The sequence below is a fragment of the Streptomyces sp. DSM 41931 genome, assembly GCF_050271085.1.
Lineage (GTDB): Bacteria > Actinomycetota > Actinomycetes > Streptomycetales > Streptomycetaceae > Streptomyces > Streptomyces albogriseolus.
Genome location: NZ_CP189902.1, coordinates 2169112 through 2225343 on the forward strand (window position 1 = coordinate 2169112; position 56232 = coordinate 2225343).

Annotated in this window: 53 protein-coding genes (2 of these 53 cut by a window edge); 20 read left to right on the forward strand and 33 right to left on the reverse strand. The window is 72.2% G+C overall.

Translation table 11 applies throughout. From position 1 onward, the window contains the following. Positions 1-318, reverse strand: partial view of a sulfite exporter TauE/SafE family protein gene (locus tag ACP7TJ_RS10165; RefSeq protein WP_167743134.1) — the 5' end (the start) only. The gene continues 465 nt to the left of window position 1, outside the view; only the first 318 of its 783 coding nucleotides appear in the window; it begins with the start codon at positions 316-318; its stop codon lies off the left edge, out of view. 193 nt (positions 319-511) lie between these two features. Between ACP7TJ_RS10165 and ACP7TJ_RS10170 the strand changes: the two genes are divergently transcribed. From ACP7TJ_RS10170 to ACP7TJ_RS10190, 5 genes are all read left to right on the forward strand, one after another. Beyond that, complete coding sequence (locus ACP7TJ_RS10170) at positions 512-1729, forward strand: NAD(P)/FAD-dependent oxidoreductase (protein ID WP_427762865.1); 1218 nt, start codon at positions 512-514, stop codon at positions 1727-1729. Continuing rightward, positions 1729-4329 (forward strand): nitrite reductase large subunit NirB, encoded by a 2601-nt coding sequence (nirB, locus tag ACP7TJ_RS10175; RefSeq protein WP_427762867.1) that lies wholly within the window; start codon positions 1729-1731, stop codon positions 4327-4329. The genes ACP7TJ_RS10170 and nirB overlap by 1 nt, the downstream gene beginning before the upstream one ends. Beyond that, complete coding sequence (nirD, locus tag ACP7TJ_RS10180; protein ID WP_093764773.1) at positions 4326-4679, forward strand: nitrite reductase small subunit NirD; 354 nt, start codon at positions 4326-4328, stop codon at positions 4677-4679. The genes nirB and nirD overlap by 4 nt, the downstream gene beginning before the upstream one ends. 162 nt (positions 4680-4841) lie before the next feature. Then, positions 4842-5999 (forward strand): alkaline phosphatase PhoX, encoded by a 1158-nt coding sequence (locus ACP7TJ_RS10185; RefSeq protein ID WP_093764774.1) that lies wholly within the window; start codon positions 4842-4844, stop codon positions 5997-5999. A gap of 358 nt (positions 6000-6357) precedes the next feature. Continuing rightward, complete coding sequence (locus ACP7TJ_RS10190; protein ID WP_427762870.1) at positions 6358-6765, forward strand: excalibur calcium-binding domain-containing protein; 408 nt, start codon at positions 6358-6360, stop codon at positions 6763-6765. A 152-nt stretch (positions 6766-6917) separates the two neighbouring features. On the opposite strand, the gene ppdK is transcribed toward ACP7TJ_RS10190, so the two are convergent. Beyond that, positions 6918-9665: a pyruvate, phosphate dikinase gene (ppdK, locus tag ACP7TJ_RS10195; protein ID WP_093764776.1), complete on the reverse strand. Its 2748-nt coding sequence runs from the start codon at positions 9663-9665 to the stop codon at positions 6918-6920. A 493-nt stretch (positions 9666-10158) separates the two neighbouring features. Between ppdK and ACP7TJ_RS10200 the strand changes: the two genes are divergently transcribed. Beyond that, complete coding sequence (locus ACP7TJ_RS10200; RefSeq protein ID WP_427762872.1) at positions 10159-11901, forward strand: CDP-alcohol phosphatidyltransferase; 1743 nt, start codon at positions 10159-10161, stop codon at positions 11899-11901. On the opposite strand, the gene dusB is transcribed toward ACP7TJ_RS10200, so the two are convergent. Further along, entirely contained in the window at positions 11902-13056 is a 1155-nt protein-coding gene (gene dusB / locus ACP7TJ_RS10205; RefSeq protein WP_167743141.1) for a tRNA dihydrouridine synthase DusB, read from the reverse strand. 97 nt (positions 13057-13153) lie between these two features. Between dusB and ACP7TJ_RS10210 the strand changes: the two genes are divergently transcribed. Both ACP7TJ_RS10210 and ACP7TJ_RS10215 read left to right on the forward strand, forming a co-directional pair. Further along, entirely contained in the window at positions 13154-14602 is a 1449-nt protein-coding gene (locus ACP7TJ_RS10210; RefSeq protein WP_367461445.1) for an MFS transporter, read from the forward strand. A gap of 419 nt (positions 14603-15021) precedes the next feature. Then, complete coding sequence (locus ACP7TJ_RS10215) at positions 15022-15228, forward strand: hypothetical protein (RefSeq protein ID WP_167743145.1); 207 nt, start codon at positions 15022-15024, stop codon at positions 15226-15228. Between the two features lie 13 nt (positions 15229-15241). Here ACP7TJ_RS10215 and ACP7TJ_RS10220 read toward each other — a convergent pair whose 3' ends face one another. The 3 genes from ACP7TJ_RS10220 to ACP7TJ_RS10230 all read right to left on the reverse strand — a co-directional run bounded on the left by ACP7TJ_RS10220 (position 15242) and on the right by ACP7TJ_RS10230 (position 18402). Next, complete coding sequence (locus tag ACP7TJ_RS10220) at positions 15242-15829, reverse strand: TetR family transcriptional regulator (RefSeq protein ID WP_370163528.1); 588 nt, start codon at positions 15827-15829, stop codon at positions 15242-15244. 25 nt (positions 15830-15854) lie between these two features. Next, the gene (locus ACP7TJ_RS10225; RefSeq protein ID WP_427762876.1) at positions 15855-16865 is read right to left on the reverse strand and encodes an aldo/keto reductase; all 1011 of its coding nucleotides are present in this window, start codon (positions 16863-16865) and stop codon (positions 15855-15857) included. Between the two features lie 154 nt (positions 16866-17019). Then, a complete protein-coding gene (locus ACP7TJ_RS10230) occupies positions 17020-18402 on the reverse strand; it encodes a glycine--tRNA ligase (RefSeq protein WP_093764782.1) in 1383 nt (460 codons plus the stop codon). A gap of 173 nt (positions 18403-18575) precedes the next feature. Between ACP7TJ_RS10230 and ACP7TJ_RS10235 the strand changes: the two genes are divergently transcribed. The 4 genes from ACP7TJ_RS10235 (at position 18576) to ACP7TJ_RS10250 (ending at position 21767) form a co-directional block, all read left to right on the forward strand. Then, positions 18576-19592: a metal ABC transporter substrate-binding protein gene (locus ACP7TJ_RS10235; RefSeq protein WP_427762878.1), complete on the forward strand. Its 1017-nt coding sequence runs from the start codon at positions 18576-18578 to the stop codon at positions 19590-19592. Positions 19593-19621: 29 nt separating this feature from the next. Continuing rightward, complete coding sequence (locus ACP7TJ_RS10240; RefSeq protein WP_093764784.1) at positions 19622-20392, forward strand: metal ABC transporter ATP-binding protein; 771 nt, start codon at positions 19622-19624, stop codon at positions 20390-20392. Continuing rightward, complete coding sequence (locus tag ACP7TJ_RS10245) at positions 20392-21294, forward strand: metal ABC transporter permease (protein WP_093764785.1); 903 nt, start codon at positions 20392-20394, stop codon at positions 21292-21294. The genes ACP7TJ_RS10240 and ACP7TJ_RS10245 overlap by 1 nt, the downstream gene beginning before the upstream one ends. 62 nt (positions 21295-21356) lie before the next feature. Next, positions 21357-21767 (forward strand): Fur family transcriptional regulator, encoded by a 411-nt coding sequence (locus ACP7TJ_RS10250; protein WP_093764786.1) that lies wholly within the window; start codon positions 21357-21359, stop codon positions 21765-21767. A gap of 124 nt (positions 21768-21891) precedes the next feature. On the opposite strand, the gene ACP7TJ_RS10255 is transcribed toward ACP7TJ_RS10250, so the two are convergent. Together ACP7TJ_RS10255 and recO are read right to left on the reverse strand one after the other, a co-directional pair. Further along, a complete protein-coding gene (locus tag ACP7TJ_RS10255) occupies positions 21892-22731 on the reverse strand; it encodes an isoprenyl transferase (RefSeq protein WP_367447262.1) in 840 nt (279 codons plus the stop codon). Positions 22732-22763: 32 nt separating this feature from the next. Further along, positions 22764-23513, reverse strand: coding sequence for a DNA repair protein RecO (gene recO, locus ACP7TJ_RS10260; protein ID WP_093764854.1), 750 nt, complete (start codon positions 23511-23513; stop codon positions 22764-22766). 230 nt (positions 23514-23743) lie between these two features. On the opposite strand from recO, the gene ACP7TJ_RS10265 reads away from it, so the two are divergent. After that, positions 23744-24010: a hypothetical protein gene (locus ACP7TJ_RS10265; RefSeq protein WP_093764788.1), complete on the forward strand. Its 267-nt coding sequence runs from the start codon at positions 23744-23746 to the stop codon at positions 24008-24010. Positions 24011-24023: 13 nt separating this feature from the next. Here ACP7TJ_RS10265 and ACP7TJ_RS10270 read toward each other — a convergent pair whose 3' ends face one another. From ACP7TJ_RS10270 to ACP7TJ_RS10310, 9 genes are all read right to left on the reverse strand, one after another. Next, the gene (locus tag ACP7TJ_RS10270) at positions 24024-24689 is read right to left on the reverse strand and encodes a response regulator transcription factor (RefSeq protein ID WP_167743151.1); all 666 of its coding nucleotides are present in this window, start codon (positions 24687-24689) and stop codon (positions 24024-24026) included. Next, positions 24686-25948, reverse strand: a complete 1263-nt coding sequence (locus ACP7TJ_RS10275; RefSeq protein WP_427762883.1) for a sensor histidine kinase — start codon at positions 25946-25948, stop codon at positions 24686-24688. The genes ACP7TJ_RS10270 and ACP7TJ_RS10275 overlap by 4 nt, the downstream gene beginning before the upstream one ends. A 188-nt stretch (positions 25949-26136) precedes the next feature. After that, a complete protein-coding gene (locus ACP7TJ_RS10280; RefSeq protein ID WP_427762885.1) occupies positions 26137-28215 on the reverse strand; it encodes an MMPL family transporter in 2079 nt (692 codons plus the stop codon). A 162-nt stretch (positions 28216-28377) separates the two neighbouring features. Beyond that, positions 28378-29550: a hypothetical protein gene (locus tag ACP7TJ_RS10285; protein ID WP_266396878.1), complete on the reverse strand. Its 1173-nt coding sequence runs from the start codon at positions 29548-29550 to the stop codon at positions 28378-28380. Between the two features lie 120 nt (positions 29551-29670). Beyond that, positions 29671-30708, reverse strand: coding sequence for an SCO2521 family protein (locus tag ACP7TJ_RS10290; RefSeq protein ID WP_093764793.1), 1038 nt, complete (start codon positions 30706-30708; stop codon positions 29671-29673). 1 nt (position 30709) lies between these two features. After that, positions 30710-31672: an SCO2522 family protein gene (locus ACP7TJ_RS10295; RefSeq protein ID WP_266396881.1), complete on the reverse strand. Its 963-nt coding sequence runs from the start codon at positions 31670-31672 to the stop codon at positions 30710-30712. Further along, a complete protein-coding gene (locus tag ACP7TJ_RS10300; protein WP_093764795.1) occupies positions 31669-32586 on the reverse strand; it encodes an SCO2523 family variant P-loop protein in 918 nt (305 codons plus the stop codon). The genes ACP7TJ_RS10295 and ACP7TJ_RS10300 overlap by 4 nt, the downstream gene beginning before the upstream one ends. A 3-nt stretch (positions 32587-32589) precedes the next feature. Further along, complete coding sequence (locus ACP7TJ_RS10305; RefSeq protein ID WP_093764796.1) at positions 32590-34434, reverse strand: SCO2524 family protein; 1845 nt, start codon at positions 34432-34434, stop codon at positions 32590-32592. A 45-nt stretch (positions 34435-34479) separates the two neighbouring features. Next, complete coding sequence (locus ACP7TJ_RS10310) at positions 34480-35232, reverse strand: SCO2525 family SAM-dependent methyltransferase (RefSeq protein WP_167743163.1); 753 nt, start codon at positions 35230-35232, stop codon at positions 34480-34482. Between the two features lie 337 nt (positions 35233-35569). On the opposite strand from ACP7TJ_RS10310, the gene ACP7TJ_RS10315 reads away from it, so the two are divergent. After that, a complete protein-coding gene (locus ACP7TJ_RS10315) occupies positions 35570-36109 on the forward strand; it encodes a GNAT family N-acetyltransferase (protein ID WP_093764798.1) in 540 nt (179 codons plus the stop codon). A gap of 13 nt (positions 36110-36122) precedes the next feature. Here the strand turns inward: ACP7TJ_RS10315 and ACP7TJ_RS10320 are convergent, their stop codons facing one another. Continuing rightward, positions 36123-36827, reverse strand: coding sequence for a TerB family tellurite resistance protein (locus ACP7TJ_RS10320; protein WP_093764799.1), 705 nt, complete (start codon positions 36825-36827; stop codon positions 36123-36125). Positions 36828-37017: 190 nt separating this feature from the next. Beyond that, positions 37018-38739: a 2-isopropylmalate synthase gene (leuA, locus tag ACP7TJ_RS10325; protein WP_167743165.1), complete on the reverse strand. Its 1722-nt coding sequence runs from the start codon at positions 38737-38739 to the stop codon at positions 37018-37020. A gap of 328 nt (positions 38740-39067) precedes the next feature. Between leuA and ACP7TJ_RS10330 the strand changes: the two genes are divergently transcribed. Genes ACP7TJ_RS10330 through ACP7TJ_RS10340 form a run of 3 tightly spaced genes read left to right on the forward strand, consistent with a single transcriptional unit; the run spans position 39068 to position 41812 of the window. Next, positions 39068-40141 (forward strand): M4 family metallopeptidase, encoded by a 1074-nt coding sequence (locus ACP7TJ_RS10330; protein ID WP_167743167.1) that lies wholly within the window; start codon positions 39068-39070, stop codon positions 40139-40141. Between the two features lie 20 nt (positions 40142-40161). After that, entirely contained in the window at positions 40162-40428 is a 267-nt protein-coding gene (locus ACP7TJ_RS10335) for a protealysin inhibitor emfourin (protein ID WP_093764802.1), read from the forward strand. 58 nt (positions 40429-40486) lie between these two features. Beyond that, complete coding sequence (locus tag ACP7TJ_RS10340) at positions 40487-41812, forward strand: GH1 family beta-glucosidase (protein ID WP_367495046.1); 1326 nt, start codon at positions 40487-40489, stop codon at positions 41810-41812. Here the strand turns inward: ACP7TJ_RS10340 and era are convergent. Next, positions 41809-42762, reverse strand: coding sequence for a GTPase Era (era, locus tag ACP7TJ_RS10345; RefSeq protein WP_093764855.1), 954 nt, complete (start codon positions 42760-42762; stop codon positions 41809-41811). The two genes, ACP7TJ_RS10340 and era, sit on opposite strands and share 4 nt — an antisense overlap. A gap of 123 nt (positions 42763-42885) precedes the next feature. On the opposite strand from era, the gene ACP7TJ_RS10350 reads away from it, so the two are divergent. Next, a complete protein-coding gene (locus ACP7TJ_RS10350; RefSeq protein WP_189911163.1) occupies positions 42886-43200 on the forward strand; it encodes a hypothetical protein in 315 nt (104 codons plus the stop codon). Positions 43201-43271: 71 nt separating this feature from the next. Here ACP7TJ_RS10350 and ACP7TJ_RS10355 read toward each other — a convergent pair whose 3' ends face one another. The 4 genes from ACP7TJ_RS10355 to ACP7TJ_RS10370 form a co-directional block, all read right to left on the reverse strand. After that, positions 43272-43751: a hypothetical protein gene (locus ACP7TJ_RS10355; protein WP_189911162.1), complete on the reverse strand. Its 480-nt coding sequence runs from the start codon at positions 43749-43751 to the stop codon at positions 43272-43274. Between the two features lie 147 nt (positions 43752-43898). Further along, positions 43899-44252, reverse strand: a complete 354-nt coding sequence (locus tag ACP7TJ_RS10360; protein WP_093764805.1) for a hypothetical protein — start codon at positions 44250-44252, stop codon at positions 43899-43901. A gap of 55 nt (positions 44253-44307) precedes the next feature. After that, positions 44308-44634: a DUF397 domain-containing protein gene (locus tag ACP7TJ_RS10365; RefSeq protein WP_313896679.1), complete on the reverse strand. Its 327-nt coding sequence runs from the start codon at positions 44632-44634 to the stop codon at positions 44308-44310. 46 nt (positions 44635-44680) lie between these two features. Further along, positions 44681-45577 (reverse strand): helix-turn-helix domain-containing protein, encoded by an 897-nt coding sequence (locus ACP7TJ_RS10370; RefSeq protein ID WP_093764807.1) that lies wholly within the window; start codon positions 45575-45577, stop codon positions 44681-44683. Between the two features lie 432 nt (positions 45578-46009). Between ACP7TJ_RS10370 and ACP7TJ_RS10375 the strand changes: the two genes are divergently transcribed. Beyond that, complete coding sequence (locus tag ACP7TJ_RS10375) at positions 46010-46159, forward strand: hypothetical protein (protein WP_158686762.1); 150 nt, start codon at positions 46010-46012, stop codon at positions 46157-46159. Positions 46160-46365: 206 nt separating this feature from the next. Here the strand turns inward: ACP7TJ_RS10375 and ACP7TJ_RS10380 are convergent, their stop codons facing one another. The 6 genes from ACP7TJ_RS10380 to ACP7TJ_RS10405 form a co-directional block, all read right to left on the reverse strand. Beyond that, positions 46366-46737 (reverse strand): MmcQ/YjbR family DNA-binding protein, encoded by a 372-nt coding sequence (locus tag ACP7TJ_RS10380; RefSeq protein WP_367487238.1) that lies wholly within the window; start codon positions 46735-46737, stop codon positions 46366-46368. After that, positions 46734-48044 carry a hemolysin family protein gene (locus ACP7TJ_RS10385; protein WP_093764809.1) on the reverse strand — a complete coding sequence of 437 codons (1311 nt, stop codon included), beginning with the start codon at positions 48042-48044 and terminating at the stop codon, positions 46734-46736. The genes ACP7TJ_RS10380 and ACP7TJ_RS10385 overlap by 4 nt, the downstream gene beginning before the upstream one ends. Continuing rightward, the gene (gene ybeY, locus ACP7TJ_RS10390) at positions 48041-48538 is read right to left on the reverse strand and encodes an rRNA maturation RNase YbeY (protein WP_024888363.1); all 498 of its coding nucleotides are present in this window, start codon (positions 48536-48538) and stop codon (positions 48041-48043) included. Before ybeY ends, ACP7TJ_RS10385 begins: the two co-directional genes overlap by 4 nt. Before the next feature lie 12 nt (positions 48539-48550). Beyond that, positions 48551-49621, reverse strand: a complete 1071-nt coding sequence (locus ACP7TJ_RS10395) for a PhoH family protein (RefSeq protein ID WP_093764810.1) — start codon at positions 49619-49621, stop codon at positions 48551-48553. 181 nt (positions 49622-49802) lie between these two features. Beyond that, positions 49803-50948, reverse strand: coding sequence for a carbohydrate kinase family protein (locus tag ACP7TJ_RS10400; protein ID WP_427762895.1), 1146 nt, complete (start codon positions 50946-50948; stop codon positions 49803-49805). A gap of 119 nt (positions 50949-51067) precedes the next feature. Then, complete coding sequence (locus tag ACP7TJ_RS10405) at positions 51068-52429, reverse strand: glucarate dehydratase family protein (RefSeq protein WP_427762897.1); 1362 nt, start codon at positions 52427-52429, stop codon at positions 51068-51070. 272 nt (positions 52430-52701) lie between these two features. Between ACP7TJ_RS10405 and ACP7TJ_RS10410 the strand changes: the two genes are divergently transcribed. Next, the gene (locus ACP7TJ_RS10410; protein ID WP_093764813.1) at positions 52702-54048 is read left to right on the forward strand and encodes an MFS transporter; all 1347 of its coding nucleotides are present in this window, start codon (positions 52702-52704) and stop codon (positions 54046-54048) included. Positions 54049-54453: 405 nt separating this feature from the next. Here the strand turns inward: ACP7TJ_RS10410 and ACP7TJ_RS10415 are convergent, their stop codons facing one another. The 3 genes from ACP7TJ_RS10415 to ACP7TJ_RS10425 all read right to left on the reverse strand — a co-directional run. Next, positions 54454-55362 (reverse strand): ribonuclease Z, encoded by a 909-nt coding sequence (locus ACP7TJ_RS10415; protein WP_391109746.1) that lies wholly within the window; start codon positions 55360-55362, stop codon positions 54454-54456. A gap of 6 nt (positions 55363-55368) precedes the next feature. Further along, entirely contained in the window at positions 55369-55722 is a 354-nt protein-coding gene (locus ACP7TJ_RS10420; protein WP_093764815.1) for a histidine triad nucleotide-binding protein, read from the reverse strand. A 93-nt stretch (positions 55723-55815) separates the two neighbouring features. Next, positions 55816-56232 carry the final stretch of a S41 family peptidase gene (locus tag ACP7TJ_RS10425; RefSeq protein WP_401626079.1) on the reverse strand. The gene runs 2727 nt beyond the window's last position, so the window shows 417 of its 3144 coding nt (coding positions 2728-3144); its start codon lies beyond the right edge, outside the window; the stop codon is at positions 55816-55818.

Consider the following 56232-nt stretch of genomic DNA (forward strand, 5'->3'; position numbering starts at 1 on the left):
GAGCACCTCCGTGCTCATCCCGGCCGCGAGGAACGCCCCGCCGGACGACCCGGCGAGGGCGGCCAGCCCGATCCGCACCGCCGTCCGCACGTCCACCGGCGCCTTGCGCGCGTACGTCACCGCCGCGCCCGTGGTGCCTACGATCGCGACCGCCTTGTTGGTGCCCAGCGCGTGCGCGGCCGGGGTGCCGGCGGGCAGGCCGAGCAGCAGGGCGGGGAGGAGCAGCAGACCGCCGCCGCCCACCACGGCGTCGATCCAGCCGGCGGCGAGCGCGGCCAGGCAGAGCAGGACGACCGTGGTCAGCGATATGTCGGGCATGGCCGCGAGCCTATGAAGGCGGTAGATGGTGCGTCCATCAAGATGAGCGTTTGTTGAGGTTGGCCTTCTCACACCCACCCTGCGAGCGCCTCGGGAAGCCTCACACCCCGTGCCCCCGGCCGCTGAGGGCAGCGTTCCGCGCGGGAAACAGAAGGGATGCCACCGGGAAACACCCGCCCCGCAGGCTCGGGACATGACCTCGAACGAGCGTGTGGTGGTGATCGGCTCCGGCCTCGCGGGCGTACGTCTCGCCCGGCGGCTCGGCGAGCTGGGCACGCCCGTGACGCTGATCGGCGAGGAGGAGCACCCGCCGTACAACCGGGTGCTGCTCGCCGAGGTGCTCGCCGGGCGCTACCGGCCCGAGGTGATCGCCCTGCCCGCCCCCGCGGAGCTGGTCCGCGCCCGGGTCACCGGTATCGACCGGGACCGGCGGACGGCCGTCTGCGCGGACGGCTCGGAGATCTCCTACGGGCGGCTGGTGCTGGCCACCGGCTCCAACCCCGTCCTGCCGCCGCTGCGCGGCCTGTTCACCGAGGACCGCGAGCTGCCCCGGGGCGTGCACGCGTTCCGCACCCTGGACGACTGCCTGGGCCTGTCCGCCGAGGTGCGGCCGGGCGTGCGGGCGGTGGTGATCGGCGGCGGGCTGCTCGGCGTGTCCGCGGCCCGCGCGCTGGCCGTGCGCGGCGCGCAGGTGGTCCTCGCCCAGCAGTCCGAGCGGCTGATGGAGCGCCAGCTCGACCCGGCCGCCTCCGCGCTGGTCCTGCGCCATCTGACCGGGCTCGGCGTGGAGGTGCACACCGAGTGCCGGGTGCGGGACGTGCGCTGCGTCGGCGGCGCGGTCCGCTCGGTGGAGATGGCCGACGGCTACGCCCTGGACGCCGACCTGGTGGTGCTGGCCTGCGGGGTGCACCCGAGGGTGTCCCTCGCCCAGGCCGCAGGGCTCGACATGGCCAAGGGCGTCGTCGTCGACGACGAACTGCGCACCTCCGACCCGTACATCCACGCGGTCGGCGACTGCGTCCAGCACGCCGGCACCGTCTACGGGCTGGCCACGCCCGCCCTGGAACAGGCCGACGCGCTCGCCGCCCTGCTCGCCGGGGACACCGCCGCCCGCTACACCGGCACCCGCTCGCTCACCCGGCTCACCCTGACCGGCCCGGACAGCCCCTTCGACCTGGCCGCTTTCGGCGAGACCGAGGTGCTGCCGGGCGACGACGTGGTGCAGCTCGCCGACGCCACCCGCGGCACCTACCGCAAGGTCGTGGTCCGCGACGACCGTCTGGTCGGCGGCGTGCTGGTCGGCGAACTCGGCACCGTCGGCGCCCTGGCGCGCGCCTGGGAGGGAGCAGAGCCGCTCCCGTCCGACGGCGGGCCCCTGCTCCACCTGCTCACCAACGACGGAGGCTCCTGATGCCCACGGACACCTCGACCATCGTGCTCGTCGGCCACGGCATGGTCGGCCAGCGCTTCCTGGAGGCGCTCGCCGAGCGCGGCCTGACCGCCACGCACCGCGTGGTCGTGCTGTGCGAGGAGCCGCGCCCCGCCTACGACCGCGTGCAGCTCACCTCGTACTTCTCCGGGCGGACGCCCGAGGACCTGTCGCTGACCGACCTGACGTTCCTCGAGGACCACGGCATCGAGCTGCACGTCGGCGACCCGGCCGAGCACGTGGACCGCGAGGCGCGCACGGTGACCGCCCGCTCGGGTCTGGTCGTCGGCTACGACGTGCTGGTGCTGGCGACCGGCTCCTACCCGTTCGTGCCGCCGGTGCCGAACAAGGACGCCGAGGGCTGTTTCGTCTACCGCACCATCGAGGACCTGCTCGCCATCGAGGAGTACGCGCGGAGCAGGGCGAAGACCGGTGCGGTGGTCGGCGGCGGCCTGCTCGGCCTGGAGGCGGCCGGCGCGCTCAAGGGTCTCGGACTCACCTCGCACATCGTGGAGTTCGCGCCGCGGCTGATGCCGGTGCAGGTCGACGAGGGCGGCGGCGCGGCGCTGCTGCGCACCATCGAGGACATGGGGCTGAGCGTCCACACGGGCGTCGGCACCCAGGAGATCACCGTCGACGAGACCGGCGCCGTCACCGGCATGAAGCTGTCCGACGGCTCCGAACTCGCCACCGACATGGTGGTGTTCTCCGCCGGTGTCCGCCCCCGCGACCAGCTCGCCCGCGACTGCGGCCTGGCGGTGGGCGAGCGCGGCGGCATCTCCGTCGACGAGCAGTGCCGCACGGTCACCGACCCGCACGTGTTCGCGATCGGCGAGTGCGCGCTGGCCGCCGACGGCCGGGTGTACGGCCTGGTCGCGCCCGGCTACGAGCAGGCGGAGACGGCCGCGGCGACCATCGCCGAGGACGAGGCCGCCTTCACCGGCGCCGACCTGTCCACCAAGCTGAAGCTGCTCGGCGTGGACGTGGCGTCCTTCGGCGACGCGCACGGCACCGCCGACGACTGCCTGGACGTCGTCTACTCCGACTCCCGTGCGGGCCTGTACAAGAAGCTGGTGATCGGCCGGGACGGCACGCTGCTCGGCGGCATCCTGGTCGGCGACGCGGAGGCGTACGGCACGCTGCGGGCGTTCACCGGCTCGGTGCCGCCGGTCGCGCCGGAGTCGCTGGTGCTGCCCGCCGGCGCGGGGGCCCCGGCCGCGCTCGGCCCGTCCGCGCTGCCCGACGACGCGGTGATCTGCTCCTGCCACAACGTCACCAAGGGCACGATCCGCGGCGCGGTCACCGACCACAGCTGCACCACCGTGCCCGAGGTGAAGAAGTGCACCAAGGCCGGTACCGGCTGCGGCAGTTGCGTCAAGGTGCTGGGCCAGCTCCTGGACGCCGAGCTGGAGGCGAACGGCGTCGAGGTCGACAAGGGCCTGTGCGGCTGTTTCTCCCAGACCCGCGAGGAGCTGTACGAGATCGTCCGCGCCCTGCGCATCGCCTCCCACCGGGAGCTGCTGGACCGCCACGGCCGCGAGGAGGCGCGCGGCGGCGACGGCTGCGAGGTGTGCAAGCCGACGGTCGGCTCGATCATCGCGTCCCTGGCGCCCGCCATCGGCGCGAGCACCTATGTGCTGGACGGCGAGCAGGCGGCGCTCCAGGACACCAACGACCACTTCCTCGCCAACCTGCAGAAGAACGGCTCGTACTCGGTGGTGCCGCGCATCCCCGGCGGGGAGATCGCACCGGAGAAGCTGATCGTGATCGGCGAGATCGCCCGCGACTTCGGTCTCTACACGAAGATCACCGGCGGCCAGCGGATCGACATGTTCGGCGCGCGGGTCGAGCAGCTGCCGGTGATCTGGGCCCGGCTGGTCGACGCCGGCTTCGAGTCCGGGCACGCCTACGGCAAGTCGCTGCGCACGGTGAAGTCGTGCGTGGGGCAGACCTGGTGCCGCTACGGCGTGCAGGACTCGGTGCGGATGGCGATCGACCTGGAGCTGCGCTACCGGGGCCTGCGCTCCCCGCACAAGCTGAAGTCGGCGGTCTCCGGCTGCCAGCGCGAGTGCGCGGAGGCCCGGTCGAAGGACTTCGGCGTCATCGCCACCGCGGGCGGCTGGAACCTGTACGTCGGCGGCAACGGCGGCGCCACCCCGCGCCATGCCGACCTGCTGGCGCAGGACCTCTCCGACGCCGAACTGATCCGCCTGATCGACCGGTTCCTGATGTTCTACATCCGCACCGCCGACCGGCTGGAGCGCACCTCCGCCTGGCTGGAGCGCATCCCCGGCGGCCTGGACCACGTACGGGACGTGGTGGTGCACGACTCGCTGGGCATCTGCGACGAGCTGGAGTCGCTGATGGCCGCGCACGTCGCGCACTACCGCGACGAGTGGGCCGAGACGATCAACGACCCGGAGAAGCTGGCCCGGTTTGTGTCCTTCGTCAACGCCCCGGACACCCCCGACCCGGTGGTCGCCTTCGTCCCCGAACGCGACCAGATGAAGCCCGACCTGCCCCTGCTGAACATCGGCCTGCGTCCCGCCGACGACGTCCTGGAAGGAAGCGCACAGCGATGACCCTGGCACTCGAGACCACCACCGGCCTGACCGTCCGACTCCGCCTCGCGGACGACTGGTTCGAGGTCTGCGGCCTCGACCGGCTGGTCCCGGGACGGGGCGTGGCCGCCCTGCTGCCCGACGGCCGGCAGGCCGCGGTGTTCACCGACCGCGCGGGCCGCCTGTTCGCCGTCGACAACCGTGACCCGTTCACGGGCGCGGCGGTCCTCTCCCGCGGCCTGACCGGCACCCACCGGGGCCGCCCGTTCGTCGCCTCCCCGCTCCTGAAGCAGCGCTTCGACCTGGAGACGGGCCGGTGCCTGGACGACGACACGGTCCGCGTGAGGACGTACGAGGTCGAGGCGGCCTGAGCGGCCGGGGGCGGCCGGGGCCTTCGGGTCCGCGCCTCGGACGACGTCCACCCGCCCGTACGCCGCCGGCCATGAAGCGTCCATGTCATTCCCGTAGGTTCACTGCCCGCACGCCCCCGTCGTCGGCCGGCGGCGGGGCGGTAACGGCCACCTGGAGTGACAGTGGAACGTCGTACCTTCCTTCGTGCGACCGCCCTCGGCGGCGGCTCCGCCGTACTCGGCGGGACCCTGTGGCGCGGTGCCGCGTACGCCGCCCCCGCCCAGCCCGGCACCGGCCCGTACGGGGCGCTCGGGGCGCCGGACGCCAACGGGATCGCACTCCCGGCGGGATTCACCAGCCGGGTGATCGCCCGCTCCGGGCAGCGGGTCGGGAGCACGTCGTACACCTGGCACAACGCCCCGGACGGCGGGGCCTGTTACGCCGACGGAAGCGGCTGGATCTACGTCTCCAACTCGGAGATCAACCCGTCGGGCGGCGCGAGCGCGGTGACGTTCTCGGCCACCGGCGCCATCACGGGCGCGTACCGCGTCCTGTCCGGCACCCGGCAGAACTGCGCGGGCGGGAAGACCCCGTGGAACACCTGGCTGTCCTGCGAGGAGGTGGACCGGGGGTACGTCTACGAGACCGACCCGTGGGGTGTGAAGGCGGCCGTCCGCCGTGACGCCATGGGGCGCTTCAAGCACGAGGCGGCGGCGGCCGACCCGGTGCGCGGGGTGATCTACCTGACCGAGGACGTCTCGGACGGCTGCTTCTACCGTTTCAGGCCCACGACCTGGGGCGACCTGTCCTCCGGCACGCTGGAGGTGCTGGTCGGCCCCAGCGGCACCAGCGGCCCGGTGAGCTGGGCGCGGGTCCCGGACCCGTCCGGCGCCACGGCCACCCGCAACCAGGTCTCCGGAGCCAAGCGCTTCAACGGCGGCGAGGGCTGCCACTACGCGAACGACACCTGCTGGTTCACCACCAAGGGCGACAACCGGGTCTGGCGGTACGACGCGGCCGCCCAGACCATCGACCTCGCCTACGACGACTCGCTGGTGACCGGCGGAACGGCCCCGCTGACCGGGGTCGACAACGTCACCGGCTCCTCCTCCGGCGACCTCTTCGTCGCCGAGGACGGCGGGACCATGGAGATCTGCGTCATCACGCCCGACGACGTGGTGGCCCCGTTCCTGCGCGTCAGCGGTCAGTCGGGCTCCGAGATCACCGGCCCGGCCTTCTCCCCGGACGGCGCCCGCCTGTACTTCTCCAGCCAGCGCGGTACGAGCGGGAGTTCGTCGGGCGGCATCACGTACGAGGTGAAGGGTCCCTTCCGGGCATGACGCACGGGAGGTGGCGGACAGCCACCTCCCGGTCACGCCGTACCGGCCACCGCCATGGCGCACGACGGCAAAACCGCCACCGGCGAAGACACCCCCAGGGGCGCGGGGAACTGCGCGACCAGCCACGAACCACCCGCACCCGGCCCCGCAGCCCCCGCGCACCCCCTCTGACCTGGCCCACCCCTGCCCAACGGAAGGAACCCACCGCTCCGCTCGTGGCAAGCCGCCACCATTCCGTCACATCACGTTCACATCACAGGTCACCCGTGACCCTCCGCGGCACCCCCGAACCGCCAGTAACTTCGTCACGCCACAGCCCGGTCAACGGCACCCGCACTCGGACTTGGGGGCATTTGCCATGCACCTGACACGAAACACGCTCACGGCCCTCGCCGCCCTCACCCTGGCCGCCCTTCCCGCCACCGCGTCGGCCCACGACGGGGACCACCCGTTCAAGAGCTGCCCGGAGGCGTACGACAAGGGCTACGCGAAGATCTCCAGCGGGGACGACCACTACGGTCCCGCACTGGACCCCGACGGCGACGGCGTCGCGTGCGACGAACCGCCCGCCGGCTTCATCCCGCGCGACGACACCGCGATCGACGACGGGAACACGACTCCCGTGGCCGGCACCACCCCGGCCGCCACGAGCGACGACACCGGGTCGGACGACGACGTCACCACCTACGTGACCATAGGCGTCTCCGCCGTGGTCCTCGCCGGAGGCACCGTGCTCATCGCCTCCCGCCTGCGCCGCGACACCTGACCGCCCCACAGGGCGGGTCGCGCGCGTACGACGGAAGGGGCGGCACCCCCGCACGGGTGCCGCCCCTCCTTCGTGATCCGGAGCCGTCGCCGATCGGTGAGGGTGGTCGGGTGACAGACGACGGCCCCGGGGTCCCACGCGCCCCGGAGGGCTCAGCGGTGGTCGCTGCCCGCCGAGGTGACGGCCGCGCGGCCGGCCTCCAGACGGGCCACCGGGATACGGAACGGGGAGCAGGAGACGTAGTCCAGTCCGACCTCGTGGAAGAAGTGGACCGACTCCGGGTCGCCGCCGTGCTCGCCGCAGACGCCGAGCTTCAGGTCCGGACGGGTCTCCCGGCCGGCCTTGGCCGCGGACTTCACCAGGGAGCCCACGCCGTCCTTGTCGATCGTCTCGAACGGCGACACCCCGAAGATGCCCTTCTCCAGGTAGGCCGTGAAGAAGCTGGCCTCCACGTCGTCCCGGGAGAAGCCCCACACCGTCTGGGTGAGGTCGTTGGTGCCGAAGGAGAAGAACTCGGCGGCCTCCGCGATCTGACCGGCGGTCAGCGCGGCGCGCGGCAGCTCGATCATCGTGCCGATGGCGAGCTTGAGCCGGGTGCCGGTGGCCTCCTCGACCTCCGCGACGACCTGGTCGGCCTCGTCGCGGACGATCTCCAGCTCCTGGACCGTGCCGACCAGCGGGATCATGATCTCCGCGCGCGGGTCGCCCTTGGCGGCCTTGCGCTCGGCCGCCGCCTCCGCGATGGCCCGCACCTGCATGGTGAACAGGCCGGGGATGACCAGGCCGAGGCGGACACCGCGCAGACCCAGCATCGGGTTCTGCTCGTGCAGCCGGTGCACGGCCTGGAGCAGCCGCAGCTCGTTCTCGTGCGGCTCCTGCCGGGACTCGGCGAGGGCGACGCGGACCGACAGCTCGGTGATGTCGGGCAGGAACTCGTGCAGCGGCGGGTCGAGCAGGCGGATGGTGACGGGCAGGCCGTCCATCGCCTCGAACAGCTCGACGAAGTCCTTCTTCTGGAGCGGGAGCAGCGCCTTCAGCGACTCCTCGCGCTCCTCCTCCGTGTCGGCCAGGATCAGCCGCTCCACCAGCTCGCGCCGGTCGCCGAGGAACATGTGCTCGGTGCGGCACAGACCGATGCCCTGGGCACCGAACCGGCGGGCGCGCAGCGCGTCCTCGGCGTTGTCGGCGTTGGCGCGCACCCGCAGCCGGCGCTTGCGGTCGGCGAAGGCCATCATCCGGTGCACGGCCTCGACCAGCTCGTCGGCGTCGTCGGCGCCCGGGTGCATCCGGCCCTCGAAGTACTCCACGACCGGCGACGGCACGACCGGGACCTCGCCCAGGTAGACCTTGCCGCTGGAGCCGTCGATGGAGATGAGGTCGCCCTCCTCGACGACGTGCCCGCCGGGCACGGTCATCCGGCGGCGCTTGGTGTCGACCTCCAGCTCCTCGGCGCCGCAGACACAGGTCTTGCCCATGCCGCGGGCGACGACGGCCGCGTGGGAGGTCTTGCCGCCGCGCGAGGTGAGGATGCCCTCGGCGGCGATCATGCCGTCCAGGTCGTCGGGGTTGGTCTCGCGGCGGATCAGGATGACCTTCTCACCGGAGCGGGACCACTTCACGGCGGTGTAGGAGTCGAAGACCGCCTTGCCGACCGCGGCGCCCGGGGAGGCGGCGATGCCGCGTCCGACCTGCTCGACCTTCGCGCTCTCGTCGAACCGCGGGAACATCAGCTGGGCGAGCTGGGCGCCGTTGACGCGGGTGAGCGCCTCGGCCTCGTCGATCAGGCCCTGGTCGACGAGCTGCGTGGCGATGCGGAAGGCCGCGCCCGCGGTGCGCTTGCCGACGCGGGTCTGGAGCATCCACAGCCGGCCGCGCTCGATGGTGAACTCGATGTCGCAGAGATCCTTGTAGTGGTTCTCCAGGGTCTCCATGATCTGCATGAGCTGGTCGTACGACTTCTTGTCGATCTGCTCCAGCTCCGCGAGCGGGACCGTGTTGCGGATGCCCGCGACGACGTCCTCGCCCTGCGCGTTCTGCAGGTAGTCGCCGTAGACGCCCTGGTGTCCCGAGGCGGGGTCGCGGGTGAAGGCGACGCCGGTGCCCGAGTCGGGGCCGAGGTTGCCGAAGACCATGGAGCAGACGTTGACGGCGGTGCCCAGGTCGTGCGGGATGCGCTCCTGGCGGCGGTAGAGCTTGGCCCGGTCGCCGTTCCAGGAGTCGAAGACCGCCTTGATGGCGAGGTCCATCTGCTCGCGCGGGTCCTGCGGGAAGTCCCGGCCGCACTCGGTCTTGACGATCTTCTTGAACTTGGTGACGAGCTTCTTGAGGTCGGCGGCCTCCAGCTCGGTGTCGACCGTGACCTTCTTGGCCGCCTTGGCCGCCTCGAGCGCGTCCTCGAACAGCTCGCCGTCCACGCCGAGGACGGTCTTGCCGAACATCTGGATGAGGCGGCGGTAGGAGTCCCACGCGAACCGGTCGTCGCCGGCCTGCTTGGCCAGGCCCTGCACGGACTTGTCGGACAGACCGATGTTGAGGACGGTGTCCATCATGCCCGGCATGGAGAACTTGGCGCCGGAGCGGACCGACACGAGGAGGGGGTCGTCGGCCTGGCCGAGCTTCTTGCCCATCCGCTGCTCGAGCGCCTCGAGGTGCGCACTCACCTCGTCACGCAGTGCCGCGGGCTCCTCGCCGCTGTCCAGGTAGACCTTGCAGGCCTCCGTGGTGATGGTGAAGCCGGGTGGCACGGGGAGACCGAGGTTGGTCATCTCGGCGAGGTTGGCCCCCTTGCCGCCGAGCAGGTCCTTGAGGTCCTTGTTGCCCTCGGTGAAGTCGTAGACGAACTTCACGCTCTCAACGCTCGTGCCCGACTGAGCTACGTGGGGATCTTTGTTTTCCGACACGGGTCTCGACTCCTCGAGGACGCGGTGGCTGCCCTGACGGCGAGGAATGTACCCAGATCAAAGGCGTCTGAGTACGTCCACTTGCGCGTCATGCGCCTGTCACCGGCCGAGCACCGACGGATCGAAAGTCAAAGCTTGGCAAGCCGTTGAGGCTCGGTGTTTTCACTTCTTGAACGCGGAGCGCCCGCAAGAGCCGGTCGAACTGCTCATGTGAGCGTCTTGCACCACGTTTGATTTCGCCCGATGAACGATCATCGAGTGGCACTGAGTGCCAACCTTTGAGAAGTGCAGCCTCCCATGATCCGCTCATCTGAGCGCAACCCCTATCAGGGGTGGCGAGAATCACGCTGCCATACGGCGCCCGGTTCCACCATGCGGACCGGTGCGATGAACGCTCGGGCGCGGCCGCCCGTACGGACTGGAGGCGGATCCGGACCCCCACGCCGGATCCGCCTCCCGCCTCACCGGCCTCGGTACGGAAGGAACCTCCGGGTTGCCTGTCTTCACTCGCGTCCTCACGCGCCTGCGCGCCCTCCGTGTTCCCCTGCGCCCGCGGGACACACGCGTCCTGACGCGCCTGCGCCACGCACGGGACGCCCATCCCTCCGCCGACCGCGCCCTGCGTCTGACGGGCCACGTCCTCGCCGCCGTGCTGGTGCTCGGCGCCCTGCTGATGCCGAACACCGCACCGGGCCTGCGGCCCGACCGCTTCACCCGGATCCCCGCCGAGGCGATCGTGGGGGCGGTCCTGCTGCTCGCCCTGCCGCGCCGGCCCCGGGTGGTCGTCGCCGCGCTCTACGGGACGGGCCTCGGCGTGCTCACCGTGCTCAACCTGCTGGACATCGGTTTCACCGAGTACCTGGGCCGCGGCTTCAACCTCGTCCTCGACTGGGGCCTGCTGGACGACGCCCTGTCCTACGTGCGGGACTCCATGGGCGGCTTCGCCGCCAACGCCGCCGCCGTCGGCGCGGTGCTGCTCGCCCTGCTCGTGGTGGTCGTCATGGCGCTCGCCACGGTCAGGCTCGGCGACATCCTGGCCCGGCACCGCGCCCGCGCCGGCCAGGGCGCGATGGTCGCGGGCACCGTGTGGATCACCTGCGCCTCGCTGGGCCTGCAGATCTCCGGGCTGCCGGTCGCCTCCGACCGCGCGGCGGACACCCTGCGCGGGCAGACCCGGCGGGTGGTGGACACCCTGCGCGACGAGGCGGCCTTCGCCGAGGAGGCACGGACCGACACCTTCGGCGCCACCCCTCCGGGACTGCTCCTGCCGGACCTGCGGGGCAAGGACGTCGTCATCGCGTTCATCGAGAGCTACGGCCGGGTGGCCGTGGAGGACCCGCTGATCGCGCCCGGCGTCACCCGCACCCTCGACACCCGGGGCGCCGCGCTCGCCGCGGCCGGCTACCAGGCGCGCAGCGGATGGCTGACCTCGTCGACGTACGGCGGGAGCAGCTGGCTCGGGCACTCCACGACCCTGTCCGGGCTGTGGATCGACAACCAGCAGCGGTACCGCACCGCCACCCACAGCGACCGGCTGACCCTCACCGCCGCCTTCCGGAAGTCCGGCGCGTGGGACACCGTCGGCATCATGCCGGGCGTGCAGAAGACCTGGCCGGAGGCGGAGTGGTACGGCCTGGACACGGTGTACGACGCCTTCGAGATGGGCTACGAGGGCCCGAAGTTCAGCTGGTCCACGATGCCGGACCAGTACGCCCTGGAGGCGTTCGAGCGTCTGGAGCACGGGAAGAAGCGGGACCGGCCGCTGATGTCGGAGGTCATCCTCACCTCCAGCCACCAGCCGTGGGCGCCGGTCCCGGAGATGATCGACTGGGAGGAGCTGGGCGACGGCTCGGTCTTCGACGCGATCGAGGAGGACGGCCGGGACGCGTCCGAGGTGATGGCCGACTCCACCGAGTCCCGCAAGGAGTACGGGCGTTCGGTGTCGTACTCGGTGACCGCCCTCACCGAGTGGCTGGAGCGCTACGGCACCGACGACACCGTGCTGGTCTTCCTCGGCGACCACCAGCCGATCGCCCGGGTCACCGGGCACACGAAGAACCGGGACGTGCCGGTGACGGTCGTCGCCAAGGACCCGGAGGTGCTGCGGAAGATCGACGGCTGGCGGTGGACGCCGGGCCTGCGGCCCGCCGACGACGCGCCCGTGTGGAAGATGGACGCCTTCCGCGACCGCTTCCTGACCGCCTACGGGTCCGTGCCCCGGCCCACCAAGGACTGATCAGCCGCCGGAGGTGTCCAGCTCGGCGTCCTCGCCGACGCCCGCGCAGTCGTAGGGGTCCTTCAGCCAGCCGTCCGGCAGCACCACGCGGTTGTTGCCGGACGTACGGCCGCGGGGGCCGTCGGCGCCGGACGGCCAGGGCTGGTCCAGGTCCAGCTCGTCGAGCCCGGCCCGCACCTCCTCCAGGGTGGAGGTGACGGCGAGCCGCCGGCGCATCTCGGAGCCGACCGCGAAGCCCTTGAGGTACCAGGCGACGTGCTTGCGGAAGTCGATCACACCGCGCGACTCGTCACCGATCCACTCGCCCAGCAGGGTGGCGTGCCGCACCATCGCGTCGGCCACCTCGCGCAGGGTGGGCCGGACATAGGCGTCGGGGCGCCCCTCGAAGGCGGCGACCAGGTCGGCGAAGAGCCACGGCCGGCCGAGGCAGCCGCGCCCGACGACCACGCCGTCGCAGCCGGTCTCGCGGACCATGCGCAGGGCGTCGTCGGCGGACCAGATGTCGCCGTTGCCGAGCACCGGGATCTCGGGGACGTGCTCCTTGAGCCGGGCGATCGCCTCCCAGTCGGCGGTGCCGCCGTAGTGCTGCGCGGCGGTGCGGCCGTGCAGCGCGATGGCGGTGACGCCCTCCTCCACGGCGATGCGGCCGGCGTCCAGGTAGGTGATGTGGTCGTCGTCGATGCCCTTGCGCATCTTCATCGTGACCGGCAGGTCGCCGGCGCCGGCGACGGCCTCGCGCAGGATGGCGCGCAGCAGGTTCCGCTTGAAGGGCAGGGCGGAGCCGCCGCCCTTGCGGGTCACCTTGGGGACCGGGCAGCCGAAGTTGAGGTCGATGTGGTCGGCGAGGTCCTCCTCCGCGATCATGCGGACGGCCTTGCCGACGGTCGCCGGGTCGACGCCGTAGAGCTGGATGGAGCGCGGCTGCTCGGAGGCGTCGAACCGGATGAGCTGCATGGTCTTCTCGTTGCGCTCGACCAGCGCCCGGGTGGTGATCATCTCGCTGACGAACAGGCCCTTGCCGCCGCTGTACTCCCGGCACAGGGTGCGGAAGGGCGCGTTGGTGATCCCGGCCATGGGGGCGAGCACGACGGGCGGGCGCACGGCGTGCGGGCCGATGGACAGGGTCGTGTTCACGGTCGGCGAGGCAGTCGGCATTCCCCCATTGTCCAGCATCCCGCGGGGCGCTCCGCACAATGATCGTGTATCGGTCATTAGTTAGTCGCACTATCGACATGGGCGTACGATGGCGCGCATGCCCGAGCTCAGCCACGGCCGCCGCATGCTGGTGCTCGCGATCTGCTGCATGAGCCTGCTGATCGTGAGCCTGGACAACACGGTCCTGAACGTCGCCCTGCCGTCCCTCCAGCGGGAGCTGGACGCGAGCACCTCGGGACTGCAGTGGACCATCGACGCGTACACGCTCGTGCTGGCCTCGCTGCTGATGCCGGCCGGCTCGACCGCCGACCGGATCGGCCGCCGGCGGGTCTTCCTGTCCGGCCTGGTGGTCTTCACCCTGGGCTCGCTGCTGTGCTCGCTCGCCCCGGACCTGAACTGGCTCGTGGTCTTCCGCATGGTGCAGGCGGTGGGCGGCTCGATGCTCAACCCGGTCGCCATGTCGATCATCACCAACACCTTCACCGACCCGCGCGAGCGGGCCCGCGCGATCGGGGTGTGGGGCGCGGTGGTCGGGCTGTCGATGGCCGCGGGGCCGCTGGTGGGCGGGCTGCTGGTGGACTCGGTCGGCTGGCGCTCCATCTTCTGGGTCAACCTGCCGGTGGGCCTCGCCGCGCTGCTGCTGACCTGGCGCTTCGTCCCCGAGTCGCGCGCCCCGCGGGCCCGCCGCCCCGACCCGGTCGGCCAGGTCCTGGTCATCGCCCTGTTCGGCTCCCTCACCTACGCGATCATCGAGGCCCCGCACGGTTCCTGGCTGTCCACGGTCCCCTTCGCCGCGCTCGCGGTGATCGCCCTCCTGGCGCTCCTCCGCTACGAGCCGCGCCGCCCGGAACCCCTGATCGACCTGCGCTTCTTCCGCTCGGCGCCGTTCAGCGGGGCCACGGTGATCGCGGTGAGCGCCTTCGCGGCGCTGGGCGGGTTCCTGTTCCTGTCCACGCTGTACCTGCAGAACGTGCGGGGGCTGAGCGCGCTGGAGGCGGGGTTGTGGATGCTGCCGATGGCCGTCCCCACGTTCCTGTGCGCCCCGCTGTCCGGCCGCCTCGTCGGCAGCCGGGGACCGCGGCTGCCGCTGCTGGTCGCGGGCGGCGCGATGACGGTGAGCGGGCTGCTGTTCGCCCTCTTCGAGGCGGAGACGTCGAACGCGACGCTGCTCGCGGGCTACGTCCTCTTCGGCGTCGGCTTCGGCTTCGTCAACGCCCCGATCACCAACACGGCGGTCTCGGGCATGCCCCTCTCGCAGGCCGGAGTCGCCTCGGCGGTCGCCTCCACCAGCCGCCAGCTCGGCCAGACCCTGGGCGTGGCGGTCCTCGGCGCGGTCCTCGCGGCGGGCGTCGGCTCCTCCTCGTACGCCGACACCTTCGTCACGGCGTCCCGCCCCGGCTGGTGGATCCTGACCGCGTGCGGCGCGGGGGTTCTGACGCTGGGCGTCCTGACCACGGGCCCGTGGGCCCGGGCCACGGCGGAACGCACGGCGCGGCGCCTGGAGTCGGAGGAACGGCCGCCCCGGCGCACGGGGGTGGGTGCCTGAGGGCGCCCGCGCCGGGTGCGGGTAGTGCGTGGCTGGTCGCGCAGTTCCCCGCGCCCCTGAAAGGCGCCTCCGCCGGACGGCAGTCGCGGCGGCAGGGTCAGCCCCCGCCGCCGCAGGCAGTAGCGCCGCGCGGACAACGCCCGGCCGCTGCGGGCAGTCGTGCCGCTGGGGCGATGGGGGTACCTCCCGCTCGAGCGAAGCCGAGAGTGGGGGAGGGTGGGCGCAGCGGCACCCCCTGCAGCGCCGCTGCGGGTGGTCCGTGGCTGGTCGCGCAGTTCCCCGCGCCCCTGAAGGGCGCCTCCGCCGCGCGACTTCCGCAGACCCCCACCTGTTGATGTCGGTTTTGCTGCACACTCCTTGTCGTCCCCGGACGGGGGCAGGAGTACGGCGACACCGATCCGCCGACCGCCGGAGGCACCATGCCCCAGATCGACTCCAGCAAGGTCAGCCGCTGGGACCTGCACGGACGTGAGCACACCGTGCGCGTCCACCGCACCGGGGTGCAGCGGACGATCAGATGTGACACGTGCGGCTGGCGCCGGGGCGCCCAGTTCCTGCCGTGGCTGAAGGCGCAGGAGCACCTGGAGCAGGCGCACCAGGCGACGGTGGACCCGACCGCGGCCTGACCGGCCCGCGCGGTCAGGCCCGCAGCCCCCGCAGCAGCAGATCCACGGTCGCCTCGAAGTCGGCGTCCGCCTCCGGGCTGTCCCACTCCCCCGCGTGGGCGGGGTCGTGGAAGCGGCCGGTGGCCTGGAAGACGGCACGGGCGCTGACCGCGGGGTCGTCGCTGTGGAAGACCCCGGCGGCCACCCCGTCGGCGACGATCCGCGTCACCTGCTCCGTCAGCTCGTCGATGTGCTCGGCGACCGCGCCGACCTGCTCGCCGGCCAGCACGCTGTAGGTAGCGAACAGCTCCGGGTCGTCGCCCGCCTTGCGCCGCTTGGCGGTGAAGAGGGCGGCCAGCCAGTCCCGCAGCCGCGCCTGGGGGGCGCGGGACGCGTCGCCGGCGATCCCGTCCAGCGCCTCGGACGTCCGGTCCAGCCACCGCTTGGTCACGGCCTCGCGCAGCGCCGCCTTGGTGCGGAAGTGCCGGTAGACGCTGCCGTGGCTGACGCCGAGGGCGCGGGCCACGTCCACCACGGTGGCCTTCGCCGGGCCGTGCCGGCGCAGCACCTCCTCGGTCGCCTCCAGGATGCGCTCGGCGGTCAGGGTCTCGGTCGCTGCCATGCCTAGACCGTACCCGGCGCCGGGATCACTCCTCGGTGCCGAGGTGGGCCATCATCGGCTCCGGGTAGCGGGCCCCCGCGGCGGCCCCGGGCGGCACCGCCCGCTCGATCGCCGCGAGGTCGTCCGCGTCCAGCGTGACGTCCAGCGCGCCCAGCGACTCCGTCAGCCGCTCCCGGGTGCGGGCGCCGACCAGCGGCACGATGTCCTCGCCGCGCGACAGCACCCAGGCGACGGCGATCTGCGCGACCGTGACGCCCTTGCGCGCCGCGATCTCGCGCAGCGCGTCGACGAGGCGCAGGTTGTGCCGGAGGTTGTCGCCCTGGAAGCGGGGCGAGTGGGCGCGGAAGTCGTCCGCGGCCAGCCGCCGGTCGGCGGTGAAGTGGCCGGAGATCAGGCCGCGCGCCAGCACCCCGTACGCCGTGACGGAGATGCCCAGCTCGCGGGTGGTGGGCAGGATCTGGTCCTCGACGGCGCGGGAGATCAGCGAGTACTCGATCTGGAGGTCGGCGATCGGCGCGGTGGCGGCGGCCCGCCGGACGGCGTCGGCGCCGACCTCGCTGAGCCCGATGTGCCGTACGTGGCCCTTCTCCACGAGCTCCGCGACGGCGCCGACGGTCTCCTCGACCGGCACGTCCGGGTCGGCGCGGGAGAGGCGGTAGACGTCGATGTGGTCGACGCCCAGCCGCTGGAGGGAGTACGCGGCGAAGTTCCGTACCGCGGCCGGGCGGCCGTCGATCGGGCCCCAGCCGCCGTCCGGGTCACGCAGGGCACCGAACTTGACGCTGGTGAGGGCCTGTTCGCGCAGCCCGGCGGGGGTGGTGCGCAGCGCCTCGCCGATCAGCAGCTCGTTGTGGCCCATGCCGTAGAAGTCGCCGGTGTCGAGCAGGGTGACGCCGGCGTCCAGGGCGGCGTGGATCGTGGCGATCGCCTCGGTCCGGTCCGCCGCGCCGTACAGCGCGGACATGCCCATGCAGCCGAGCCCCAGGGCGGACACCCGGGGACCGGTCTTTCCGAGAGGTCGTGTGTGCATCGTCATGCGTCCACGATGACATGACGGATGACAGATTTCAATATCTGTCATCTCTACATCTGTCACTCGATCGCGGAACGCGCGCACGACCCCGGAAACGCGTGAACGCCGGGCCCCGGAGATCCGGGACCCGGCGTTCACGCCGGTCGAGAGAGAGGGGTCAGCAGCCGACCAGACGGGCGGCCAGGTAGCCCTCGATCTGGTCGAGGGAGACCCGCTCCTGCTTCATGGTGTCGCGCTCGCGCACGGTCACCGCGTTGTCGTCCAGGGTGTCGAAGTCGACGGTCACGCAGAACGGGGTGCCGATCTCGTCCTGGCGGCGGTAGCGGCGGCCGATGGCGCCGGCGTCGTCGAACTCGATGTTCCAGTTCTGCCGCAGCGTCTGGGCGAGACCCTTGGCCTTCGGGGACAGCTCCGGGTTGCGGGACAGCGGCAGCACCGCGACCTTCACCGGCGCGAGGCGGTGGTCGAGCCGCAGCACGGTCCGCTTCTCCATCTTGCCCTTGGCGTTGGGCGCCTCGTCCTCGACGTAGGCGTCGAGCAGGAAGGCGAGCATCGCCCGGCCGACACCGGCCGCCGGCTCGATGACGTACGGCGTCCAGCGCTCGCCGGCCTCCTGGTCGAAGTAGGAGAGGTCCTGGCCGGAGGCCTTGGAGTGCGCGGAGAGGTCGTAGTCGGTGCGGTTGGCGACACCCTCCAGCTCGCCCCACTCGCTGCCGCCGAACTGGAAGCGGTACTCGATGTCAGCGGTGCGCTTGGAGTAGTGGGAGAGCTTCTCCTTCGGGTGCTCGTACCACCGCATGTTCTCCTCGCGCAGGCCGAGACCGGTGTACCAGTTCCAGCGCTGCTCCATCCAGTACTCCTGCCACTGCTCGTCCTCGCCCGGCTTGACGAAGAACTCCATCTCCATCTGCTCGAACTCGCGGGTCCGGAAGATGAAGTTGCCGGGCGTGATCTCGTTGCGGAAGGACTTGCCCATCTGGGCGATGCCGAACGGCGGCTTCCGGCGCGAAGTGGTCTGCACCTGGCCGAAGTTGGTGAAGATGCCCTGGGCGGTCTCGGGGCGCAGGTAGGCGATGGAGCCGGAGTCCTGCGTCGGGCCGAGGTGGGTGGAGAGCAGACCCGAGAACTGCTTGGGCTCGGTGAAGGTGCCCTTGTTGCCGCAGTTGGGGCAGTTGAGGTCGGCGAGGCCGCCCGCGGGGGCGTGCCCCTTCTTCTCCTCGTACGCCTCCTCCAGGTGGTCCGCGCGGAACCGCTTGTGACAGGAGGTGCATTCGGTGAGCGGGTCGGTGAAGGTCGCGACGTGACCGGAGGCGACCCACACCTCGGGGGCCAGGATGACGGACGAGTCGATGCCGACCACGTCCTCGCGCGAGGTCACCATGTAGCGCCACCACTGGCGCTTCAGGTTCTCCTTGAGCTCGACACCCAGCGGCCCGTAGTCCCAGGCGGCACGCTGGCCGCCGTAGATCTCACTGCAGGGGAATACGAAGCCACGGCGCTTGCTCAGGCTGACGATGGTGTCGATCTTGTCGGCGGCCACGGTGCTCTCTTCATTACGACGACGGGCGACGAAGCGGAGATGCTTCCAGCGAATGCCTCAGGTTACCGGCGGGGACGGCCCCTCGACCAAATCGGTCCCCCCGGGCGACCCTCCACGGGACCGGCGGAGGACCTTGTTGACAACGGTTTCCATATCAGCTGAAAATGACTGTCATGAACGTACGACGACGCCACATATCCGCGGTCGCGCTCACCGCGGTCGCCGCCCTTGGGTTCGGCACCCTCACCGCCTGCTCGTCCGACAGCGCCGCCGCGGGCGACACGGGCTCGTTCGACGTCGTCGCGTCGTTCTACCCGATGGCCTTCCTCGCCGAGCGGATCGGCGGCGAACACGTCCACGTCACCAGTCTCACCCAGCCCGGCCAGGAGCCGCACGACCTGGAGATCAGCGCCCGGCAGACCGCGCAGCTCGAGGAGGCCGACGCGGCCCTCTACCTCAAGGGCCTCCAGCCCTCCGTCGACGAGGCCATCGGCCAGTCGCCCATCGCCACGAAGATCGACGCGGCCGAGCTGACCACGCTGGAGGAGCACGGCACCGAGGCCGGCCACGACGAGGAGCACGGGGACGAGCACGGCACCGAGGCCGGCCACGCCGACGAGCACGGGGACGAGCACGCCCACGAGGACGAGCACGGCCACGACCACGAGGGCGGCGACCCCCACATCTGGCTCGACCCGGTGAGGTACGCCGAGGTCGCCGAGGGCGTCGGCAAGGCCTTCCAGAAGGCCGACCCGGACCACGCCGCCGACTACCGCAAGAACACCGCGGCCCTGGTCAAGGACCTCAAGACACTCGACGAGAAGTTCCGCACCGGCCTCGCGAACCGCACGACCGACGTCTTCGTCACCACCCACGCCGCCTTCGGCTACCTCGCCGAGCGCTACGGGCTGACCGAGGAGGCCATCAGCGGCCTGGACCCCGACACCGAGCCCAGCGGGGCGCGCGTGAAGGAGTTGCAGAAGATCGCGAAGGAGGACGGCGTCACCACCGTCTTCTACGAGACGCTGGTCAGCGACAAGACCGCGAAGACCCTCGCCGGCGACACCGGGCTCAGGACCGACGTCCTCGACCCGGTCGAGGGCATCACCGACCGCTCCCGCGGCGAGGACTACTTCCAGGTCATGGAGGCCAACCTCACGGCCCTGCGCACCGCGCTGGGCGCCCGGTGACCCCCGACGACGCGACATCGGAGGACGGCATGACCACCGAGCCCGTCATCACCCTGCGGGGGGTGCGCGCCGAGCTGGGCTCGCGCCCCGTGCTGCGCGGCATCGACCTCACCGTGCACCGCGGCGAGGTCGTCGCCCTGCTCGGCGCCAACGGCTCCGGCAAGTCCACCGCCGTGCGCACCGTGATCGGCCAGGTGCCGGTCACCGCCGGGGAGATCGAGCTGTTCGGCGCCGAGCGGCGCCGGTTCCGCGACTGGGCGCGGGTGGGCTACGTCCCGCAGCGCACCACGGCCGCCGGCGGGGTGCCCGCCACGGTCACCGAGGTCGTCTCCTCGGGACGGCTCGCCCGCACCCGTTTCGGCCTGTTCCGCAAGGCCGACCGGGAGGCCGTCCGCCGGGCCCTGGAGCTGGTCGGCATGGCGGACCGCGCCAAGGACTCCGTCGACGCCCTGTCCGGCGGCCAGCACCAGCGGGTCCTCATCGCCCGCGCGCTCGCCTGCGAACCGGACCTGATGATCATGGACGAGCCGATGGCGGGCGTGGACCTGGCGAGCCAGGAGATCCTCGCCGAGACCCTGCGCACGCAGGTCGGCCGCGGCGCCACGGTCCTCCTCGTCCTGCACGAACTGGGCCCGCTGGAGCCCCTGATCGACCGGGCGGTCGTGCTCCGTGACGGCTGCGTGCTGCACGACGGCCCGCCGCCCAAGGCGGTCGGCCAGCACGCCCTGCCCGGCCACGACCACGTACACCCGCACGCACCGGCGGACGCCGGACCGATCCGCACGGGACTGCTGAGCTGATGGAGATCCTCGACTACGCCTTCATGCAACGGGCGCTGCTCGCCGCCGTCCTGGTCGGCGTCACCGCCCCCGCCGTCGGCGTCTACCTCGTCCAGCGCCGCCAGGCGCTCATGGGCGACGGAATCGGCCATGTAGCGATGACCGGCGTGGGCCTCGGCTTCCTGCTGTCCTGGTCCCCGGTGTGGATGGCCGCCGTGGTCTCCGTCCTCGGCGCCGTCTTCATGGAACTGGTCCGCTGGTACGCCCGGACCCGCGGCGACATCGCCCTCGCGATGCTGTTCTACGGCGGCATGGCCGGCGGCGTCATGTTCATCAACCTCGCGCCCGGCGGCTCCACCTCGAACCTCTCCTCGTTCCTGTTCGGCTCGCTGTCCACGGTCTCCCCGTCCGACGTGACCGCGATCTGCGTGCTGGCCGCGTTCGTGGTGCTGGTCACCGTGGGCCTGCGGCGGCAGCTCTTCGCGGTCAGCCAGGACGAGGAGTTCGCGCGGGTGACGGGCCTGCCGGTGCGGTTCCTGAACCTGCTCACCGCGGTCACGGCCGCGGTCACGGTGTCCGTGGCGATGCGGGTGGTGGGCCTGCTGCTGGTGAGCGCGCTGATGGTGGTGCCGGTCGCGGCGGCCCAGCAGCTCACCCGGAGTTTCGCCGCCACGTTCGCCGTCGCCGTCGCGATCGGCGTCAGCGTGGCCGTCGGCGGCACCGTCACCTCGTACTACCAGGACGTGCCGCCCGGCGCGACGATCGTGCTGCTGACCATCGGCGCCTTCATCCTGCTGACCGCGCTGGCCGCCCCGCTGTCCCGGCGCCGCGCCCGGGCGCAGGCCGCCGCACGGCCCGGCGCCGACCCCGCGGAGTGCTCGATTCCGGCCAGCCGTCCGGCGGACGGCAAGGTCGGCGCCTGACTCGCCGTGCTCCGGCCTGGCACAATGGCCCGGGCAGCAGCCAGACGTGAGGAGGCATTCCGGTGACGACCGCAGGACCGCCCGTGAAGGGCCGCGCCACCCGGCAGCGTGCCGCCGTGGCGGCTTGCCTCCAGGAGGTCGACGAGTTCCGCAGCGCGCAGGAACTGCACGACATGCTCAAGCACAAGGGCGACTCGGTCGGGCTCACCACGGTCTACCGCACGCTGCAGTCCCTCGCCGACGCCGGTGAGGTCGACGTCCTGCGCACCGCCGACGGCGAGTCCGTCTACCGACGCTGCTCCAGCGGGGACCATCACCACCACCTGGTGTGCCGCAGCTGCGGCAAGGCCGTCGAGGTCGAGGGCCCGGCCGTGGAGAAGTGGGCGGAGGCCATCGCCGCCGAGCACGGCTACGTCAACGTGGCCCACACGGTGGAGATCTTCGGCACCTGCGCGGAGTGCGCCGCGGGTTGAGCCGAGCACGGCTCCGCCGCGGGGACTGTGGCGCGTCGGCGGCATCAGGTGCGTCGGGGCCGGTCGCGCAGCTCCCCGCGCCCCTGGGGGTCTCCACCGGCCGCGCGCCCGTCCCCGCCCGGCGTCAGTCGCCCGGCTGCTCGCCCTCCATCGCCATCAGCTCCTCATTCGGGATCGCCCCGCCGAACCGGCGGTCGCGGGAGGCGAACTCCAGGCACGCCCGCCACAGGTCGCGCCGGTCGAAGTCCGGCCACAGCACGTCCTGGAAGACCAGCTCGGCGTAGGCGCTCTGCCACAGCAGGTAGTTGGACGTGCGCTGCTCGCCGCTCGGCCGCAGGAACAGGTCCACGTCCGGCATGTCCGGGTAGTACAGGTACCGCTGCAGCGTCTTCTCGTTGACCTTCGACGGGTCCAGCCGGCCCGCCCTCACGTCCTCGGCGAGCGCCTGCGCGGCGTCGGCGATCTCCGCGCGGCCGCCGTAGTTCATGCAGAAGTACAGCGTCAGCCGGTCGTTGTCCTTGGTCTGCTCCTGGGCGATCTGGAGCTCCTTGGCGACGGACTTCCACAGCTTGGGCATACGGCCCACCCAGCGGACCCGGATGCCCAGGTCGTCGAGCTGGTCCCGGGTCTTGCGGATGAAGTCCCGGTTGAAGTTCATCAGGAAGCGCACCTCGTCCGGGGACCGCTTCCAGTTCTCGGTGGAGAAGGCGTACAGCGAGATGGCGCCCACCCCCATCTCGATCCCGCCCTGGAGCACGTCGAGCACCCGCTCCGCGCCGACCTTGTGGCCCTCGGTGCGCGGCAGCCCCCGCTCCTTCGCCCAGCGCCCGTTGCCGTCCATGACGATCGCCACATGGTTGGGGACCAGTTCCCCGGGGAGCTTCGGGGGCCGCGCGCCGGAGGGGTGCGGTTCCGGGGTCCTGTACTCCCGGCGCTGCCGCCCCAGGAATCCGCGTACGGCCATGTGTCTCTCGTCTCCTCGTGCTGACGGGGTTCTTACTGCTTCTCGACGTACCGGAGCGAGCGCAGCCCGCGCTCCAGATGCCAGTGGAGGTAGGCGGACACGAGCCCGCTCCCCTCCCGGACGTACCGTGCCTCGCACGCGTCCGCGGTGTCCCAGTCTCCCGTAAGCAGCGCGCCCAGGAGTTCCAGGGCCTGCGGGGAGGGTACGACGCTCCCGGGGACGCGGCAGTCGGCGCACACGGTTCCGCCCGACGCGACCGAGAAGAACCGGTTCGGTCCCGGCATGCCGCACCTCGCGCAGTCCGTGAAGCTGGGCGCGTAGCCGTTGACCGCGAGGGAGCGCAGCAGGAAGGCGTCGAGCACCAGGTGCGGGGCGTGCTCGCCCCGGGCGAGGGTGCGCAGTCCGCCGACCAGCAGCAGGTACTGCTGCACCGCAGGCTCGCCCTCGTGGTCGGTGAACCGCTCGGCGGTCTCCAGCATGGCCGTGCCGGCGGTGTAGCGCGCGTAGTCGGTGACGATGCCGCCGCCGTACGGCGCGATCGTCTCGCTCTGCGTGCACAGCGGCAGGCCGCGTCCGACCAGCTCGCTGCCCTTGGCGAAGAACTGCACGTCCACGTGGGAGAACGGCTCCAGGCGCGCCCCGAACTTCGACTTGGTCCGGCGCACGCCCCTCGCCACGGCGCGCACCCGCCCGTGCCCGCGGGTGAGCAGGGTGATGATCCGGTCCGCCTCACCCAGTTTCTGGGTGCGCAGCACGATGCCGTCGTCGCGGAACAGACTCATGGCAGCCATTGTCGCGCACGTTCACGGCACCTCGCGGCGGCTCCTGGCGTCGGCGTGCGCGGTGACCGCGCGCGGGTGCGGGGCGGGGCGGTGGACGCATCGGGTTCCTTGCATGCGGATGATATGCCGATGACGCCGAAGGCGTGACGTTTCCGCAGGGGTGCAACCGGGAGACGCGGCCCCGGTCTCCTCCCCTGCGCAACCGACACTCCTTCGGTGAGGAGAGCGACATGACCGCGACCGCTTTCGAGTACGGCCCGAACCCTTCCGCCGCCGGGCAGTCGGGCGGCGACTACCTGCTGGCCCGGCCCGACGCGGCCACCCGCGTCGGCTCCCCCATCGACCCGCGCGACCGGCGCCGCCTGGATCTGCACGCCGCCCTGACCGCCGCCGGGATCCCGCCGCGCCCGGAGGACCGCGAGGCCATCGAGCACCTGAGCGCCCTGTCCGCCGGGATCAACAGCACCATCCAGCGCTGGCTCCAGCACACCCTGTGAGCCCACGGGACGGTCAGCCGGCGCCCGGTGCGACCAGACCCGACTCGTAGGCCACGACGACCAGTTGGGCCCGGTCCCGGGCGCCGAGCTTGCCCATCGTGCGGCTCACGTGGGTCTTCGCGGTGAGCGGGCTGAGCCCCAGCGTCTCGGCGATCTCCGTGTTGTTGAGGCCGCGTGCGACCAGCGTCAGCACCTCCCGCTCCCGCTCGGAGAGGCAGTCGGGGCCGGCGGTGACCGGCGCCGCCGCGGGACTGCGCAGGAAGCGCTCGATCAGCCGGGCCGTGGGTCCCGGCGACAGGAGCGCGTCACCGGCGGCCACCGTGCGGATGGCGTCGAGGAGTTCGGCGGGCCGGGTGTCCTTCACCAGGAACCCGGACGCCCCGGCGCGCAGCGCGTCCACGATGTTCTCGTCCGTGTCGTAGGTGGTGAGGACCAGCACCTTCACCCCCGCCAGGTCGTCGTCGGCGGCGATCAGCCGGGTGGCCTCGATGCCGTCGAGGTCCGGCATGCGGATGTCCATGACGACGAGGTCGGCCCGCTCGCTACGGGCGAGTCCGACCGCCTGCCGGCCGGTGGCGGCCTGTCCGACGACCTCCATGTCGGGCGCCGACTCGACGAGCATCGCGAACGCCTCCCGCACCAGAGTCTGGTCGTCGGCGAGCAGCACACGTACGGTCATCCGGTCCGTCCCTCCCGGGTCGCGTCGGTCAGCGGCAGGGCGGCGGTCACCCGGAAGCCCCCGCCCTCGCGGGGACCGGCCTCCAGCGTGCCGCCCACGCTGCGCGCCCGCTCCCGCATGCCGACCAGCCCGAACCCGGGGGTGCCGTCGGGGTCGGGTCCGGTGCCGTCGTCGGTGACGCCGATGCGCAGCGTCCCGTCCCGGTCGCTCACGTCGACGCGTACGGCGGGCTCCGGGCCGGCGTGCCGGACCACGTTGGTCAGCGCCTCCTGCACCACGCGGTACGCGGCGGCCCCGACCGCGGGCGGCACCGGCTCCGTGACCCGCACGCGGTGCTCCACGCGGGCGCCGGCCAGGCGCGCGGCCTCCACCAGGTCGGGCAGCCCGTCCAGCCCGGCGAGCGGGCCACGGGCGTCCTCGGGGCCGCCGTCGTCCCGCAACACCTCGAGCGTGGCGCGCAGTTCGCCGCGCGCGGTGCGGCAGGTGCCGGCGATGTCGTCGAGGGCCTTCGCCACGGCCGCCCGGTCGAGACGGTCGGGGTCGGCGGCCAGGACGTGCGCGGCGACGGACGTCTGCACCCCGATGAGGGTGATGCTGTGGGCGAGGAGGTCGTGCAGGTCCCGCGCCATGCGCAGCCGCTCCTCGGCGACCCGGCGGCGCGCCTCCTCCTCGCGGGTGCGTTCCGCCCGTTCCGCGCGTTCGACGATCGCGGCGACGTACTGCCGGTAGTAGCGGACGTCGAGGCCGAGGAAGAGGACGGCGACGACCCAGCCGGTGATGCGGACGAGTTCCGTGAACCCGTCGGGGTTGGTGAGGGCGTTCACGGTGAGGGTGGTGCCGATGACGACGGTGCCGATCAGCAGCGTCCGGCGCGGGGTGCCCGTCGCGGCGACCGTGTAGAGCACCACCACGGTCGCGGCCACGGGCGCCCCGTGGGGGTGGTCCAGGGCGTGGTACGGCACGACCGGGGCCAGCACCGCCAGCAGCACCGGCAGCGGCCGCTTCCGCCGCCAGGGCAGCGGCACATGGGCCGCGAACAGCAGGGCCCAGCCGAGCGCGTCGGGCCGGTGGCCGTCGCCGGCCAGCAGCGCCAGCGTGACGCCCAGGACGGCGGCGCACGCGGCGAGCACGGCGTCGTTGCGGACGGCGTGCGGGCGGGTCAGGGGGTCACGGCTGAGCGCGGTGATGATCCCGTCCCTGGTACGGGAGTCACTGGTACGGGAGCCACCGGTCCGGAAGCGCCCGGTGCGGGGGTCCACGGTCCGGGAGCCCGTGTTTCCGGAGCCCGCAGGCCCGGAGTCCGCGGTTCCGGAGCCCCGGTCACGGGAGCCCCCGGTCCGGGAGGGTTCGGCTGCCTGTGCTGTCGTCGGGTGCACGGGGTCCATCCTCGGGGAGGAGGGCGCCCCTCCGGGAGGGAGGGGCGCCCTGTCACGGTCGTACGGGCGGATCACACCGGCTCCGGCTGCCGCTCACCGCGCTCCGGCTCGGGCGTGCGGGACAGCGCGCCCGGCCACCACATCCGGCGGCCCAGCAGCACGCTCGCCGTGGTGACCAGGTAGGTGCGGACCAGGAAGGTGTCGAGGAGGACGCCGACGGCGATGACGAGGCCGAGTTCGACCATCGCGACCAGGGGCAGCGTGGTGAGCACCGCGAACGTCGCGGCGAGCACGAGGCCCGCGGAGGCGATGACCCCGCCCGTGGTGCGCAGCGCGGTGAGGGCGGCCGCCTCGGGTTCGGCGCCGTTCAGGGACTCCTCCCGCATGCGGTGCATGAGGAAGATGCCGTAGTCGACGCCGAGGGCCACCAGGAACACGAAGGACAGCAGCCCGATCGCGGGGTCGGTGCCGGCGAAGCCGAGCAGCGGCCCGAAGACCAGCCCGCCGATGCCGAGCGCCGCGCCCCAGACGGCGACCACCGCGCCGAGCAGCAGCAGCGGGGCGATAAGGCTGCGCAGCAGGACGACCAGGATCAGGAACACCGCGGCCAGCACCAGCGGCACGATCACCGCGCGGTCCCGCGCCTCGCTGCGGGCGAGGTCGAGCCGCTCCGCGCTGGGCCCGCCGACATGGGCGCCGGTGCCGTCGAGCGTGTCGCGCAGGGCCTCGATGGTGCGGGTCTCCCCCGCCGACTCCGGCGGCGCGGTGGCGAACACGGTGATCTCGGCCCAGGCGTCGCCGGCCCGTCCCGCGGTGGCCTCGGCGACGCCCTCCGTCCCCCGGACCCGCTCCACGACCTCGTCGGCGTCCTCGACGGGCGCGATCACGGTGATCGGCTGGGCGCCGCGCTCCGGGTACTCCTCCGCCAGTGTGCGCATCGCGCCGACGGACTCGGGCCGGTCGGTGAAGGCGTCCTCCTGCCGGAGGTCGCCGCCCAGGTTGAGCGTGCCCAGGGCGAGCGCGCCGAGGAGCACCGCGCCGCCGGTCAGGACGGCCGCGGGCCTGCGGGTGGCGGACGTGCCCATGGCGGCGAACAGCGACCGCCGTGCCTTCGGCGTACTGCCGTAGGCCGGGATCAGCGGCCAGAACACGCGCCGCCCGAGCAGCACCAGGACGGCGGGCAGCAGCGTCGTCATCGCGACCAGCGCGGCGAGCACCCCGACCACGCCGACGGGCCCCATGCCGCTGCTGCTGTTCAGGTCGGCGGCGAGCAGGCACAGCAGTCCGGCGGCGACCGTGCCGGAGGAGGCGAGCACGGCGGGACCGCAGCCGCGCAGGGCGGCCCGCATGGCGTCGTACGGCCGCTCGTGGCGGCGGAGTTCCTCCCGGTAGCGGGAGACCAGCAGCAGCGCGTAGTCGGTCCCGGCGCCGAGCACGAGGACGGTCATGATGCCGCCGCTCTGTCCGGTGATCGTGATGCCGAACAGCTCGTGCGTCCCGTACGCGGCGGCCATCGCCAGGACGGTCGCGGCGCCGGCCACGGCGAGCGGCACCAGCCACAGGAACGGACTGCGGTAGATCAGCACCAGCAGCACGGTGACCACGCCGAGCGTGGCCGTCAGCAGCGTGCCGTCGATGGTCTCGAACACCTCGTCCATGTCGGCGCCGACCGCCCCGGGCCCACCGACCTCGACGCTCAGTCGGCCCGACCCCCCGACGGTCTCCCGCACCCCGTCGACGAAGGCGAGCTGCGCCTCCTCGTCCTGCCCGGGCCGCGTGCTGGAGACCGGGTACATCAGCGTGCTGCCGTCCGCGGAGGGAACGCCCCGCGGCACGTCCGACAGCTCGAACTCCCGCTCCACGTCGGCGATCTGCGCGGCGGCCGCCTCCCGGTCGGCGGCCGTCAGCCCGCCGTCGCGGTGGTAGACCACCACCAGGTCGGTGGACTCGCCGCCGGGCAGCTCGTCCTGGACGCGCGCCACCTGCGTCGAGTCGGCGCCGTCGGGCAGGTAGTCGACCGCCCGGTTCTGCTGCACGTCGGCGAACTTGCCGGCGAGCGGCAGGAGCAGCACCAGCGCCGCCACCCACAGCCCCGCCACCGCCCAGGGCACGGCCCGCCGCCCCCGTGTGCCTGTCCTGACTGGCCTCATGGCCTCGGCTCCCCTCCGGTCCGGTCGTCTGGATCGCTGTCCAGCCTTCCGGCGGCGGGGAGCCGAAACGTCAGGCGCGAGACCGAAACGGCGGGTACTGCGGCGGGCGGCCGGAGGGCGGCCGTTACTCCCCCGGGAGTAACGGCGGGGACCGGCGGGAGGTCAGCCCCGGTCGACCATCCAGGTGCCGTCCTCCTCGTCGTCGACCCGGACCTCCAGCTCGCGCAGGCTCATGCCGGCCTCCCACAGTTCACGGAAGCGCTTCATCCGGTCGTGCACATGGTCCTGACGGGCAATCAGCCGGGTCCGGATGTTGACGTCGCGCAGGTCCTGGTCGATCTCGAAGGACACCGCCTCGTCGTACACGATGAAGTCGTTGGTGGTGCCGCGCAGCAGGTGCGGCGGCAGCTCCGGCAGGACCGCCACGCGCACCTCGATGTGCAGCACCTGCTGCTCCTCGCACAGCCGCAGCAGCCGGTCGTCCAGCTCCCGGGCGCTCTCCAGCAGGAACAGCCGGCGCACCGGGACGCCCTGTTCGATCGCCTCCGCCTGGGCGTGCAGATAGCGGCTGGCGGGCTCGCTGTTCCAGAACGTCCGGTCCACGGAGGTGCTGGTGGCGCAGATGGACTTCTCCGCGGCCCGGGTGAGGGTGAGCATCCAGTCGTGGTTCTCGCCCGGGCACTCCGCGGTGAGGGTGGTGAGGTCGCTCAGGTGCCCGATCACCCGCTGCATCTCCAGCCGGACGAAGGTGGAGAGGATCGGCAGGCCGGGCGAGAGGACCTCGGCGAAGTTGGCGGCCAGGTCGGACACGGATTCGATGCGCACCAGGGGCGGCGCCGGCGGTTCGGGCTCGGCCGGCCGGGGCGGGGGCACCAGGCGCGTCTCGACGAGCTGCTTCATGTCCTCGGTGTGCCGGGTCAGCCCGTGCTGGAGTTCGTCGTAGCGCCGTAAGCCGCCGCGCACGGTGGCCGCGGTCTCCGCCAGCAGGCTCTCCGCGCGCCGGGCCCGCTCCTCGGCCGCCCGGTCCGGGACCAGGACGAGGTGCTGGACGGCGACGGCGGCGACGGCGACCAGGGCGGCGGCGCCGAGCTGCCGAGCCGCGCCGTCCTCCGGGCTGAGCAGCGCGGCGAGGCCCCAGGCGAGCAGTCCGGCGACCAGGCCCACCAGCAGCCTGCGCCGCCACGGGACGGGGTCGGCGCGCTCGGCCGGACGGGCCGCGGGCGTGTCGGGGGCGCCGGACGTCTCCGGCGTCCGGTCCTCGAGGTGTTCGGGTGTGCCCGCCGCGCCCGGCGGGCCGGCCGTGGCGTCGGGCTGAGGTGTCTGTGCCGTGCTCATCTCGCTTCTCCCCCCGTTGGGAAACACGTCGGTTCGGGATGCGGAATGTGCGTGGGGGTCCGGACGAGGCCGCTCACGGCTGGTGGGCGTCTCGCGGGCAGGGGTCGGGTCGGGGCGCGTTCAGGGCGCGGGCTCCACCTCCCGGTGCACGGGCGGGATCGCGTGCAGGGTGAGCTGGTCGCGGACGCGCTGCACCAGGGCGAGCCACTGCCGGGTGAACCCGGGCCGCTCCTCCAGCGCCTCCCACAGCGGGGCCAGCTCCCCGGACACCCGGGCCCGCGGCATCCACAGGTGCAGCAGATGGTCGACGGCCGGCCGCAACGCCCTGACCACCGGCGGCAGTGCGCCGTCCGCAGCGGCACGGGGCCAGGGTCCGGGCGCGGCCGGGCCGAGACGGATGCCGTCGAGGACGCGGACCAGCGTGGTCAGCAGCCAGTCGTGCAGGGCCAGGTCGTCGCAGAGGCCGGCCAGATCGGCGGCGGGGATGTCCTCCGGGACCCGCAGCCGCACGGTGCGCAGCTCGTCCTCGGCGAGGGTGAACCGCTCCAGGGCCGGGGCCTCGCCCGGCGGCGCCGTCAGCGCCACCCAGCGCAGCCGGGTCTGCCGGGACCTCAGCGGCGGCCGCTGGTCGAGCAGCGGGTGCCGCAGCAGCCGGGTGAGCAGTCCCCCGGCGATCAGGCCCACGTCGAGGTCGCCGTGGCGTCCGCCGTCGAGCAGTCCGGCGGCGACCGCGTCGCACGGCAGCTTCCCCAGCGGCTCGACCAGTCCGGGCCGCACCAGGTAGTCGCCCCAGGGCCGGCGGTGGTCGGGCCCGGAGGCGGGGAGGGTGAAGTACGCGGAGGTCTGCAGCACGCGTCCCTCGGTGAGCGCGGCCCGCGCGGCGACCGTGCCGACGGCGCGGACCCGGGCGCCGTTGGCGCTGGGCAGCGGGCAGTCGACGCCGGTGAGGATGTCCGGGGAGCGCCCGTAGAGGTTGGGGCGCTCGGACACCAGGACCCGCTCGTCGGCGCGCAGCCGCAGCAGCTGGGCGGCGGCGCGGCTGTCGAGGGCCTGCCCGGCGGGCAGCAGGCAGGTGCGGACCTCGCCGCAGGCCAGCACGGTGCGCGGCGCGGCGGTGCCGGGCCGCGCACCGGGGGCTGTCCTGGTCGCGGCCGGCATCTCAGGTCTCCTCGCAGAAGACGTAGGAGACGCGGTCGGCGACCGGGCCGGGGACGGGCACGCCCTCGCCCGCGGACCGCTCGGCGACCTGGCGCAGGGCGTCCCGGTCCACGTCCGTCTGGTCGAGGACGACCCGCACGGCGTGCTCGACGGGCAGGAAGCGGCTGGGCAGCACCGAGCAGGTGCGGTAGGCGGCGAACGGGTCCGCCCGCGGGTTGAGCCGCACCAGCGGCGGCAGGTCGTCCCAGTCGTCGGGGAACGCGCCGGTGTGCGGCCTCGGGTCGAAGACGGCCTCGCCCTGGTGGCGCAGCAGCCCGAGGCGGGCGAGCTGCCACACCGCGGCCAGGAAGGGGCAGGACCAGAGGCGCTCCCCTTCGGGCGTCTCGCTCCACAGCTCGACGTCGAGGAACACGGAGTGGCGGCGGGCGGCGGTCTCGCGGGGCGGCTCCCAGGCGGCGGCCTTCCGCATCGCCTGCGGGGCGCGGACGGTGGGGCTGCGCACGCCGTTGGCCAGCCAGCCGGTCTGCGCGGCGGGCGGCCGGTGGCCGTAGCTGCCGGGCGGCGGTTCCTCGACGAGCCGCCCGGCCACCGCCTCCGCGACGGGCACCTTCCCGCTGACGGCGCAGCAGGACTCGCGGGCCAGGTAGTCGACGGCCAGCCCCGCGCGCTCGGCCTCCGCCAGCAGCATGGGGACGACCTCGGCGGGGCTCGCGAACCGGGTGAAGTAGTCGTCGATCAGGAAGCAGGTGCTGATCCGGGCGCGCCGCCCGCCGGCCCGGTCGGCGGCGAAGGCACGGGCGGCCTCCGCCCAGGGACGGACCCGCGCGAAGTGCCGCCGCAGATGCTCGGGCCCCGCCTCGAAGTCCTCCATGTACAGGTGCCCCAGCTCCAGGGAGAGGTGGGACAGCGGCACCGCCTGGGTGCGGGGTTCGGCGGTGGTCTCACGGAACACCGCTTCGGTCATGGCAGCCCCCAGTACGCGTCGTCGGTGAGCCGCCGGGCGATCTCCTCGAGCGCCTCCAGCGTCTCCTTGTTGGCGATCTGGGTGGCGAGGACGTCCTCCTCGGTGATCAGCTGCTCCCGCCACTGCAGGATCGGCTCCAGCGGCACGGTGCCGAGCACCACGCTGTCGCCGATGTACTGGTCGGAGGCGAGCCGGCGCAGCGCCCTGTTGCAGGACTGCATCCAGGCGGCCTGGGCGGGCGAGCCCTGCGCCCACATGGCCGACTCCGGGTCGGGCACGGCGGCCCGCACGAAGCGGATGTTGCCCTGGAGGGTCGCCTCGTCGTGCCCGCGGTCGACGCCGCTGCGGAGGATGCCGTTCTCCTTGTGCACCAGTCCCGCGGCGGCGATGACGTGCTGCCGGGTCCAGCGGTGGAACACCAGCCAGCGGTAGGCGACATGGCGCATCCGGGGGTGCGCGGTGGCCGCGAGGACCAGGTCGACGGCGTAGCTGCGGCCGGCGCTGAGGTCCACCATGACCAGGTCGAACTCGCTGTTGAGCCGCAGCAGCAGGTCGATGCAGCGCTCCAGCGCCTCCTCGCCGGTGGCGAACTCGCCGCCGCCCGCGTCGCCGGGGTAGAGGACGAGCCGCCCGGACTGGTTCTGCCGGGCGCGCAGCACCGGGTGCTCGGTCTGCCGCCAGATGTCGATGCTGGCCGGTTCGGTGACCTCGCCCTCCAGGTAGGAGTGCAGGCCCCGCTCCTCGGTGCCGCGCAGGGCGCTGGGCACGTCGAACACGGCGGCGGCGGTGGGCGAGCCGAAGTCGAAGTCGACGTAGGCGACGTGGTCGCCGACGAGGGCGCGCTGGTAGGCCAGGTTGGCGCTGGTGACCGAGCGGCCCGTGCCTCCCTTGTCGGAGGCGGCGAAGACGAGCACGGCTCAGCCCTCCTGTGCGGCGGCGTCCCGGGCCTGGGCCAGGGTGTCGAGTTCCCGCAGGACGGGCAGGGCGAGCGCGAAGGCGGTGGCGGGCCGCTCGTCGACCAGGCCGCGGGCGTGGTCCAGCCGGTTCTCTATGCTCCGCATCGCCCGGGCGCGGCTGCCGTCGTCGCCGGTGGACGCCTCCAGCTGCTCCCTGCCGAACAGGTGCGTGGCCTCGCTGAGCAGGTCCCGGGCGAGGTCGGCCAGGTCGGGACTGCGGATGGGCTCCTGCTCGTAGAGGTTGCGGGCGGCGACCAGGCACTCGGTGACGCGTTCGGTGACGCTCCAGGACAGGCGGCGGTTGACGCCCTTGGCGTCCGGGAAGACGGCGCGTACGTCGTCCCAGAGGCCGGCGCCGTGGCCGTCCTCGATCCTGCGGCTCCACAGGTGCTCGAAGGTCTGCTCGGCGAGGCGCAGCAGCCGGTCCTGCGCCTCGATGTTCCGGGACAGCTCGGCGAGCTGCACGGTCCGCTTGAGCAGCTGGGCGGAGAAGTCGGTCATCCGCCACTGGAGCAGCGACCCGGAGCGCTCGGACCCGGCGAGCGGCATCAGCACGCCCGGGTCGTGCAGCCGGACCACCGGGTCGTTCCTGGTCATGCGGCTGGTGACGCGGCCGCGGTCGGCGAGCCGCTCCATGATGGAGACGGTGCGGGTGAGGTCGTCGTCGGTGGCCCTGCGGCGCACCAGGTCGTGGACGAGGATGGCCGCGACGGTGAGCGAGAAGTACTCGGACTCCAGGCGCAGTCCGGTGGTCTGCCAGGGCAGGTCCTCCAGGGGCCAGCGCTCGGTGCCGAAGCGGGCGACGGCCGACCAGTACTGCTGGCTCAGCTCCCAGCGCAGCCGCAGCGCCTCGGCGAGTTTCTGCTGGTCGGCGTCGAGCAGTCCGAGGGTGAGGGTGCGCTCGGAGAAGAGGTCCTGGATGCCGTCGAGGGCGACGACGGTGAAGTACACGTACGGCAGCCGGTCGGCGATGCCGTCGGGCTGGCCGGGCACCTGGGTGTCCAGGTCGGTGATTCTGGGGGCGTCCTTGACGACGCCCCAGGCCCAGCCGCACTCGAAGAGCTGGCTCTCGTCGCGGATGGACTCGTCGACCTGGATGCCGCGGCTGAGGCTCTCGATGATGGTGGCGCGCAGCGGCCGGAAGCGGCGGGCGAACTGCTGGAGGACGGCCCGGTCGGAGTGCCGGTTCTGGCCGATGACCTGGATCAGCCGCCGGCCCTGTTCGGACTCGGCGTCGAAGACGTTGACGGTGAAGGAGCGCAGCAGGCTGATCATGGCGGCGGTGAGCCGCAGATTGGTGGCCTCGCGGAGTTCGCCGAGCGCCCGGCGCACTTCGGGGCGGGTGGTGCTGTTCTCGTAGACCTTGAGGAAGCCGAGGGTCGCCAGGCAGAGCGTGACGGACATCGAGTAGGAGTCGACGACGCCTAACTTGCCCTGCTCGTACGTCAGTTCCGTTTGCGGGTCGACGGGTTTGAAGTACGGTCCGCCGGCGAAGGTGGGGGAGTCGTCGGGACCGGTGTGGGTGCGCATGAACTGGGTCAGCGCGGTGATCAGGTTCGGCGGGATCTCCAGCCGGCTGCCGACGCGCTCCAGCGCCTGGAGCACGTCCCGTTCGCTGGTGTCGGGCTGGTCCAGGCGGAACGCGGGGATCTCGGTGGCGGGGTACAGCAGGCAGAGCAGCCGCTCGGCGTCCGCGACACTACTCAGCCCGTCGGTGTCCCCCCACACGAGCTTGCCGTCGTCGAACGAGTGGCGGGCCGCGGCCCGCCAGATGTCCAGCAGATGCTGGCGTGGCTTGATCTGCATCCCCCTACCCCTCGTACAGACCGTGTGCAGACATGGTCCCCGTTCCTACGTGTCCGCAATCGCCGAATTCCGCCGCCCCAAGGCGAGGATGATGCCCTCGTGCCCCTCGCGCACCATGTGGTGCAGATCGTGGATCTCCAGGTCGTCGGCCCAGTCGTTCAGGCTCTCGCGGACCCGCTCCTCGTTGACCCGGTAGGCCGGATAGCGATGGTCGCCCACCCGGTAGCCGACGGACTCCTTCATGAAGGCGGCGGCGAACGGCGCGCCCTCGTTCAGCGCGTCCATGAAGCAGGTGACGCCGCGGCGGAACTCGTCGGGGCACTCGGACATGGAGTCGGCGACGAAGAACATGGTGCCGATGTCCCAGCGGCGCTGGCCGTCGAGGTCGAGGAGGTTCGCCCGCTCGACGCGGACGATCTCGCCGAACCGGCCGCGGGGCTCGACGGCCGCGTAGGCGGGGTGCTCGCGCAGCTGGTCCCAGAAGGGGTCCCAGACGGTGTCGAACCCGGCGGGGGACGCCTGCTTCTCCAGGTACTCCACGTTCGGCTGCGCGTACTCCAGGAGCAGGATCTTCTCGCACCAGGGCAGCATGGACAGCGCCGGGTAGAGGTTGGCCCCCGCGCCGACGTCGACGCCGCGGCCCGTGCGCGGGGCGTCGTCCTCGAAGCACTTGCCGAAGTAGTCGCGCATCAGCCGCACGATCAGCAGATCGACCTCGAGAGGGCTGCGGTAGTTGGCGTCGACGTAGGCCTCAGGATCGAACTTCGACCACGGGGCGTCGGCGTTACGGTCCATCATCACCCTGCCGCGTTCCATTCAGTGTCGGACAAGACCGTGTGCCCTGTCTGCGCCGTTCCGCTGAACGTCGGCAGGTGGAGCAGCATCTCCGGTTCTCGCACGGTAGGCCGAAGTGGCACGCCGAGACAGCCAGGAACACGCCGTTCCCCGTCGACGGGCGCACGGCAGGCGCACGCCGGTGATCCGTGCACCCCTGAACTCGCCCTTGCACGCGGTGAGTTGACGGCTCACTCTAGCCAGAAGACGCCACCGGCCGCCACCGGAAGCAGCAATCCCTTCCGGGTGAACGCCGGTGTCTTCGCGTTGACGCATCCGCATGTCCCGACTGGGGGGTGGCATGACCGCCGAACCGCTGGAGCGCACCTTGGACCGGCACGGGCGACTCGCGGAACCCGACGGGTTCCGGGCGCCCGGGCATCTGGTCCTGCGGGGGGCCCTGGAGTCCGATCTGCCCGAGCTGCGCCGGCTCGACGAGGAGGTGTTCCAGGAGGTCGCCTATCCCGCCTTCCTGCTCCGCCAGCTGTACGACGTCTACGCCGAGCACTTCCTGGTGCTGGACGACGGCGCGGGCGGGCTGCGCGGCTACGTCCTGGCCGCCACCACCGCGTTCAGCCGGGACAGCTGGATCCTCGGCCTGTGCGTGACCGAGGGGGACCGCCGGCACGGGCTCGGCCGGGAGCTGATGACGGAGATCCTGAAGCGGCTGCGCCGTGACGGGACCGAGACGGTGCGGCTGACGGTGGAGCCCGCCAACCGGGCCGCGATCCTGCTCTACCGCTCCCTCGGCTTCAGCCCGGAGGAGCCGGACGACGGCCTCCGCAGGGACTACTTCGGTCCGGGCGAGCACCGGCGGATCATGCGATTGGAGCTGTGCTAGACGGGCCGTCGCTTCAGGACGGCGTCCGTGCCGCGGCCAGCAGGCGGCCGACGTCGTCGGAGCAGATGGTGAGGGCCGCGCCCACCGTGGCGAGGGCGTCGCGTTCCGCGGGGGTGTACGGGCCGTCGGCCAGGGCGATCCGGGCGCCCTGCAGCAGGATCGACTCACGGCCGGGCGCGGCGAGGTGCGGGGCCAGCGGGTCCAGGGCCTCGTGCAGTTCGATGGACAGCCCCGCCACGCAGGGCTCGCCGGTGAACCGGCCGGTGTCCGCCTCCAGCGCCTCGACCAGCGCGGCCAGCTGCTCCTCCGTGCAGTCCTCGAAGCCGGCGGCGCGCACCCCGGCCGCGGCGGTCTCCAGGGCGGCGCGGGAGCAGGTGCCGCCCGCGGCGAGCACGGCGAGGGCGACGGTGTGGACGGCGTCCCGCAGCATCGCGGAGAAGCGGGTGGTGGTGGGGTGGTCCAGCACGTCGGTGCCGAAGTGGCCGCGGCAGGCGGCGCACTCCACGGTCGGCGCGCACACCCCGCGCGGCAGCACGGGCACGCCCAGCACGGTGAACCGGCGGCGGCCGGTGAGCCGCTGGTAGTTGCGGTCGCCGCCGCAGCTGGGGCAGAAGAACTCCCCGTCGCCGACGGCGGTCCACGCGGTGCGGGTGCCGACCAGGCGGCGCGCACGCCGGGCGGCAGCGGTACGGCCGTCGGGTCCCCGTTCTGGCAGCACGTCGCACCTCCATCAACGCCACACAGCTCCGTCGCCGCGCTTGCGTGATGTTAGCCACATCCGGGAGGCGGAGTCAGTACCCGGGACGAGACCTTTCCGTGACCATCACAGTGATTGGCCGGTAACCGACGCCGGGGCCCCGCCCGCCGGTGACGGCGGACGGGGCCCCGGGTTCACCCCGACCGGCTGATCAGCGCGCCGCGCGGTTGACGGCGGAGACGACCGCCTTCAGCGAGGCGCGGGTGGTGTTCGCGTCGATCCCGATGCCCCACAGCACCTTGTCGCCGATGGCGCACTCGATATACGAGGCGGCCTGCGCGGAGGCGCCCTCGCTCATGGTGTGCTCCTGGTAGTCCAGCAGGCGTACGTCGATGCCGATGCCCTGGAGGGCGTCGAAGAAGGCCGAGATCGGACCGTTGCCGGTGCCGACCAGGGTGGTCTCCTGGCCGTCGACCGTGGCCTGGACGGTGAGGGTGTCCACACCGTCGTGGTCGGTGGTGCTCTGGCCGCCGGCGACCTGGATGCGGCCCCACGGGTTGTGCGGGTTGGGCAGGTACTCGTCCTGGAAGACCGCCCAGATGTCGGCCGGGGTGATCTCGCCGCCCTCGGCGTCCGTCTTGGCCTGGATGATCTTCGAGAACTCGATCTGCATCCGGCGCGGCAGCTCCAGCTTGTGGTCGTTCTTCAGGACGTACGCCACACCGCCCTTGCCGGACTGCGAGTTGACCCGGATGACCGCCTCGTAGGAGCGGCCGACGTCCTTGGGGTCGATCGGCAGGTACGGCACGGCCCACTCGAGGTCGTCGACGGTGACGCCCTTGGCCTTGGCCTCGGCCTCCATGGCGTCGAAGCCCTTCTTGATGGCGTCCTGGTGGGAGCCGGAGAAGGACGTGTAGACCAGGTCGCCCACGTACGGGTGGCGCGGGTGGACCTCCATCTGGTTGCAGTACTCCCACGTACGACGGATCTCGTCGATGTCGGAGAAGTCGATCTGCGGGTCGACGCCCTGCGAGAACAGGTTCATGCCCAGGGTGACCAGGTCGACGTTGCCGGTGCGCTCGCCCTGCCCGAACAGGCAGCCCTCGACGCGGTCGGCGCCGGCCATCAGCGCCAGCTCGGCGGCGGCGACGGCGGTGCCGCGGTCGTTGTGCGGGTGGACGGACAGGCAGACGTACTCGCGCCGGGAGAGGTTGCGGTGCATCCACTCGAAGCGGTCGGCGTGCGTGGACGGCGTCGAACGCTCCACGGTGGCGGGCAGGTTGAGGATGATCTCGCGGCCGGGACCGGGCTGGTAGACGTCCATCACCGCCTCGCAGACCTCCAGCGCGAAGTCCAGTTCGGTGTCGGTGAAGATCTCCGGGCTGTACTGGTAGCCGAATTCGGTCTCGGGGCCCAGCAGCTTCTCCGCGTACTCCATCACCAGGCGGGTGCCGTCGACGGCGATCTGCTTGATGTCGTCCTTGGAGCCGCGGAAGACCACGCGGCGGAAGACGGGCGCGGTGGCGTTGTACAGGTGGACGGTGGCCCGCTTGGCGCCCTTCAGGGACTCCACCGTGCGCTCGATCAGGTCCTCGCGGGCCTGGGTCAGCACGGAGATGGTGACGTCGTCGGGGATGGCGTCCGGGTCCTCGACGATGGAGCGGACGAAGTCGTAGTCGGTCTGGCCGGAGGCGGGGAAGCCGACCTCGATCTCCTTGTAGCCCATCCGTACCAGCAGGTCGAACATGGCGCGCTTGCGCGCGGGCGACATGGGGTCGATCAGGGCCTGGTTGCCGTCACGCAGGTCGGTGGAGAGCCAGCGGGGCGCGGTGGTGATCCGCTTCTCGGGCCAGGTGCGGTCGGGGATGCCGACCTGCTCGTACCGGCCGTACTTGTGGATCGGCATGGGGCTGGGCTGCTGGCGGTTCGCCATGATGCGGGGGCTCCTCGATGGTCCGCGGAATGTCCTGGGGACGGCCGACGGCGCAGCGCCAAACTCCGCGGGGAGGGGGTCGGCCTCTAACGCAGACCCTCACCGCGGCAGCTAAGGAGAAGCAGCCCGAAGTGCATGATGCTCCGCAGCTTATCCGAGTCGCCCACCGTGCGGGGTTGCGTATCAGTATGCGGGACCGGCGGGACGAAGGGGACAAAGAGTGCTGTATACCACTTCCCCAGCGGGCGGCGGGCCGTTGTCGCGTGGAAATTCATCCGTCATGGTCGCGGGTAGTGACAGCACTGTCACTCAGTGCGATGGTTCCGGCATGACGACGAACGGGGGCCACGGGCCCGTCTTCTGCACCATCGTCCCGCCGCACGTCCTCGACCGGCTCTCCCAGGCCGAGGACCCCTTGGTCCACGGCCCCGCGCGCCGCACCCTGCGCCGCGACGCCTACGAGCGCACCCAGCGCCGGCTGACCACGGTGGTCGGCGCGCCCGCCGTCACCACGCGCGCGGCGGCGGCCGAGCCCGGCAAGCCGCAGCGCACCGTGTACGACGCGGGTCACGGCACCGACCTGCCCGGCGAGAAGGCGCGCGGCGAGGGCGAGGAGCCCGGCCAGGACGCCACCGTCAACCGCGCCTACGCCGGTCTCGGCGCCACCTTCGACCTGTTCCTGAAGGAGTTCGGCCGGAACTCCATCGACGGCGGCGGGCTGCCGCTGGACGCCACCGTGCACTACGACCGCGACTACAACAACGCGTTCTGGAACGGCGAGCAGATGGTGTTCGGCGACGGGGACGGGGAGATCTTCCTCGACTTCACCCTCGCCGTCGACGTCATCGGTCACGAACTCGCCCACGGCGTCACGCAGTACACCGCGAACCTCGACTACTTCGGTCAGTCGGGCGCGCTCAACGAGTCGGTGTCGGACGTCTTCGGCGCGCTCATCAAGCAGTACACGCTGGGCCAGACCGCCGAGGAGGCCGACTGGCTGATCGGCGCGGGACTGCTCGCCCCGCGCGTCACCGGCAAGGCGCTGCGCTCGATGAAGGAGCCGGGCACGGCGTACGACGACGACGTGCTCGGCAAGGACCCGCAGCCGGCGACGATGGACGACTACGTCCGCACCGGCCGGGACAACGGCGGCGTGCACATCAACTCCGGCATCCCCAACCACGCGTTCTACCTGGCGGCCACCACCCTCGGCGGGCACGCCTGGGAGCGCGCCGGACTGATCTGGTACGACGTGCTGACCGGCGGGGAGCTGGACCAGAACGCGCAGTTCACCGACTTCGCGACGCTCACCGTGCAGGCGGCGCGCGCCCGGTACGGGGAGGGCGCGGAGCTGGTGGCCGTGACCAAGGCGTGGGAGCGGGTGGGGGTGCGCACGCTGTAGTTCCGTACTAGACACGGACCATGCGTATTCAGGTGCGGCGCACGGGCGGCTTCGCGGGGATCGAGCGGCAGGCCGAGGTGGACACCTCGGGGCGGTCCGACGCGGCGGAATGGCACGCCCTGGCCGAGCGGGCCCTGGCGGCCGGGCGGGCCGCTCCGCCGGCCGGGGTCCCGGACGGTTTCAGCTACACGATCACGGTGGACGGCAGGACGGTGTACTGCGCGGACCCGGGGCTCACGGCGGAACAGCGGACGCTGATCCGCCGGGTGCTGAAGGAGGGCGCGTAACAAGCCTGTCGTGCCAGGGCGTTGACGTGGCTCGGGCCCGCTGCGGATGATCCGGGCCATGGCGACGACGAACCCGATCCCCCGTTTCCCGGCCGGCTTCCTGTGGGGTGTGTCGACCTCGGCGCACCAGATCGAGGGGGCCGTAGACGCGCGCGAGCCGTCGGTGTGGGACGTCTTCACGGCCGAGCCGGGAAGGGTGCGGGACGGCTCGACGGCGGCGGTGGCCTGCGACCACGTCCACCGCCATCGCGAGGACGTGGCGCTGCTCGCGGACCTGGGCGTGGACGCGTACCGCTTCTCGGTGTCCTGGCCCCGGGTGCGGGCGGAGGGCGGTCTGGACTTCTACGACCGGCTGGTCGACGACCTGCTGGCGGCGGGGGTACGGCCGGTGCCGACGCTGTTCCACTGGGACCTGCCGGCGGACCTGGACTGGCTGGAGCGGGACACGGCGGAGCGGTTCGCGGAGCATGTGGCGGGGGTCGTCGCGCGGCTGGGCGACCGGGTGACGAAGTGGATCACTCTCAACGAGCCCGCCGAGCACACCCTGCTGGGCCATGCGCTGGGCGTGCACGCGCCGGGCCGGACGCTGCTGTTCGACGCGCTGCCGGTGGCGCACCACCAGCTGCTGGCGCACGGCCTGGCGGTACGGGCGCTGCGCGCGGCCGGGGCCTTCGACATCGGCATCGCGAACTCCCACGGCCCGACCTGGCCGGCCTCGGACGACGAGGCGGACGTGGCGGCCGCGGACTTCTACGACACGCTGCTGAACCGGCTGTTCGCCGACCCGCTGCTGCTCGGCCGCTACCCGGAGGGCATCGGTGAGCTGATGCCGGGCGACGTCGAGGCGGATCTGAAGACCATCGCGGAGCCGATCGACTGGTACGGGATCAACTACTACGCGCCGACGCGGGTGGGTGCGCCGCAGGGCGCGGAGATCGAGTTCGGCGGCGTCCGCATGCCGGCCGAACTGCCCTTCTCCGTACGGGAGATCGAGGGCTACCCGGTGACGGACTTCGGCTGGCCGGTGGTGCCGGAGGCGCTCACGGAACTCCTCGCCCTCTTCCATGGGCGCTACGGCGACCGGCTCCCCCCGGTGGTCATCACGGAGAACGGCTGCGCGTACGAGGGCTTGGACGACGCCGACCGCATCACCTACCTGGACGGCCATGTCCGCGCCCTGCACCGGGCGGTGGAGGCGGGGGTGGACGTCCGCGGCTACTTCGTGTGGTCGCTGCTGGACAACTTCGAGTGGGCGGAGGGGTACGGCCGCCGCTTCGGCCTGGTCCACGTGGACTTCGGCACACAGCGGCGGACGCCGAAGGCGTCGTACGGCTGGTACCGCGCGCTACTGCAGGAGCAGCACGGGTGCCGGCGGGGCGCTTAGAAGCCGAGCCGCCGCAACTGCTTCGGATCCCGCTGCCAGTCCTTGGCGACCTTGACGTGGAGGTCCAGGAAGACGGGCGTTCCGAGGAGCGCCTCGATCTGCTTGCGGGACTTGATGCCGACGTCCTTCAGGCGCTTGCCCTTGGGGCCGATGACGATGCCCTTCTGGCTGGAGCGCTCGATGTAGAGGTTGGCGTGGATGTCGAGCAGCGGCTTGTCGGCGGGGCGGTCCTCGCGCGGCAGCATCTCCTCGACGACCACGGCGATGGAGTGCGGCAGCTCGTCGCGCACGCCCTCCAGGGCGGCCTCGCGGATCAGCTCGGCGACCATGACCTGCTCGGGCTCGTCGGTGAGGTCGCCCTCGGGGTAGAGGGCGGGGCCCTCCGGCATGAGCGGGATCAGCAGGTCGGCGAGCAGGTCGACCTGCTGGCCGGCGGTGGCCGACACCGGGACGATCTCCTGCCAGGCGATGCCCAGCTCCTTGCCGAGCTGGTCGACGGCGATCAGCTGCTCGGCGAGCGCCTTGCTGTCCACCAGGTCGGTCTTGGTGACGACGGCGATCTTGGGGGTCTTCTTGATCCCGGCCAGTTCCTTGGCGATGAAGCGGTCGCCGGGGCCGATCTTCTGGTCGGCGGGCAGGCAGAACCCGATCACGTCGACCTCGGCCCAGGTGGTCCGCACGACGTCGTTGAGCCGCTCCCCCAGCAGGGTGCGGGGCTTGTGCAGCCCCGGGGTGTCCACCAGCACGAGCTGCGCGTCCGGCCGGTGCACGATGCCGCGCACGGTGTGCCGGGTGGTCTGCGGCCGGTTCGAGGTGATCGCCACCTTCTGCCCGACCAGAGCGTTCGTGAGGGTGGACTTGCCCGCGTTGGGCCGGCCCACGAAGCAGGCGAAACCGGCCCGGTGAACGGCGTCGGCCGGCTGCTCGGATGACTGGGTACGAACACTCATGCCGCCCATTCTCCCTGATCGCCGAGGCGGCTCCGACCAAGGCGTGCCCCGGTCCCGGCACGGGCCGGTCACTATCCTTCGCACGGGTACCGGCGGGGTGCCCGCCGGGCGAGGAGAAGGACCGTGACCACGAACGATCCCGTCAGCAGGCTGGTCCAGGCGTGGGCGGCGTTCGACGAGTCCCTGAGAAGCGGCAGCGGCTTCGACGAGCCGGCGTACGACGCCCTGACAGCCGCCTTGCGCGGATGCGCGACCGCGTGGGCGCGACTGGACGCGGTACCGCGCCTGGGAGCGAACGTTCTCGTGGACGTCTTCCCCGCGACCGAGGCGAACGCGGCTCTCTACGGAGGTGAGGCCGCGGATCGGATCGTGCGGGCCGCCTACGAGCTGCACGCCCTGGCCGGGCGATGCGTGGAGTTGCCCGAAGGGCAAGGTTGAGTGTCGGGGGCTGTCAACGGCCCGGGCCGGTCACCCGTGCGGTGACCGGCCCCGGCCGTTCGGCGGGTGGATCAGTCGAACACGAACGGCCCCGGTGCCTGCGGAGCCGTCGCTGTGCAGGTGATCGTGATGAAGCCGAAGGCGGTCACCTTGAGGGTGCCGCCGAAGGCTTCCAGGGTGTCGCCGGAGGCGACCGTGCCGGAGAGGGGGCCCACCTCGAGGGCGTCGCCCGTGGACATCGCCGGGTTCTTCGTGCCCTTGAAGACGACGGTGCCGCCGCCCTCCTTCACCATCGTCAACTGCGAGACCAGGGAGTCCTGGCCGATGGAGACCGGGGCGGTGACCGAGGAGGTCCTGAGCGTGATCGTCGCGGACGTGCCGCTCTGCGTGGCCGTGAGGGTGGCGTCACCGCCGCCGTAGCTGCCGCAGTCGGCGTTGACGGTCGCCGTGCCGGGGGCCACGGCCGCGGCGGTGGGGGCGAACGCCAGGCCGCAGACGGCCAGTGCGCCCGCGGCCAGGGACAGACCTGTTCCGAATCGCTTGCCTCTCATTGGATTCCGGCTCCCTTTCGGTGTGGGGGGCAGATGGGGGTCCGGACCCGCTGCGTGTCCATTGATGCGCGGGAGGCACCGCGCGACAAGGTGGAAATCTGGCCTAATTACCGGCGGTAACACCGCGCGGCACGTGGGCTTGTGCGGTCAGCCCGCCGTGACCGTCTCCCGGACCGTGCCGTCGGGGCCGGCCACCAGCACCGGCGTCTCCGCCCCGCCCAGGTCCCGTACGGCCGCGCGGTCCTCGTCGGAGGCCGACTCCGCTTCGGTCACCACCGCCGCCGCCTCCAGCGAGGTCGCACCGGACGCCACCGCCATCGCCACCGCCGTGCGCAGCGCGCTGAGCTTCAGCGAGTCCAGGGCGACGGTGCCGGCGACGTACGTACGGCCGGTCTCGTCGCGTACGGCCGCGCCCTCGGGCACGCCGTTGCGGGCCCGGACGGAGCGGGCCAGGGTGACGATCTTGCGGTCCTCGGGGTCGAGGGCGGTGGTGTCGGTCATGATCCGAGCATAAGGAACGACCCGGGGATCATTCCGCGACGGGGGCGGCCACCGCTCACGAATCCGCGCAGGGCGCGGACGACGGACCGTCGAGGGCGCGGAGGAAGGAGGCCCAGGCGGCCGGAGTGAGAGCGACGATGTCTCCTCCTCGACGTTTGGAGTCGCGGACGCGGACCTCGACGCCGGTGCAAGCGACCTCGACGCAGTCGTCGACAGCCTTGGACGCACGGCTCTTACGCCATGCCCATGACTCAATCACCCTCAACCTCCACCCCGGTTGTGGACTGCCGAGCCGGGGTGAGCCCCCGTGCAGCCGCCGTGGGTCACACGGCGGGCCCCCATGGTAGGTGCAGCCCCCATGCACACGGGCATGACAATTCACGCCAACTTGCCTGTAGGCACGGCAGGTCGGCGACGGCTCCGACCGGTCAGTCGGAGTCCTGCTGCAGCAGCGCCTCCAGTTCGTCTCCCCCTTCCGCGATGCGCTCCGCGAGTCGTCGCAACACCACCTCGACCCCGTCCTTCAGCGCAACATCCTCCAGCTCCCAGAACCGCTCCAGGTAGCGACGTGTCTCCTCTGCGGAGGTCGACGCGGTGGTCACGCCTCGCGAGTCCTCGACGAAGAGGGCGTCCTCCATCCCCTCCGCCTCGAACTCGAACAGCGTGAACGGTCCCTCGATGCCCGGGTGGGAGCCGATGCTGAACGGCAGAATCTGCAGCGAGACGTGCGGACGCTCGGACAGCTCGGCCAGGTGCTCCAGCTGCGCTCGCATGACACCCCGTCCCCCCGTCACGCGACGCAGCACGGACTCGTCCAGGACGAAGGAGAACTGGTGCCCCTCCTGTTCCAGCACCTCCTGACGGGCCAGGCGTGATTCGACGATGCGGTCGGCGCGGTCCTCGGTCATGTTCTTGCCGAACGCACTCATCACGGCCCGCATGTACTCCTCGGTCTGCAGCAGACCCGGAAGGACCAGCGACCCGAACTGGCGATGGACCGATGCCGCCGACTCCAGCGCGAGGCGCTGCATGAAGTCCTTGCTGTACAGGTCGCGGTACTCGGTGAACGGCATGCGCCGACTGCCGCGGGCCATGTCCAGCAGCTCGTCCAGCTTGCGCCGGTCCGTGATCCCGTAGGCGGCGGCGAGGGGGCGCAGGTCGTTGACCGAGATGCCGACCTCCCCCGCTTCGATCCGGATGAGCTTGGAGGGGCTCCACTCCATCCGGTCGGCGACCTCGCGTTGCGTCAGGCCGGCGGCCACCCTGGCCTTGCGGAGCTCGGTACGCAGCCGCAGGCGCAGCAATGCCGCACTCTTCACGGGCATGATTGCAGCACCCCCCATCGAATCCGGCATGGTGCAACATAGCAGATACGCATATGGCTCATCGAGACCTTTCGAGAGGGACGCAGCGGGCCAAGATCTGTGAGTAGCCCCAGGTAGAGACCTATCACAGCGCGCGCACCTGCGCATATGTGCTGCTTGCTCACAGCCAGCCATCAACTTGCCACATAGCAGATTGGATGCGCCGCATCGCTGACTGCCAACAAGCTCTATCCCGAACCGCATCAGTCAGGTTACGCTCTCCAGCGTAACTCTCCATACACGGTCCACTACAGCAGAGGGGGCGAGCAGCCATCAGAAGCGTCGCCGAGCACAGTGAGCGCAGGTCAAGGCCGTCGATCCCACTCCCCACACCGCCCGTTCGTGGCTCGCCGGGACTCGGCGGCGGACGGCGGGGAGAGGAGCGGATCATCGATGTCGGACCGACAGGAACAGGAAGGAGAGCGCCGCCCCGAGCCGACCAAGCGCACATGGGGAGAGCGGGTGGACCTGGCCCTCCCGCTGATCAACCTCCTCATCGCGATCCACAAGATCGTCGACGAGTGGGTCATGCCCCTCGTGTGACAGCAGTCAGCCCCGACCTGAGAGGCCGGGGCCGAAAACGGCGGACGCCCTGAGAAAAGGACGCTTCCCGCTCCGATTGTCCCTGGCAGGCGTTCCGGAGCGGCGGCGTCCCAGCGCACCGTGAGTACATTCTGCCCCCTCGCCATGACATTGGCGAGGGGACAGTCACGACCGGTCGGCGTGCGCCGGGAGCGCGCGAGCACGCCTCACGGACGGTCGAGCCGCAGCCGGTCCGCTCGCGGAAGGCCGGCGACGACCAGGTCGTAGGAGTCCTCCACCAGTTCCCTCACCAGGCGGTCCGGGAGGGAGCCGGCGGGTCCGCCGGACACCGTCACCGTGTTCCAGTGGCGTTTGTTCATGTGCCAGCCGGGGACGATCAGGTCCGGGTGCTCGGCGCGGAGGCGGAGCGCGTCCTGCGGGTCGCACTTGAGGTTGACCTTGAGTGGGCGCGCGTCCAGGTCCGTCAGGGCGAACATCTTCCCCAGCACCTTGAAGACCGAGGTCTCCGGGTTGAAGGGGAACTCCTCCACCGCCGCGTTGAAGGACAGGCAGAGGGCGCGAAGCCGCTCAGGGGTCACTCCTCCGCCGCCTCCTCGCCGGACGGCGGCTCCGCCGGGCCCACCGGCTCCACCAGCACCGTCACGATCTTGTTCCGGCGGCCTGCCGCGGCCTCCGCCGTCAGCCGGAGCTCGCGTCCGTCCGGCAGTTCCACCAGGGCAGAGGCGCCCGCGATCGGTACCCGGCCCAGCTGCTTGGCGAGCAGCCCGCCGACGGTCTCCACGTCCTCGTCGTCGAACTCCTCCAGCCCGTACAGCTCTCCCAGGTCCGTGATGTCCAGGCGCGCGGTGACCCGGTGGCGGCCCTCGCCGAGGTCCTCCACCGGGGGGAGCTCGCGGTCGTACTCGTCGGTGATCTCGCCGACGATCTCCTCGAGGATGTCCTCGATGGTGACGATGCCCGCGGTGCCGCCGTACTCGTCGACCGCGACGGCGACGTGGTTGCGCTCCTTCTGCATCTCGCGCAGCAGGTCGCCGGCGTTCTTGGTGTCGGGCACGAAGAACACGGGCCGCATCGCCGTGGACACCAGGTCGCTCTCCGCGTCCCGGCTGATGTGCGTCTTGCGGGCCAGGTCCTTCAGATAGACGATCCCGACGATGTCGTCCTCGCTCTCGCCGGTCACCGGGATACGGGAGAACCCGGAGCGCAGGGCGAGGGTGAGGGCCTGCCGGATGGTCTTGTACCGCTCGATGACCACCAGGTCGGTGCGCGGCACCATGACCTCGCGCACCAGCGTGTCGCCCAGCTCGAAGACCGAGTGCACCATGCGGCGCTCCTCGTCCTCGATCAGCGACTCGGCCTCCGCGAGGTCCACCAGCGCGCGCAGCTCCGCCTCGGAGGCGAACGGGCCGTGCCGGAAGCCCTTGCCGGGCGTGAGGGCGTTGCCGATGAGGATCAGCAGCGAGGGGATCGGGCCCATGATCCGCGCCAGCGGCACCAGGACGTACGCGGCGATCGTGGCCGTGTTCAGCGGGTGCTGCCGGCCGATGGTGCGCGGGGAGACGCCGACGGCGACGTACGACACCAGGACCATGATGGCGATGGCGATCAGCAGCGCCTCGGCCGTGCCGTCGAACTCGCGCAGGCTGCCGTAGGTGATCAGCGAGGCGGCGGACATCTCGCAGATGATGCGGACCAGCAGCGCCACGTTGAGGTAGCGGGTGGGGTCGGCGGCGATCCGGGCGAGCTTGGCGCTGCCCCGGCGGCCCGACCGTACGGCCTCCTCGGCGCGGAAGCTGGAGACGCGCGCGATGCCGGCCTCGGCGCAGGCGGCGAGCCAGGCGACGACGACGAGCGCGAGCGCCCCCAGGACGAGGGCGGCGCTCATGACACGGTGGGGGCCGGGGACGGGCCGGTGAGGCCCTTCTCCGCGCGCCAGCCGTCCACGATGGCCGCCTGAAGGCCGAACATCTCGGCCTTCTCGTCCGGCTCCTCGTGGTCGTAGCCGAGCAGGTGCAGCACACCGTGGACGGTGAGCAGCTGGAGCTCCTCGTCCATGGTGTGCCGCGTCGGTGCTTCCTCGCCCTGCTTGGCGGCGACCTCGGGGCAGAGCACGATGTCGCCGAGCAGCCCCTGCGGGGGCTCGTCGTCGTCCTTGGACGGCGGCCGCAGTTCGTCCATGGGGAAGGACATGACGTCCGTGGGCCCGGGCAGGTCCATCCACTGGATGTGCAGCTGCTCCATGGCGCCCGCGTCCACCACGATCACCGAGAGCTCGGAGAGCGGGTGGATGCGCATCCGGGCCAGTGCGTAGCGGGCGATGTCGAGGATCGCCTGCTCGTCGACCTCGGTGCCGGACTCGTTGTTGACGTCGATCGACATCTGGTGCTCGGTCTACTTCCCCTTGTGCCCGGACCGGCCGCGGCCGCCCTTGTGGGTGCCGTTCTCGGTGCCGTGCTGGCTGTCGTACTTCTCGTACGCGTCGACGATACGGCCCACCAGCTTGTGCCGGACGACGTCGTGGGAGGACAGCCGGGAGAAGTGGACGTCGTCCAGGCCCTCCAGGATGTCCTGGACCTGGCGCAGGCCGGACTTGGTGCCGTCGGGCAGGTCCACCTGCGTCACGTCACCCGTGATCACGATCTTCGAGTCGAAGCCGAGGCGGGTGAGGAACATCTTCATCTGCTCGGGGCTCGTGTTCTGGGCCTCGTCCAGGATGATGAAGGCGTCGTTGAGCGTGCGGCCGCGCATGTACGCCAGCGGCGCGACCTCGATGGTGCCCGCGGCCATCAGCCGGGGGATCGAGTCGGGGTCGAGCATGTCGTGCAGCGCGTCGTACAGCGGGCGCAGGTACGGGTCGATCTTCTCGTAGAGCGTGCCCGGCAGGAAGCCCAGCCGCTCGCCCGCCTCGACCGCGGGCCGGGTCAGGATGATGCGGTTGACCTGCTTGGACTGCAGGGCCTGCACCGCCTTGGCCATGGCCAGGTAGGTCTTGCCGGTACCGGCCGGGCCGATGCCGAAGACGATGGTGTGCTTGTCGATCGCGTCCACGTAGCGCTTCTGGTTGAGCGTCTTGGGACGGATCGTGCGGCCGCGGGAGGACAGGATGTTCTGGGTGAGCACCTCGGCCGGGGTCTCCTGGCCGTCGCTCTCCCCGCTGTCGCTCGCCTTGAGCATGGCGATCGAGCGTTCCACTGCGTCCTCCGTCATCGGCTGCCCGGTGCGGAGCACCAGCATCATCTCGTCGAACACGCGCGAAATCAGGGCCACGTCCGTGGCGGCGCCGACCGCGCTGATCTCATTGCCCCGGACGTGGATGTCGGCCCCCGGGAAGGCCTTCTCGATCACACGCAGGAGGGAGTCACCGGACCCCAGCACGGTCACCATGGGGTGCTGGGCGGGGACGGTGAACTGCACTCTCGCCTGCCCCTGCGCGGGGGTGTGAGCTGTGGGTGTCTGAGTCATGGGCCGGCTCTGAGGCCTGCGGTTCCTCCTCGTCACGGCCGCGCAGCTGAGGGCGGCCTCGCGACTCCCAGGGTACGACGGCGGGGTGACAAGCCCGTAGGCCTTTTATCCGACCGGGCGGTCGCCCCGTTCGCTTCCCTTCCCCTCGTGCGCCGTCGCACGCCTCCCCGCCCGCGCCTGCTCACGCCGAGTTGCGGAACCCGATCGTGGGGACGGCCCGCCGCAGCGGCCAGGGCCGTACCGCCTCCCCCGGGACCAGCCCGGCCAGGAAGCCGTACCGGCGCAGCGCGGTGGGCTCCTGGCCCTCGACCGACTGCACCCGCCGCCACCAGGCGGCGATCTCCGCCCAGCCCGGCGCGGACAGCGAGCCGCCGAACTCCTGCACGGACAGCGCCGCCGTGAGGCCCGCGAAGGCGAGCCGGTCGGCCAGCGGCCAGCCCGCGAGGGAGCCGGTGACGAAGCCGGCGACGAACACGTCCCCCGCTCCGGTCGGGTCCAGCGCCTCCACCTCGATCGCCGGGACCGACGCGGTCTCCCCCGTCCGCCGGTCCACCGCGTACGCGCCCTCCGCGCCGAGCGTGACCACCACGACCGGGACGTGCTCGGCGAGCGCGTGGGCGGCGGCGCGCGGGGTGTCCGTGCCGGTGTAGCGCATGGCCTCCGCCGCGTTCGGCAGGAACGCCTCGCAGTGCCGCAGGTCGTGCAGGGCCGCCAGGTCCCACGCCCCGGTGTCGTCCCAGCCGACGTCGCCGAAGATCCGGGTGCCCTTGCGGGCGGCCTGGGCGATCCAGGGGGCGCTGCGGCCGGGGGTGAGGGAGGCGACGGCGGCACGGGCGCGGGGCGGGCAGTCGGGCGCGGGCTCCTCGGGGGGCGGCTCGTGGCCGTGGGAGACCATCGTGCGCTCGCCCTCGTAGGCCATGGAGACGGTGACCGGGGAGTGCCAGCCGGGGACCGTGCGGGACAGGGAGAGGTCGATGCCCTCGCCCTGCTCCAGCGCATCCCAGCAGTACTCGCCGTAGTGGTCGTCGCCGAAGGCCGCCGCGAGGGAGGTGCGCAGGCCGAGCCGGGCCAGGGCGGTGGCCATGTTGGCCACGCCGCCCGGGCTCGACCCCATGCCGCGCGCCCAGGTCTCGGTGCCGCGCACGGGGGCGCAGTCGAGCCCGGTGAAGACGATGTCGAGGAAGACGGTGCCGGTCAGGTAGACGTCCCAGGCCGGTTCGTCCGGGCCGCGCAGGGCGGCCAGCGGGTCGATCTGGGCCGGGCAGGGCGGTCCCGCGACGGGTTCCTTCCCGGCTCTCGTGCCGTTCCTCTTCCCGGTGGACGCCATGACGGTGCTCCCTGACGCGGTGCGGTTTCAGCCAGTGTGCACCACACCGGTGACAGGGGGACGGGCGTCACGCCGGGCGGTCTGCGGGGGCGGTTACGGGCGGGGCGAGGGCGGGGCGCTCACCAGCGGGGCACGGCGGGCTGCGTCCAGGACGGGTCGGCGATCCGCATGGCGGCCGCGTCGTCGCGGTCGCGCAGCGCGCCGTCGTCGTCCAGCCACCGCCGGTGCAGGAAGGCCAGCCGGTCCCGGTCGAGTTCGACGCCGAGGCCGGGCGCGTCCGGGACCCGTACGGTGCCGCCCTCGAAGGCGAGCCGCTCGGTGAGGACGTCCTCGGACTGCCAGGGGTAGTGGGAGTCGCAGGCGTGGTGCAGGTTGGGCACGGTGGACGCGACGTGCGTCATCGCGGCGAGGCTGATGCCGAGGTGGGTGTTGGAGTGCATGGAGACGCCCACGCCGAAGGTGCGGCAGATCGCCGCGAGGTGCTGGGTGTTGCGCAGTCCGCCCCAGTAGTGGTGGTCGGAGAGCACCACCTGCACGGCGTCCCGGGTGAACGCCTCCTTGATCTCGGCGAACGTCGTCACGCACATGTTGGTGGCGAGCGGCACCTCGGTGCGGGCGGCCACCTCCGCCATGGCCGGCGTGCCGAGCGTGGGGTCCTCCAGGTACTCCAGGACGTCCCCGAGCTCCTTCGCGACCTTCAGCGACGTCTCCACGGACCAGGCGCCGTTGGGGTCGAGGCGCAGCGGGTGGCCGGGGAAGGCGGCGGCGAGCGCGCGGACGGCGGCGATCTCCTCCTCCGGCGGGAAGACGCCGCCCTTGAGCTTGAACGACGTGAAGCCGTACCGCTCCGTGAAGCGGCGGGCCTGCTCGACTACGCCCGCCGGGTCGACGGCCGCGCCCCAGTCGTCCTTCTCCGCCGTCACGCCCTCGGGGTGCTCGGCCCACCGGTAGAACAGGTAGGCGCTGTACTCGACGGCGTCGCGCACCTTGCCGCCGAGCAGGGCGTGCACGGGCAGGCCGAGGCTCTTGCCGAGGGCGTCGAGGCAGGCCACCTCCAGGGCGGAGAGCACCGACAGCCGCAGCTTGTCGGCGGTCTGCACGCCGCGCAGGCCGCCGACGTCGACCTGGCCCGAGACGCGGGCGGCGTCGACGGCGACCTGGTCGGCCTCGGCGAACAGCCGGTTCAGGTCGTCGACACGGTGTCCGAGGAGCCGGTCGGCGAGCGGGCGGGCCAGCTCCAGGTACTTGGTGTCGCCGTACGTCTCGCCCAGCCCGGTGATCCCGCCGGCGGTCACCACCTCCACGATCAGCCGGGGGGTGTACGGCTGGTGCACGCCCTGGGTGTTGAGCAGGGGCGGGTCGGCGACCAGGACCGGGGTGAGGCGGACCTCGGTGACGGTCAGGTCGCGGGAGGCGGATGCGGATGCGGTCACGGGGCGGCTCCTACGGTCGGTGGGTTCATCTCTCCATATGGACGGCATCCACGTATGAGAACGAAGGCTAGAGGGGTGAACCGAGGGCGTCAATGGCACGGCCGCCGCCCTCTCACTGCATGCCTCTGAGGCAAAAAGCGCGCTGCTACCCAAGCCTTGAAACCCCCAAACGCGAGAGTGATTCAGATCACACCATGCTCACTCCCGTTGCGCCCTCCCCGCTTGATACAAATTGCCCGCGCGTTCTCGTCCGTCGACGGTCGTCGCCCCCCACAACCTCCTTTTTCGCACCGTCCCTTTCGCACGCCCTGGGAACGCCCGTGTACGCCCCTCGCACCACCCCCTGGCCCCTCGTCGCCCTTTTCACGGCCGGGTACCTCGCCCCGTATCTGCTGCCGACCACCGTCGGCCGGCTGGAACGCGGCCTGGATCTGACGGCCACCCAGGCGGGGGCCGTCGGCAGTCTGCTGCTGCTCAGCTCGGCCACGGCCGGGTTCCTGCTGGCCTCCCGCGTGGAGCGGACCGGGGCGCGGACCCTGGCCCGGCTGGGTCTCGTCCTCGCCGCCGTCGGCTACGGCGGCGCCGCCCTCACCACCACCGTCCCCGCCGTCGTCGCCGGCGCCGTCGTCGGCGGCTTCGGGTCCGGCACGGCCACCACGGTCGCCGCGACCCGCATCGCCGCGGAGAAGGACCCGCACCGGGCCTCCACCCTGGGCCTGCTGAGCGTGTCCGCGCTGGCCGGCGCGGTCTATCTGACGGTGCCCCATCTGCCCGGGCACGGGCTCACCCTCGCCGCCATCGCCCTCACCGCGCTCGCGGTGTGGCCGCTGACGTCGCGGCTGCCCGGGGGCACGTCGGGGCAGCCGGTGACGGCGCAGGCGGCGGACGCCGACGGTTCCGGCACCGGCCGTCTGCCGCACCGGCGTTCGGGCATGGTGCTGGCCGGGGCGATGCTGCTGTGGTCGCTCGCGCAGAACGCGCTGTGGGGAGTCAGCGGGCGGATCGGCGTCGATCAGGCGCAGCTGTCCGAGCCGACCGTGGGCGTGGTCTTCGCGGTCGCGCTGGGCGCGGGGCTGCTGGGCGTGCTGTGCGCGGGCGCGCTCGGCTCGCGGCTGGGGCGGGCGCTGCCCATCGGCGGCGGGACGGTTCTCATCGCGTGCTGCATCGCGCTGAGCGCCTCCGCGACCGGGCTGGGGAGTTTCGCCTCGGGTGAGATCGCCTGGAACACGTTCTACCCGGTGGTGCTGTCGTATCTGATCGGGCTGGCCGCGTCGCTGGACGCGCGGGGCCGGTGGGCCGTGCTGGTGGGGTCGGCGTCGTCGCTCGGGACCGCGGCGGGGCCGCTGACCGGGAGCGTGCTGTCGGCACAGGCGGGTTTTCCGGTGATGGGCGCCGTGCTGGCGGTGGGGCTGCTGCTGGTCGCGGTGCCGATGACCGGGGTCGCGCTGCATGCGGGCGGGCGGGCGTTGCTGCCGGGTGCCGTGCGGCGGCGTGGCGGGCATCCGGCCGCGCTGGTCGCCGCGACCACGGGGACGCCGTCCGGCGCCGTGCCGGAGGTCGGCGCTCCCGAGCAGCCGGTGGTGGAGATCGCCCTCGACGGGGCGGCCGTGCCTGCGCGGGGCGCGTACGACACAGCGGCGGCCACCAGGGTGCCGGGCGGGATGTGAGCCGCGGTCGCCTCGAAAGGTGCCGCTGCGCCCACCCGTGCCGCCCTGCGGCACGACTGCCCGCAGCTAAGGCGCCCTGAAGGGGCGCGGGGAACTGCGCGACCAGCCACGCACCACCCGCACCCGGCGTTGCGCCGCTGTCCGCCGCAGCGGAGGCGCCCTGAAGGGGCGCGGGGAACTGCGCGACCAGCCACGCACCACCCGCACCCGACGTTGCGCCGCTGTCCGCCGCAGCGGAAGCGCCCTGAAGGGGCGCGGGGAACTGCGCGACCAGCCACGCACCACCCGCACCCGACGTTGCGCCGCTGTCCGCCGCAGCGAAGGCGCCCTGAAGGGGCGCGGGGAACTGCGCGACCAGCCATGCACCACCCGCACCCGGCGTTGCAGAGGTGCCGCTGTCCGCCGCTAGGTGCGGCGTTTGGGGAGCGGGACTCGGTCCAGGTCTCTCGCCACCGTCAGGTCGCCCTCGTAGCCCGCTGCCCGCGCCTGGTGTCCGAAGGCGTCCGGGTCCGTGTAGCGCTGGCTGAAGTGGGTCAGGACCAGGTGGCGTACGCCCGCTTCGCGGGCGACCCTCGCCGCCTGGCCCGCGGTCAGGTGGCCGAACTCGACCGCCAGTTCCTCGTCCTCGTCGAGGAACGTGGACTCGATCACCAGCATGTCGCAGCCCTCGGCCAGCGCGTACACGCCGTCGCACAGCCGGGTGTCCATGACGAACGCGAACCGCTGTCCGCGCCGGACCTCGCTGACCTCCTCCAGCGTCACCCCGCCCAGGGAGCCCTCGCGCTGGAGGCGGCCGACGTCCGGCCCCTCGATGCCGTGCGCGGCGAGCCGGTCGGGCAGCATGCGGCGGCCGTCGGGCTCGACGAGCCGGTAGCCGTACGCCTCGACGGGGTGGGAGAGCCGGCGCGCCTCCAGCGTGTAGCCGGAGGTGCGCACGAGCGGGCCGTCGGTGTCGACGGGGACCTCGAGAAGGGCGACGGTCTCGCGGTAGGCGGTCGCGTACCGGAGCCGGTCGAAGAACCGCTGCCCGGAGCGCGGGTAGTGCGCGCTGACCGGGTGCGGCACCTTGTCGAGGTTGATGCGCTGGATCACCCCGGCAAGGCCGAGCGAGTGGTCGCCGTGGAAGTGGGTGACGCAGATCCGGTTGACGTCGTGCGCGGCGACCCCGGCGCGCAGCATCTGCCGCTGGGTGCCCTCGCCGGGGTCGAACAGGAAGCCCTCTCCGTCCCAGCGCAGCAGATAGCCGTTGTGGTTGCGGTGCCGGGTCGGGACCTGGCTGGCGGTGCCGAGCACCACCAGTTCACGGACGGACAACGCGGCCTATCCGGGGGGCCACTCGAGACCGCGGCCGCCCAGGATGTGGGCGTGCGCGTGCCACACGGTCTGGCCGGCGCCGCTGCCCGTGTTGAACACGATGCGGTAGCTCTCCAGCTGCTCCTGGTCCGCGACGGCCTGCGTCTCGCGCAGCACGTCCGCGGCGAGCTCGGGCGCCGCGGCGGCGAGCGCCGCTGCGTCCTTGTGGTGCGCCTTCGGGATGATCAGGACGTGCGTGGGTGCCTGGGGGTTTATGTCACGGAACGCGACGGTCGTGTCCGTCTCCCGCACGATCGTCGCCGGGATGGTGCCCGCGACGATCTTGCAGAACAGACAGTCGTCCTGAGGTTCCCCTGCCATACGCCCTCCTCGACCCGACGATCACTACAGGGGCATGCTACCGACCCGCCCCCGGGCCGTCGTGCCGCACGGGTGCGGTCACGACGGCTCCGGTCACGACAGCTCCGGCGCCACCTTGGCGGGCGTCTCCTCCAGCGCCTCCAGCGCCAGCCGCACCGCCTCGTCGAGCTGGACGTCCCGTCCGGCGGCGTGGTCCTGCGGACGCTGGACGACCTCGACGTCCGGGTCGACGCCGTGGTTCTCGACGTCCCAGCCGTAGCCCTCCAGCCAGAAGGCGTACTTGGGCTGGGTGACCAGCGTGCCGTCGACGAGCCGGTAGCGGCTGTCGATGCCGATGACGCCGCCCCAGGTGCGGGTGCCGACGACGGGGCCGATGCCGAGCGCCTTGATCGCCGCGTTGACGATGTCGCCGTCGGAGCCGGAGAACTCGTTGGCGACGGCGACGACGGGCCCCCGGGGCGCGTCGCGCGGGTAGCTCTCGGCGCGCATCCCGCGCGGCAGGTCCCAGCC

Coding starts and splice junctions, on each gene's coding strand:
- ACP7TJ_RS10170 (WP_427762865.1), top strand. CDS start 512: ATGACCTCGAACGAGCGTGTGGTGGTGATCGGCTCCGGCCTCGCGGGC.
- nirB (WP_427762867.1), top strand. CDS start 1,729: ATGCCCACGGACACCTCGACCATCGTGCTCGTCGGCCACGGCATGGTC.
- nirD (WP_093764773.1), top strand. CDS start 4,326: ATGACCCTGGCACTCGAGACCACCACCGGCCTGACCGTCCGACTCCGC.
- ACP7TJ_RS10190 (WP_427762870.1), top strand. CDS start 6,358: ATGCACCTGACACGAAACACGCTCACGGCCCTCGCCGCCCTCACCCTG.
- dusB (WP_167743141.1), bottom strand. CDS start 13,056: ATGCCGACTGCCTCGCCGACCGTGAACACGACCCTGTCCATCGGCCCG.
- ACP7TJ_RS10210 (WP_367461445.1), top strand. CDS start 13,154: ATGCCCGAGCTCAGCCACGGCCGCCGCATGCTGGTGCTCGCGATCTGC.
- ACP7TJ_RS10215 (WP_167743145.1), top strand. CDS start 15,022: ATGCCCCAGATCGACTCCAGCAAGGTCAGCCGCTGGGACCTGCACGGA.
- ACP7TJ_RS10220 (WP_370163528.1), bottom strand. CDS start 15,829: ATGGCAGCGACCGAGACCCTGACCGCCGAGCGCATCCTGGAGGCGACC.
- ACP7TJ_RS10225 (WP_427762876.1), bottom strand. CDS start 16,865: ATGACGATGCACACACGACCTCTCGGAAAGACCGGTCCCCGGGTGTCC.
- ACP7TJ_RS10235 (WP_427762878.1), top strand. CDS start 18,576: ATGAACGTACGACGACGCCACATATCCGCGGTCGCGCTCACCGCGGTC.
- ACP7TJ_RS10240 (WP_093764784.1), top strand. CDS start 19,622: ATGACCACCGAGCCCGTCATCACCCTGCGGGGGGTGCGCGCCGAGCTG.
- ACP7TJ_RS10245 (WP_093764785.1), top strand. CDS start 20,392: ATGGAGATCCTCGACTACGCCTTCATGCAACGGGCGCTGCTCGCCGCC.
- ACP7TJ_RS10255 (WP_367447262.1), bottom strand. CDS start 22,731: ATGGCCGTACGCGGATTCCTGGGGCGGCAGCGCCGGGAGTACAGGACC.
- recO (WP_093764854.1), bottom strand. CDS start 23,513: ATGAGTCTGTTCCGCGACGACGGCATCGTGCTGCGCACCCAGAAACTG.
- ACP7TJ_RS10265 (WP_093764788.1), top strand. CDS start 23,744: ATGACCGCGACCGCTTTCGAGTACGGCCCGAACCCTTCCGCCGCCGGG.
- ACP7TJ_RS10270 (WP_167743151.1), bottom strand. CDS start 24,689: ATGACCGTACGTGTGCTGCTCGCCGACGACCAGACTCTGGTGCGGGAG.
- ACP7TJ_RS10280 (WP_427762885.1), bottom strand. CDS start 28,215: ATGAGGCCAGTCAGGACAGGCACACGGGGGCGGCGGGCCGTGCCCTGG.
- ACP7TJ_RS10285 (WP_266396878.1), bottom strand. CDS start 29,550: ATGAGCACGGCACAGACACCTCAGCCCGACGCCACGGCCGGCCCGCCG.
- ACP7TJ_RS10290 (WP_093764793.1), bottom strand. CDS start 30,708: ATGCCGGCCGCGACCAGGACAGCCCCCGGTGCGCGGCCCGGCACCGCC.
- ACP7TJ_RS10295 (WP_266396881.1), bottom strand. CDS start 31,672: ATGACCGAAGCGGTGTTCCGTGAGACCACCGCCGAACCCCGCACCCAG.
- ACP7TJ_RS10305 (WP_093764796.1), bottom strand. CDS start 34,434: ATGCAGATCAAGCCACGCCAGCATCTGCTGGACATCTGGCGGGCCGCG.
- ACP7TJ_RS10310 (WP_167743163.1), bottom strand. CDS start 35,232: ATGATGGACCGTAACGCCGACGCCCCGTGGTCGAAGTTCGATCCTGAG.
- ACP7TJ_RS10315 (WP_093764798.1), top strand. CDS start 35,570: ATGACCGCCGAACCGCTGGAGCGCACCTTGGACCGGCACGGGCGACTC.
- leuA (WP_167743165.1), bottom strand. CDS start 38,739: ATGGCGAACCGCCAGCAGCCCAGCCCCATGCCGATCCACAAGTACGGC.
- ACP7TJ_RS10330 (WP_167743167.1), top strand. CDS start 39,068: ATGACGACGAACGGGGGCCACGGGCCCGTCTTCTGCACCATCGTCCCG.
- ACP7TJ_RS10335 (WP_093764802.1), top strand. CDS start 40,162: ATGCGTATTCAGGTGCGGCGCACGGGCGGCTTCGCGGGGATCGAGCGG.
- ACP7TJ_RS10340 (WP_367495046.1), top strand. CDS start 40,487: ATGGCGACGACGAACCCGATCCCCCGTTTCCCGGCCGGCTTCCTGTGG.
- era (WP_093764855.1), bottom strand. CDS start 42,762: ATGAGTGTTCGTACCCAGTCATCCGAGCAGCCGGCCGACGCCGTTCAC.
- ACP7TJ_RS10355 (WP_189911162.1), bottom strand. CDS start 43,751: ATGAGAGGCAAGCGATTCGGAACAGGTCTGTCCCTGGCCGCGGGCGCA.
- ACP7TJ_RS10360 (WP_093764805.1), bottom strand. CDS start 44,252: ATGACCGACACCACCGCCCTCGACCCCGAGGACCGCAAGATCGTCACC.
- ACP7TJ_RS10370 (WP_093764807.1), bottom strand. CDS start 45,577: ATGCCCGTGAAGAGTGCGGCATTGCTGCGCCTGCGGCTGCGTACCGAG.
- ACP7TJ_RS10375 (WP_158686762.1), top strand. CDS start 46,010: ATGTCGGACCGACAGGAACAGGAAGGAGAGCGCCGCCCCGAGCCGACC.
- ACP7TJ_RS10385 (WP_093764809.1), bottom strand. CDS start 48,044: ATGAGCGCCGCCCTCGTCCTGGGGGCGCTCGCGCTCGTCGTCGTCGCC.
- ybeY (WP_024888363.1), bottom strand. CDS start 48,538: ATGTCGATCGACGTCAACAACGAGTCCGGCACCGAGGTCGACGAGCAG.
- ACP7TJ_RS10395 (WP_093764810.1), bottom strand. CDS start 49,621: ATGACTCAGACACCCACAGCTCACACCCCCGCGCAGGGGCAGGCGAGA.
- ACP7TJ_RS10400 (WP_427762895.1), bottom strand. CDS start 50,948: ATGGCGTCCACCGGGAAGAGGAACGGCACGAGAGCCGGGAAGGAACCC.
- ACP7TJ_RS10405 (WP_427762897.1), bottom strand. CDS start 52,429: ATGCCGTCCATATGGAGAGATGAACCCACCGACCGTAGGAGCCGCCCC.
- ACP7TJ_RS10420 (WP_093764815.1), bottom strand. CDS start 55,722: ATGGCAGGGGAACCTCAGGACGACTGTCTGTTCTGCAAGATCGTCGCG.